This is a genomic window from Bradyrhizobium sp. USDA 326, from assembly GCF_049739485.1.
Taxonomy (GTDB): domain Bacteria; phylum Pseudomonadota; class Alphaproteobacteria; order Rhizobiales; family Xanthobacteraceae; genus Bradyrhizobium.
The window spans coordinates 5,528,340-5,585,583 of record NZ_JBMGQA010000001.1; the positions used below are offsets into that span (position 1 = coordinate 5,528,340).

The 57,244-nt window shown below is 64.5% G+C and carries 51 protein-coding genes and 2 pseudogenes (2 of these 53 only partly in view); 32 read left to right on the forward strand and 21 right to left on the reverse strand.

The features are described 5' to 3' along the window. The 4 genes from xylB to ABIG06_RS25930 all read left to right on the forward strand — a co-directional run. Window positions 1-877, forward strand: partial view of a xylulokinase gene (gene xylB, locus ABIG06_RS25915; protein WP_370139107.1) — the 3' portion only. It extends 569 nt beyond the left edge of the window; the window shows 877 of its 1,446 coding nt (coding positions 570-1,446); its start codon lies off the left edge, out of view; the stop codon is at window positions 875-877. Window positions 878-1,008: 131 nt separating this feature from the next. Then, the gene (locus tag ABIG06_RS25920; RefSeq protein WP_370139108.1) at window positions 1,009-2,532 is read left to right on the forward strand and encodes a sugar ABC transporter ATP-binding protein; all 1,524 of its coding nucleotides are present in this window, start codon (window positions 1,009-1,011) and stop codon (window positions 2,530-2,532) included. After that, window positions 2,525-3,565 (forward strand): ABC transporter permease subunit, encoded by a 1,041-nt coding sequence (locus ABIG06_RS25925; RefSeq protein WP_370139109.1) that lies wholly within the window; start codon window positions 2,525-2,527, stop codon window positions 3,563-3,565. The genes ABIG06_RS25920 and ABIG06_RS25925 overlap by 8 nt, the downstream gene beginning before the upstream one ends. An 88-nt stretch (window positions 3,566-3,653) precedes the next feature. Further along, on the forward strand, window positions 3,654-4,601 hold the full coding sequence (locus ABIG06_RS25930) for an ABC transporter substrate-binding protein (RefSeq protein WP_370139110.1): 948 nt from the start codon (window positions 3,654-3,656) through the stop codon (window positions 4,599-4,601). Between the two features lie 112 nt (window positions 4,602-4,713). On the opposite strand, the gene ABIG06_RS25935 is transcribed toward ABIG06_RS25930, so the two are convergent. The 3 genes and pseudogenes from ABIG06_RS25935 to ABIG06_RS25945 all read right to left on the reverse strand — a co-directional run bounded on the left by ABIG06_RS25935 (window position 4,714) and on the right by ABIG06_RS25945 (window position 9,039). Next, entirely contained in the window at window positions 4,714-6,249 is a 1,536-nt protein-coding gene (locus tag ABIG06_RS25935) for a glucosamine inositolphosphorylceramide transferase family protein (RefSeq protein WP_370139111.1), read from the reverse strand. A gap of 29 nt (window positions 6,250-6,278) precedes the next feature. After that, on the reverse strand, window positions 6,279-7,454 hold the full coding sequence (locus tag ABIG06_RS25940) for a glycosyltransferase family 4 protein (protein WP_370139112.1): 1,176 nt from the start codon (window positions 7,452-7,454) through the stop codon (window positions 6,279-6,281). Window positions 7,455-7,691: 237 nt separating this feature from the next. Beyond that, window positions 7,692-9,039 (reverse strand): annotated as a pseudogene (locus ABIG06_RS25945) (lipopolysaccharide biosynthesis protein). Between the two features lie 465 nt (window positions 9,040-9,504). Here ABIG06_RS25945 and ABIG06_RS25950 point away from each other — a divergent pair. Beyond that, window positions 9,505-10,728, forward strand: a complete 1,224-nt coding sequence (locus ABIG06_RS25950; protein ID WP_370139113.1) for an FAD-dependent oxidoreductase — start codon at window positions 9,505-9,507, stop codon at window positions 10,726-10,728. 28 nt (window positions 10,729-10,756) lie between these two features. Here the strand turns inward: ABIG06_RS25950 and ABIG06_RS25955 are convergent, their stop codons facing one another. Further along, window positions 10,757-11,893 carry a GNAT family N-acetyltransferase gene (locus ABIG06_RS25955; protein WP_370139114.1) on the reverse strand — a complete coding sequence of 379 codons (1,137 nt, stop codon included), beginning with the start codon at window positions 11,891-11,893 and terminating at the stop codon, window positions 10,757-10,759. Between the two features lie 655 nt (window positions 11,894-12,548). Here ABIG06_RS25955 and ABIG06_RS25960 point away from each other — a divergent pair. From ABIG06_RS25960 to ABIG06_RS26020, 13 genes are all read left to right on the forward strand, one after another. Further along, window positions 12,549-13,709 (forward strand): transporter substrate-binding domain-containing protein, encoded by a 1,161-nt coding sequence (locus ABIG06_RS25960; RefSeq protein ID WP_370139115.1) that lies wholly within the window; start codon window positions 12,549-12,551, stop codon window positions 13,707-13,709. Further along, window positions 13,706-14,371, forward strand: coding sequence for an ANTAR domain-containing response regulator (locus ABIG06_RS25965; protein ID WP_370139116.1), 666 nt, complete (start codon window positions 13,706-13,708; stop codon window positions 14,369-14,371). Before ABIG06_RS25960 ends, ABIG06_RS25965 begins: the two co-directional genes overlap by 4 nt. Before the next feature lie 10 nt (window positions 14,372-14,381). Further along, a complete protein-coding gene (locus ABIG06_RS25970; protein ID WP_424578412.1) occupies window positions 14,382-15,635 on the forward strand; it encodes an urea ABC transporter substrate-binding protein in 1,254 nt (417 codons plus the stop codon). Between the two features lie 95 nt (window positions 15,636-15,730). Continuing rightward, on the forward strand, window positions 15,731-16,603 hold the full coding sequence (locus ABIG06_RS25975) for an ABC transporter permease subunit (RefSeq protein ID WP_025035503.1): 873 nt from the start codon (window positions 15,731-15,733) through the stop codon (window positions 16,601-16,603). A gap of 33 nt (window positions 16,604-16,636) precedes the next feature. After that, window positions 16,637-17,683 (forward strand): branched-chain amino acid ABC transporter permease, encoded by a 1,047-nt coding sequence (locus ABIG06_RS25980; RefSeq protein ID WP_424578586.1) that lies wholly within the window; start codon window positions 16,637-16,639, stop codon window positions 17,681-17,683. Next, a complete protein-coding gene (locus ABIG06_RS25985) occupies window positions 17,683-18,399 on the forward strand; it encodes an ABC transporter ATP-binding protein (protein WP_370139117.1) in 717 nt (238 codons plus the stop codon). The genes ABIG06_RS25980 and ABIG06_RS25985 overlap by 1 nt, the downstream gene beginning before the upstream one ends. After that, window positions 18,392-19,120 (forward strand): ABC transporter ATP-binding protein, encoded by a 729-nt coding sequence (locus ABIG06_RS25990; RefSeq protein ID WP_370139118.1) that lies wholly within the window; start codon window positions 18,392-18,394, stop codon window positions 19,118-19,120. Before ABIG06_RS25985 ends, ABIG06_RS25990 begins: the two co-directional genes overlap by 8 nt. 34 nt (window positions 19,121-19,154) lie before the next feature. Then, window positions 19,155-20,144, forward strand: a complete 990-nt coding sequence (locus ABIG06_RS25995) for an acetamidase/formamidase family protein (RefSeq protein WP_370139119.1) — start codon at window positions 19,155-19,157, stop codon at window positions 20,142-20,144. A 13-nt stretch (window positions 20,145-20,157) separates the two neighbouring features. Continuing rightward, window positions 20,158-21,897 carry a nitrilase-related carbon-nitrogen hydrolase gene (locus ABIG06_RS26000; RefSeq protein ID WP_370139120.1) on the forward strand — a complete coding sequence of 580 codons (1,740 nt, stop codon included), beginning with the start codon at window positions 20,158-20,160 and terminating at the stop codon, window positions 21,895-21,897. 36 nt (window positions 21,898-21,933) lie between these two features. Next, entirely contained in the window at window positions 21,934-22,695 is a 762-nt protein-coding gene (locus tag ABIG06_RS26005; protein ID WP_370139121.1) for an SDR family NAD(P)-dependent oxidoreductase, read from the forward strand. Window positions 22,696-22,868: 173 nt separating this feature from the next. Beyond that, window positions 22,869-23,864, forward strand: a complete 996-nt coding sequence (locus tag ABIG06_RS26010; protein ID WP_370139122.1) for a Bug family tripartite tricarboxylate transporter substrate binding protein — start codon at window positions 22,869-22,871, stop codon at window positions 23,862-23,864. A 231-nt stretch (window positions 23,865-24,095) separates the two neighbouring features. After that, window positions 24,096-24,305, forward strand: coding sequence for a hypothetical protein (locus tag ABIG06_RS26015; protein WP_158626714.1), 210 nt, complete (start codon window positions 24,096-24,098; stop codon window positions 24,303-24,305). A gap of 536 nt (window positions 24,306-24,841) precedes the next feature. Further along, the gene (locus tag ABIG06_RS26020; protein WP_199751314.1) at window positions 24,842-26,131 is read left to right on the forward strand and encodes a c-type cytochrome; all 1,290 of its coding nucleotides are present in this window, start codon (window positions 24,842-24,844) and stop codon (window positions 26,129-26,131) included. 41 nt (window positions 26,132-26,172) lie between these two features. Here the strand turns inward: ABIG06_RS26020 and ABIG06_RS26025 are convergent, their stop codons facing one another. Continuing rightward, window positions 26,173-28,143 (reverse strand): 4Fe-4S binding protein, encoded by a 1,971-nt coding sequence (locus tag ABIG06_RS26025; protein WP_124158446.1) that lies wholly within the window; start codon window positions 28,141-28,143, stop codon window positions 26,173-26,175. Between the two features lie 164 nt (window positions 28,144-28,307). Between ABIG06_RS26025 and ABIG06_RS26030 the strand changes: the two genes are divergently transcribed. From ABIG06_RS26030 to ABIG06_RS26075, 10 genes are all read left to right on the forward strand, one after another. Then, entirely contained in the window at window positions 28,308-29,048 is a 741-nt protein-coding gene (locus ABIG06_RS26030) for a biotin/lipoate--protein ligase family protein (protein ID WP_370139123.1), read from the forward strand. Further along, on the forward strand, window positions 29,045-29,584 hold the full coding sequence (locus ABIG06_RS26035) for a DUF6505 family protein (protein WP_370139124.1): 540 nt from the start codon (window positions 29,045-29,047) through the stop codon (window positions 29,582-29,584). Before ABIG06_RS26030 ends, ABIG06_RS26035 begins: the two co-directional genes overlap by 4 nt. Further along, a complete protein-coding gene (locus tag ABIG06_RS26040; RefSeq protein WP_124158448.1) occupies window positions 29,581-30,588 on the forward strand; it encodes a DUF6352 family protein in 1,008 nt (335 codons plus the stop codon). The genes ABIG06_RS26035 and ABIG06_RS26040 overlap by 4 nt, the downstream gene beginning before the upstream one ends. Further along, window positions 30,585-31,100: a DUF3305 domain-containing protein gene (locus ABIG06_RS26045; RefSeq protein WP_124158449.1), complete on the forward strand. Its 516-nt coding sequence runs from the start codon at window positions 30,585-30,587 to the stop codon at window positions 31,098-31,100. The genes ABIG06_RS26040 and ABIG06_RS26045 overlap by 4 nt, the downstream gene beginning before the upstream one ends. Beyond that, the gene (locus ABIG06_RS26050; protein ID WP_124158450.1) at window positions 31,097-31,714 is read left to right on the forward strand and encodes a DUF3306 domain-containing protein; all 618 of its coding nucleotides are present in this window, start codon (window positions 31,097-31,099) and stop codon (window positions 31,712-31,714) included. The genes ABIG06_RS26045 and ABIG06_RS26050 overlap by 4 nt, the downstream gene beginning before the upstream one ends. A gap of 131 nt (window positions 31,715-31,845) precedes the next feature. Beyond that, a complete protein-coding gene (locus ABIG06_RS26055) occupies window positions 31,846-32,625 on the forward strand; it encodes a molecular chaperone TorD family protein (protein WP_124159045.1) in 780 nt (259 codons plus the stop codon). A gap of 29 nt (window positions 32,626-32,654) precedes the next feature. Then, window positions 32,655-32,864 (forward strand): twin-arginine translocation signal domain-containing protein, encoded by a 210-nt coding sequence (locus tag ABIG06_RS26060; protein WP_124158451.1) that lies wholly within the window; start codon window positions 32,655-32,657, stop codon window positions 32,862-32,864. A 14-nt stretch (window positions 32,865-32,878) separates the two neighbouring features. Further along, window positions 32,879-35,821 carry a formate dehydrogenase subunit alpha gene (locus ABIG06_RS26065; protein WP_370139125.1) on the forward strand — a complete coding sequence of 981 codons (2,943 nt, stop codon included), beginning with the start codon at window positions 32,879-32,881 and terminating at the stop codon, window positions 35,819-35,821. Window positions 35,822-35,834: 13 nt separating this feature from the next. Next, complete coding sequence (gene fdh3B / locus ABIG06_RS26070; protein WP_027571966.1) at window positions 35,835-36,431, forward strand: formate dehydrogenase FDH3 subunit beta; 597 nt, start codon at window positions 35,835-35,837, stop codon at window positions 36,429-36,431. Window positions 36,432-36,471: 40 nt separating this feature from the next. Beyond that, a complete protein-coding gene (locus ABIG06_RS26075) occupies window positions 36,472-37,473 on the forward strand; it encodes a formate dehydrogenase subunit gamma (RefSeq protein ID WP_370139126.1) in 1,002 nt (333 codons plus the stop codon). A gap of 27 nt (window positions 37,474-37,500) precedes the next feature. Here the strand turns inward: ABIG06_RS26075 and ABIG06_RS26080 are convergent, their stop codons facing one another. The 16 genes and pseudogenes from ABIG06_RS26080 to ABIG06_RS26155 all read right to left on the reverse strand — a co-directional run bounded on the left by ABIG06_RS26080 (window position 37,501) and on the right by ABIG06_RS26155 (window position 53,571). Continuing rightward, a complete protein-coding gene (locus ABIG06_RS26080; RefSeq protein ID WP_424578413.1) occupies window positions 37,501-37,704 on the reverse strand; it encodes a hypothetical protein in 204 nt (67 codons plus the stop codon). A gap of 194 nt (window positions 37,705-37,898) precedes the next feature. After that, entirely contained in the window at window positions 37,899-38,957 is a 1,059-nt protein-coding gene (locus ABIG06_RS26085; protein ID WP_370139128.1) for a UDP-glucuronic acid decarboxylase family protein, read from the reverse strand. An 11-nt stretch (window positions 38,958-38,968) separates the two neighbouring features. Further along, window positions 38,969-40,093 carry a CgeB family protein gene (locus ABIG06_RS26090; protein ID WP_370139129.1) on the reverse strand — a complete coding sequence of 375 codons (1,125 nt, stop codon included), beginning with the start codon at window positions 40,091-40,093 and terminating at the stop codon, window positions 38,969-38,971. Next, window positions 40,090-41,178, reverse strand: coding sequence for a CgeB family protein (locus tag ABIG06_RS26095; RefSeq protein ID WP_370139130.1), 1,089 nt, complete (start codon window positions 41,176-41,178; stop codon window positions 40,090-40,092). The genes ABIG06_RS26090 and ABIG06_RS26095 overlap by 4 nt, the downstream gene beginning before the upstream one ends. After that, entirely contained in the window at window positions 41,175-42,308 is a 1,134-nt protein-coding gene (locus tag ABIG06_RS26100) for a CgeB family protein (protein ID WP_370139131.1), read from the reverse strand. The genes ABIG06_RS26095 and ABIG06_RS26100 overlap by 4 nt, the downstream gene beginning before the upstream one ends. Beyond that, window positions 42,305-43,417: a glycosyltransferase family 4 protein gene (locus ABIG06_RS26105; RefSeq protein ID WP_124158459.1), complete on the reverse strand. Its 1,113-nt coding sequence runs from the start codon at window positions 43,415-43,417 to the stop codon at window positions 42,305-42,307. The genes ABIG06_RS26100 and ABIG06_RS26105 overlap by 4 nt, the downstream gene beginning before the upstream one ends. Continuing rightward, window positions 43,414-44,700 (reverse strand): TIGR04295 family B12-binding domain-containing radical SAM protein, encoded by a 1,287-nt coding sequence (locus tag ABIG06_RS26110; protein ID WP_370139132.1) that lies wholly within the window; start codon window positions 44,698-44,700, stop codon window positions 43,414-43,416. The genes ABIG06_RS26105 and ABIG06_RS26110 overlap by 4 nt, the downstream gene beginning before the upstream one ends. Then, complete coding sequence (locus ABIG06_RS26115; RefSeq protein WP_370139133.1) at window positions 44,697-45,758, reverse strand: SDR family NAD(P)-dependent oxidoreductase; 1,062 nt, start codon at window positions 45,756-45,758, stop codon at window positions 44,697-44,699. The genes ABIG06_RS26110 and ABIG06_RS26115 overlap by 4 nt, the downstream gene beginning before the upstream one ends. Beyond that, window positions 45,758-46,870 carry an NAD-dependent epimerase/dehydratase family protein gene (locus ABIG06_RS26120; protein WP_370139134.1) on the reverse strand — a complete coding sequence of 371 codons (1,113 nt, stop codon included), beginning with the start codon at window positions 46,868-46,870 and terminating at the stop codon, window positions 45,758-45,760. Before ABIG06_RS26120 ends, ABIG06_RS26115 begins: the two co-directional genes overlap by 1 nt. A gap of 196 nt (window positions 46,871-47,066) precedes the next feature. Next, window positions 47,067-48,272 carry a phosphopentomutase gene (locus ABIG06_RS26125; RefSeq protein WP_370139135.1) on the reverse strand — a complete coding sequence of 402 codons (1,206 nt, stop codon included), beginning with the start codon at window positions 48,270-48,272 and terminating at the stop codon, window positions 47,067-47,069. Further along, the gene (locus ABIG06_RS26130) at window positions 48,260-49,210 is read right to left on the reverse strand and encodes a beta-xylosidase (protein ID WP_370139136.1); all 951 of its coding nucleotides are present in this window, start codon (window positions 49,208-49,210) and stop codon (window positions 48,260-48,262) included. Before ABIG06_RS26130 ends, ABIG06_RS26125 begins: the two co-directional genes overlap by 13 nt. Next, window positions 49,207-49,974: a TIGR04290 family methyltransferase gene (locus ABIG06_RS26135; protein ID WP_370139137.1), complete on the reverse strand. Its 768-nt coding sequence runs from the start codon at window positions 49,972-49,974 to the stop codon at window positions 49,207-49,209. The genes ABIG06_RS26130 and ABIG06_RS26135 overlap by 4 nt, the downstream gene beginning before the upstream one ends. Then, a complete protein-coding gene (locus tag ABIG06_RS26140; protein ID WP_370139138.1) occupies window positions 49,971-50,771 on the reverse strand; it encodes a nucleotidyltransferase family protein in 801 nt (266 codons plus the stop codon). The genes ABIG06_RS26135 and ABIG06_RS26140 overlap by 4 nt, the downstream gene beginning before the upstream one ends. A gap of 2 nt (window positions 50,772-50,773) precedes the next feature. Then, window positions 50,774-51,878: pseudogene (locus ABIG06_RS26145) on the reverse strand (CgeB family protein). Then, on the reverse strand, window positions 51,875-52,471 hold the full coding sequence (locus ABIG06_RS26150) for a histidine phosphatase family protein (RefSeq protein ID WP_370139140.1): 597 nt from the start codon (window positions 52,469-52,471) through the stop codon (window positions 51,875-51,877). Before ABIG06_RS26150 ends, ABIG06_RS26145 begins: the two are co-directional and overlap by 4 nt. Next, complete coding sequence (locus ABIG06_RS26155) at window positions 52,471-53,571, reverse strand: inositol-3-phosphate synthase (protein ID WP_370139141.1); 1,101 nt, start codon at window positions 53,569-53,571, stop codon at window positions 52,471-52,473. The genes ABIG06_RS26150 and ABIG06_RS26155 overlap by 1 nt, the downstream gene beginning before the upstream one ends. A gap of 326 nt (window positions 53,572-53,897) precedes the next feature. Between ABIG06_RS26155 and ABIG06_RS26160 the strand changes: the two genes are divergently transcribed. The 4 genes from ABIG06_RS26160 to ABIG06_RS26175 form a co-directional block, all read left to right on the forward strand. After that, on the forward strand, window positions 53,898-54,185 hold the full coding sequence (locus ABIG06_RS26160) for a hypothetical protein (RefSeq protein ID WP_124158470.1): 288 nt from the start codon (window positions 53,898-53,900) through the stop codon (window positions 54,183-54,185). Between the two features lie 15 nt (window positions 54,186-54,200). Beyond that, window positions 54,201-55,121: a hypothetical protein gene (locus ABIG06_RS26165; protein ID WP_370139142.1), complete on the forward strand. Its 921-nt coding sequence runs from the start codon at window positions 54,201-54,203 to the stop codon at window positions 55,119-55,121. Between the two features lie 73 nt (window positions 55,122-55,194). Further along, window positions 55,195-56,964: an SDR family oxidoreductase gene (locus ABIG06_RS26170; RefSeq protein WP_370140907.1), complete on the forward strand. Its 1,770-nt coding sequence runs from the start codon at window positions 55,195-55,197 to the stop codon at window positions 56,962-56,964. 175 nt (window positions 56,965-57,139) lie between these two features. Further along, a protein-coding gene (locus ABIG06_RS26175; protein WP_124158471.1) for a metallophosphoesterase family protein crosses the window boundary here: on the forward strand, window positions 57,140-57,244 show its 5' end (the start). 366 nt of this gene lie beyond the right edge of the window; 105 of the gene's 471 nt are visible here — the first part of the coding sequence; its start codon is at window positions 57,140-57,142; its stop codon lies off the right edge, out of view.

The following is a 57,244-nucleotide window of genomic DNA, read 5'->3' on the forward strand; positions in this document are numbered from 1 at the left end:
CCTGGCCGCGACCGGACTGTCGCGCGAGCACATGCCGCGCCTGGTTGAAGGATGTGTGCCCGCGGCGAGGCTGCGCGGTGAGCTCGCGCGGCGCTGGGGTATGACTGGACAGCCCGTGATCGCGGGCGGCGCCGGCGACAATCCGGCTGGTGCCATCGGCATCGGCGCGATACGACCGGGAACCGCGTTCGTATCGCTGGGAACCTCGGGTGCCCTTATGGCGCCCAGTGACAGGATTGCCGCCAATCCCGATCGCGTCGTGCACACGTTCTGCCACGCCATTCCCGGCATGTGGATTCAGGCCGGCGCGATCCTCTCCGCCGCCTCCTGCGTCGCCTGGGCCGCGCGCTTGTTCGGCGTCACCGAGGCCGAGCTGCTGGCGCCGCTTGGAGCGCGCCCGCGGGCGCCGTCGCCGGTGAGCTTCCTGCCTTATCTCGCAGGCGAGCGGACGCCGCACGACGACCCCGTGGTGCGCGGCATGCTGGATGGCCTGAGCCACGGCACCGACCGCGGGGCAATCGTGCAGGCGGTGCTCGAAGGCGTTGCCTTCGCGCTTGCCGATTGCCGCGATGCGCTCGCGGATGCCGGCATCGCGCTTGCGGAAGCCGATGTCATTGGCGGCGGCTCACGATCGCCGTACTGGCTTTCGGTGCTGGCGAACGTGCTGAATGTTCCGGTTCATCGCTTTGCCGGAGGTGAGACCGGCGCGGCGTTCGGTGCGGCGAGATTGGGGCGGCTTGCTGTCACGGGTGAGGCAATCGCCGCCGTGTGCACGCGTCCGCAGCGCATCGAAACGTTCGAGCCCAACGCTGCACTGGTCGATGCCTACGCCGAACGGCTTCCCGCCTGGCGCGAACTGTATCGGCCGCGCCACTAGCTGGCCCCATCTGGTTTGCATACTTCGGTATACTCGCCTTCGGTATTGCCCTGCGTCACTCGCTTTTGTTTAATGATCAAACCGCGCTAACGAGACGCGGGTGGGAAACGCATTGTGCGCCGGGAGGCACGATGAACGATCCGATCCTCGAGATGCGTGGGGTCTCGAAGACCTTCTTCGGCATCAAGGCGCTGCATTCCGTCGATCTCACCGTCTATGCCGGCGAAATTCACGCCCTGATGGGTGAGAACGGCGCCGGCAAGTCGACGCTGATGAAGATCCTGTCCGGCGCCTACCGCCCTGATCCCGGCGGCGAGATCCGCATCGAAGGAAGGCCGGTCCGGATCGAAGGTCCGCTCGGAGGCCGTGCGGCGGGCATCTCCATCATCTATCAGGAGCTATCGCTGGCTCCCAATCTCACTGTGGCCGAGAACATCTATCTGGGCCGGGAGATGTCGCGTGCAGGCTTGCTGGCGCGTGGCGCCATGCGCGAGGGCGTAGGCCCCATCTTGAAGCGGCTGGGCGCAGATTTCCTGCCATCGACGCTGGTGGCGCATCTCTCGATGGGCCAGAGGCAACTCGTCGAGATCGCGCGCGCGCTGCACGCGAGGTCGAAAATCCTGATCATGGATGAGCCGACCACCTCGTTGTCGGCTGCCGAGAGCGAGCGGCTGTTCGCGCTGATCCGCCAGCTTCGTGCCGAGGGGCTCGCCATCATCTACATCTCGCATCGCATGGACGAGGTCTACGCGCTCGGCGACCGCGTCACCGTGCTGCGCGACGGTCGGCTGGTCGGCTCGCTCGACAAGCCCGAGATCCGCGCCGACAGCATCGTTCGGCTGATGGTTGGACGCGACGTTTCCTCGTTCTACAAGAAGGATCACGATCCGGAGGCGAGGCGGGGACATCCCGTGCTCGCAGCGATCGACATGGCCGATGGCGGGCGCGTCAAGGGCTGCTCGCTCACCGTGCATGCGGGTGAGGTGGTCGGCCTCGCCGGCCTGATCGGCGCCGGTCGCACCGAGCTTGCGCATCTCATCATCGGTGCGTCACCGAAAACCTCCGGACGGCTCGAGCTGGAGGGACGTCCGGTCGAGATCCGCACGCCGGGCGAGGCGCTCGAGGCCGGCATCGCCTATCTGACGGAAGACAGGAAGGCGCTCGGCCTGTTTCTCGACATGTCGTGTCTGGACAACATCAATCTCGCCGTGCTCGGGCGTGATGCGAAGCTCGGCTGGTTCCTGGATCGTGACAAGGCGCGCGAGCGCGCCGACAGGGCCTTTGCGGGGCTCAGCATCCGCGCCGCCAATGTCGGCGTCTCCGCCGGTGGGCTGTCCGGCGGCAACCAGCAGAAGGTGCTGCTTTCGCGGCTTCTGGCCATTGCGCCGAAGGTCTTGATCCTCGACGAGCCGACGCGGGGCGTCGACGTCGGCGCCAAGTCCGAGATCTATTCGATCATCGACAACCTCGCCAAGGCCGGCACCGCGATCCTCGTGATCTCGTCCGATCTGCCCGAGATCATCGGCATCTGCGACCGCGTCATCGTCATGCGGTCCGGGCACATCGCCGGCGAGGTCAGCCGCGGCTCGCATTCGCCGCTGGCGCAGGAAGACATCATGGGGCTTGCCACGGGGATGGAGCATCTCGATGCCTGACAATGCCGCTTCCGAGGCCCGGCCCGCTCCGACGACGACCAACGGCGCCGCCGCAGAGACAAGGCGTCAGCAGGTGAGGGTGCTGATCAGCGCGCTCGGCATGCTGCCCGTGCTGTTGATTCTCTGCATCGGCTTTCACCTGTTGTCCGAGGGCCGCTTCTTCACCGGACAAAATCTCGGTATCGTGCTGCAGCAGGCCGCCGTGAACACCGTGCTCGCCGCGGGCATGACCTTCGTCATCCTCACCGGCGGCATCGATCTCTCGGTCGGCTCGATCCTGGCGGCTTCCGCAATGGCCGGATTGACGCTCTCCAAGCTGCCGGAACTCGGAATGCTGTGGCTGCCGGCCGCGCTGCTCACGGGCCTTTGCTTTGGCGTCGTCAACGGCGCGTTGATTGCGCTCCTTCGCCTGCCGCCTTTCATCGTCACGCTCGGCTCTCTCACGGCGGTGCGCGGCCTGGCGCGATTGCTCGGAGCCGACACCACCGTGTTCAATCCATCCATTCCCTACGCCTTCATCGGCAACGGCTCGCTGACGCTCATCCCCGGCGTGGCGTCGATCCCCTGGCTCTCGGTGATCGCCTTGCTCGTCATCCTCGTCTCGTGGCTGGTGCTGCGCCGGACCGTGCTCGGCGTGCACATCTATGCAGTGGGCGGCAATGAAAGCGCGGCGCGGCTTGCCGGCATCAAGGTCTGGGCCGTGCTGATATTCGTCTATGGTGTCTCGGGCCTTTTCGCCGGGCTCGGCGGCGCCATGCAGGCGGCACGGCTTTATGCGGCCAACGGCTTGCAGCTCGGTCAGTCCTACGAGCTCGATGCGATCACTGCCGTGATCCTCGGCGGCACCTCGTTCGTCGGCGGAATCGGCTCGATCTGGGGCACGCTGGTCGGCGCGCTGATCATCGCTGTCCTGTCCAACGGCCTCATCCTCATCGGCGTCTCCGACATCTGGCAATATGTGATCAAGGGCCTGGTGATCATCGGTGCCGTGGCGCTGGATCGTTACCGGCTGCAGGGGTCGGCCAGGACCTGAGCCGCCGGCGCGCGCCCGCTCGATGCGAATTCCGCTGCGGCAACTGGTCTGCCGCGCCGGGGACGAAGACAGACCAGGGAGGAGGTCCATGTTGAAGACGATCATGCTCGCCGGCGCCGCGACGGTGCTTGCGCTCACCACCGCGCCATCCTTCGCCAAGGACCTCAAGTCGATCGGCGTCTCGCTGGGATCGATGGGCAACCCGTTCTTCGTCGCGCTGTCGAAGGGCGCCGAGTTCGAGGCGAAGAAAACCAATCCCAACGTGAAGATCACGACGGTCGGCTTCGAATACGATCTCGGCAAGCAGGTCACCCAGATCGACAATTTCATCGCCGCAGGCGTCGACCTGATCCTGCTGAACCCCGGCGATCCCAAGGCGATCGGGCCGGCGATCAAGAAGGCACAAGGCGCGGGCATCGTCGTCGTCGCTGTCGACACCGCGGCCGAAGGCGCCGATGCCACAGTAACGACGAACAACGTGCAGGCGGGCGAGATCTCCTGCCAGTACATCGTCGACAAATTGGGGGGCAAGGGCGACGTCATCATCGAGAACGGGCCGCAGGTCTCCGCGGTGATCGACCGTGTCGTCGGGTGCAAGAACGTGTTTTCGAAGAATCCTGGAATCAAGGTGTTGTCCAGCGATCAGGACGGCAAGGGCTCGCGCGAGGGCGGTCTCACCGTCGCACAGGGTTATCTGACCCGCTTTCCCAAGATCGACGCCATCTTCGCCATCAACGACCCGCAGGCGATCGGCACCGACCTTGCGGCGCGCCAGCAGAACCGCACGGGCATCGTCATCACGGCGGTCGACGGCGCACCCGACATCGAGGCGGCGCTGAAGGATCCGCAGTCGCCGCAGGTCCAAGCCTCGGCTTCCCAGGATCCGTTCTTCATGGCGCGGCGGGCCGTGCAGGTCGGTGTCGGCATTCTCAACGGTCAGAAACCGGCCTCGACCGTCGAGCTCCTGCCTTCCAAGCTCGTGACCAGGGACAACGTTGCCGAGTACAAGGGCTGGACTTCGGATCGCTCGCAGTAAGCCGTCGTTGCTCGCGAGCGTCCAAGACACGAGATGACGGACGGTATCTAGATTGATGCCGGTCCGTCGGCAACGCACGTGCGCTATTTGCCGTATGAGCGCGCCGCTGGCTTCAGCGGAGAGTATGCGGAGTGGTCAGGGGTGACAGAATGGCCGATGGGAAGCTGCTCGCGAAAGCACGCGTCTTGGGTTGGACGCGCGATCCGTCGATCACCTCGAGCCTGCCGCAGCGGTTCAAGGTGTGCAACTTCCTGCCGGACCATAGCGGTCCGGGCTTTAGAGAGTGGCGGACGATCTGCTTGAACTCCGTCGGCGACAGGTCGACCACCTCAGCCAGGGCGAGCGCCGCGCCGTATCCGTCGGCACAATCCTGGACCGGTCGCCACAATTTGTCATCGAGGGTGACGAAATTCCCGGCCGGCCGCGTGCTTGCGCGGTCGATCAGGACCGGATTGCTGGCGTGGGCCGACCAGGGCCCCAAGAGGCGGTCGGCGTAGTAGATCGCCAGGGAATCCGAATAGCCACCCGTGCCGTCGCGCCAGGCGCCAAACAGATAATGCAGGCCGTTGTGCCGCGTGATCGTGACGTCAGCCAGCTCGAGGCCGGAAAGGAGCGTCGCATATCGCTCCCATTTGTCCGGAAACCGAACGCATTTGTAGAGGGCGACGTCCCCGCGGGTCGAGCTCTCCGGGATCATCCACAGCGCGCCATCGTCTTCGATCAGAAACGGATAGGAGAGGTGCCAGGCCTCCTCCAGCACCGGCATCACCTCGCCGACCGGCCCCGCGTCATTGAACTCGATCGTCGAAATGATGCCTTTTCCGACGCGGTGATCGAGATCCTCAAAGAAGACGAATGTGCGCCCCTGCCAATTGATCGGAAAGGGATCGGCGTAGAAGTGGTTTCCAGGATCCCCCAGAACATTCCAGCTTGGGCCGGATAGATCTCCGGTCTGCCAGACGCCCGGGCCGTCGTTGAAGCGCCATCCGATATGCCAATGGGGGGCATAGCAGCAGAGGCGATAGATCTCCTTGGCGATCGATGCGGCAAGGCCGTGAGCGACATAGCCGACGGGTCCGCGGCGCAAGCCATCGCCGGGGGGGGGCGCCAGTTGCGGCACAATTCGCGGCCTTCCCGACAGGACCGCCGCCACCATGGTCAGGGTTCGCGCCATGACGGTTTCGAGCGCGCCGCTGAGGCCCGCGGCAATTTCTCCGGATGGATGGCCGCGGTCGAGGACCGAACCGTCGACCTCGTTGACGATGTCGATCACGGGCAGGTCGCCGGCGAGAATGGCGGCGAGGGCGGCATTTTCGCCCGCGACTCCGTTGAACAGCGGACGCAGATACAGCCGGGCAGAGCAGTCCGGATCCCGCGCGGCGCCCGAAAAATCGACGATCATGTCGGCGGTGCCGCCAAAAGCCTGCGCCCCTTCCGAAATGATCTTCAGCCTGTCTGCGCCGCCATGTTTGCCCTTGCGCAGCACCACGCGTTCGAGCTCGAACAGGGCGTCGAGACCTGCGGGCCGCGGCTCCGACGTTGGCGCCCATACAATCTGAACCGGAACGTCCCGGCCGTCGATCGACAGGGTCTCGCGGGCCATCCATTGCCGCGCGTACTCGCGTTCACAGCGGAACTCGATGATCATATCGAACCAATCGATTTCAACGGATCATGTCAAATGATCCGGTCGAGAATACGAACGTATTCCTCCACCATGGCATCTACCGAATAGCGCAGTTTCAGACCTTTGGCGTTTTGTCGCAGTTCGTCGCTCAGGTGCTTGTCCGTTAACAGCGCGGAGACGGCTGCGGAGAGCTTCGCATGATCGGAGGTGTCGACGAAGAGTGCGGTCGGTCTCCCTTCGTAGGCCAACACTTCGCGCAGGACGGGAAGATCAGTCACGACGGAGGGAACACCGGCGTTTGCGGCCTCAACGGCGGCCAGACCGAAGGTTTCCGCCTGTGTCGGAAAGACGAATACGTCCAGACTGGCCAGGAAGTCCGCCATCCGGCTGGGAGGAATCTCCCCGAGCCAATGCAGTCGGCCCGAGACGTTCAAGTCGCTCGCCAGCAGCCTCAGCCGGGCCCCGTCGGCTCCCTGGCCGGCAAGCGCAAGGTGCCAGGATGGTTGATCCGGCAAGAGACGTATCGCCATGTCGAGCCGCTTGTGCGGATGCAGCCTTGCCGCGCAGCCAAGCAGGACGCAGTCGGGCGGCAGGTTGAACCTGTGTCGTGCAGCCTCCTTCGACAGGATGAGGGCCTTGTCGTCGAAGCCGTGCGGCACATGCACCATGCGCGACCGGTAGGCCGCGGGGTAGCGCGAATATTCGCGCTGCATGTCCTTCGAATTGAGTGTGATGCAGTCAAAGAAGCCGAGGCTGCCCATGACGATGTCGGCGGTGCGAACCGGCCAGCTCATCGACAGCGCGGATGAAACCTGATTTGCGACAACCGGTGCACGGCTGACGAGGCGCGTGACGCCACCGCCGATGACGTTGCCGAAATGCTGGAAAGTCAGGACGGCGTCGGGCTTCGTGGCCCTGATATGGCGGCCGAGCGTCCGCAGCATCCGCAGCAGCGCCACCGGATTGCCTGGCCGGCTCGGCGCGCAGTAGAGCGTATCCGGCGGTTCATCGAAAGAGTCCGATTTGCGGAAGAAGAATAGATTGGTGACCCGGTAGCCGCGAGCGGTGAGCCCGGCGCCAAGAAGCCGCGAGATTTCCTGCGCACCGGCGTTCTCGGCCTGAGTTTGCGCAAGAAGCACGTGCGGTTTCGGCCCGCCATGGTCCGGCCGCGCCAAAGCCGTCGCGCTCGTCTCGCCCAATTTCTTGTTCGGCTGATAGTGGAGCACGGATCCCGACCGTTAAAGCAACGAAATCTTCACCTTCTTAACTCCGTACCTATCATGCGGGTATCGCCCGGACATCGGCTAGCAACAAACGGAGTTAATGCGAGGCCTTTGCAACCACATCGTTTGCGCGGTATTTCCGCTGTTTCCCCGACGGCGCGCGGCGAGTGCGTTAACCAACCGGTCTTGCACGCTGCCGGCGCGTGACTGCGGATTTCCCGAGCCGCGGCCTGATGACATCTAATCGCTCGAGTCCGCGCCGCGAACTGCATAGTTGCCGCGCCTCGAAGCAGAGAAGCGCAAGAGCACGAGGACCGAAGGATCCACGCCGGATCGCCGGCGGCAGAGGATGTTCAGGGCGATGGTCGCGAGCGCGAGTGACACCGTCGCCGAAATCGCCGCGCCAAGCACTCCGAGCCAGGGAATGAGCACGACAAATCCCACGAGCCGCAGCGCGACGTTGGCGGCGACGACCGGCACATAGATTCGTTCATGGCCGGTCAGCTGCAGGATCGCAGCAGACGGGCCGCCGGCCGCCTGGATGGCAGTTCCGATTGCGAGCACGATCAACACCGAGTGCTGCGCGGTGAAATGAGGCCCGAACAGATTGAGGAGATAGGGGCCGCCGATCCAGATCGTGGCGAGACCCGCGGCAACGCAAAGCGCGGTCACTTCCGCCATCAGCCGCAACGTCCCGCTCGAACTCCCGGTAGTTCTTGCTGAAATACAACGACGGAAGCCGGCGCGCGCCGAAAGTGTACAGCGCTGCGGACAGCATGGCGAAGATGTTGGCGAGGCGCGAGGCGGCAAAGTAGATTCCGGCGGTGGCCGGATCCAGCATCCAGTAGACCAGAATGACGTCAAAATACTGGTTGGCGGCTTCAAGGATGGAGGCGAGCCAGAAGTGAAGGGCGCTCGATCGCCAGCGGGACGTCTCGGTGCGGGCCGGGGTATCGCGCAAATCCGGCAAGACTCGTGCGATCGAAATGATCTGCGCCGCCAGGCCCACCGACATCGCTATTGTCATCACCGCGAACAACTCGGCGGGATCGAGCTGCCGATAGCCGAGCAACATGACGAGCAGGAACAGGACGACGATGACACGCCAGAAGAACTCGCGATTTCCTTCGCCCATGAGAATGCTGACCAGAGAGCGAGCGATCTGGCTCCCAAGCATCACTGCGGCGTTGACGGCTGTGTAGGCCGACACAGCGAGGATCAGCAGCCACCAGTCGCCTCTCATGCTCGCCACGATGGCGATCCCGGCGATCACGATCAGCATTGCGACCGAGGCAATCTTGAAGCTCGATAGGAGGACGCCTTTGGTGAGGTCCGGCCTGTCACTGACCTGATACTCGTTGAGGAATCGCACCAGCAGGGATTCCTGGCCGACCAGTCCCAGGACGGCTGCGATCTGGGCGACGGAGAGCCAGGTCGCAAAGATGCCGAAGCCGTCGGGCGACATCGTCCGTGCCGCCAGCGAGAACAATGCAAACGCGAGTACGCCGCTGCCAACCTTGAGGAGGATGGTCCCGGCAACGCCGCGCGTGACATCGCGCCGCATGAACTGGAGGATGGCTTCGATCATGGAGGTTTAAGGGGTTACGCTCCCCTGAAGAGACGTGTTCCGATACCGGCGACAACCTAGCATGCTGCAACGGCGCGAGTGTTAATGGACGAGATGCAGGATCTCGCGGGCCGCGACGATATCACTGCTACGTCGGCTGCTTCACTCTGGAACATCGTCGTCCTCATTGTCCCGGTTGGTGCAAAGTTCAGCTCGACCGACTGACGGCCTGGCGCCGCATCGACGACCGAAGAAGGCGAGATCGGCCGTTCGAATGCGGAATAGCGCGCGAGATCGGTCGCCGGGATGTCGGAACCCGGAATCTACAGTGCAACTCGAGCAAGACGCGTGCCGCAGCGGCGGCAGCGCGCCCGCCGCCTCCGGTCATTAACCTCGATCTCCGGAAACGATCGCGTTTCGCCCCGCGATGCGACAGCAGGCGAGAGAATTGCACTGGGATTGCCGTTAACCTTGGGAGCCGGAGCCTTGACGACGAATAGAGCCGTGACCGAGCCGATCGATGGGGGCGTAACGGCAACGATCGTCTCGGACGTCGCCGTTGTCGGCGGTGGCCTTGGGGGATCGCTGGCGGGGGCCGTGCTGGCGCGGGCAGGGCATCGCGTTGCTCTCGTCGACAAGCGGGCGGTCTATCCGGACGAGTTCCGGGTCGAGAAAATCGGCGGCCATCAGCTGGAGCTGTTTCGCAAGCTGGGCTTTCTCAATGCGCTCGAGGATGTCGCTTGCCGATACGATCAGGTGCTCAATATCCGGGAGGGCAAGGTGGTCGATGTCAGCATGGGCCAGGCTTACGGATTTCGCTATGCCGATCTCGTCGCCATGGCGCGCAGCCAGATACCCGATCCATCCAACCTGATCGTCGACGAGGTCACGGCTATCAGCAGCAGCGACGACGTCCAGCATCTCGAGATGGCCTCCGGACGGCGCGTCACTGCGCGCCTCGTTGTTCTGGCCACGGGCATGGCGGGAGTGCTGGGTTACAGGCTCGGCATCAGGCGGCGTGTGCTGGCCGAGCGCCATTCGGTTTCGTTCGGCTTCACGATCGCTCGCCGGGACGGCACCCAGTTCGATTTCGAGGCGCTGACCTGCTATGGCGAACGTACGGCGGACGGCATCGACTATCTCAGCCTGTTTCCCGTCCGTGCCGGCATGCGGGCCAATCTCTTCATGTTCCGCGATCCGACCGACCCGATCATGCGCGAGTTGCGTCGCGAGCCGGAAGCGACGGTTTTGCGCCTGCTGCCTGGATTGCGGGACTACCTCGGCGATTTCCGCGTGACCGACCGGGTCCAGAACTGGGTGATGGATCTGACTGTCGTCGAGGGGCATCTCCAGCCCGGCGTCGTGCTCATCGGCGATGCGTTTCAGACCAATTGTCCCGCGGCCGGCACGGGTGTCGCCCGCCTGCTGGTGGACGTCGACCGTCTTTGCACCGAATACGCGCCGCGGTGGCTTGTGACCGCAGGCATGGGCCGAGAGAAGATCTCGCAGTTCTATTCCGATCGCGACAAGATCGCGGCTGACCGGCAGTCGCTGAAGATGGCGCGCTTCCGCGAGGCTCTGACGTCCCGCAGCGACATCGGCTGGGACGTACGACGACGGTTGCACTTCCTGCGGCGCAGTCTGACACACCGCATCGATCAGATGCGCCCGGGTTGGCTCGGGCGTGTCCGCGGCGCGTTGCGCGCCTGAGTTCTGCTCCTCCTTCGCGTGCCGTCGGTCAGCGCGTGGAAGTTGGGGGGCGCGCGGGCTGGAGCCTCAAATCCGATAGCCGCTTGGCCGCCAGCTTGAGCCAGGGAGCCTGCTTCAGCGCGAAGAGGGCGATAGCGCCTGCGGCGCTGCCGGCCTGCGTGACCGCCCACATCGGCGAAGGCTGCCCGCCGAACAGTTTCTTGTATGGCTCGTCGCCAATGGTGAAGTCGAGCATCTGGTCTCCGCGCTCGATACAGTCCCGCGCCACCTGCTCGAACATCAGCGCGCCAAGGGATTGGCTCTTGTAGCCGGCGATGTCGAAGGCGCTCATGATGACGAGGAAGCTGCCCCGATGGCATAGTCCGAGCACGGCGGCAATCACCTCGCCGTTCATCTTCATGGCGTAGAGACGGACAAAGGAGCCCAGGCCGTGAAGCGCGACGTCGGAATAAAAGCCGTAATATTCGGGGCGCTGCAGCAGGTCTCCGTCGCCCTGTGCGTGAAAGCGCGGACCCCGGAACTTCCTCATGACGTCCAGCGCCTCGAGCACGGACGCGCTGTCGCCGCAGCACGAGAAGCTCAGCGCGCCCTTTTTCTCGAGCTGACGACGTTTCTTTGCGAGCTCCTTCTGATAGGAGCGATCGAGCGTGCTGGCCCGCCATTGCTCGAACGGCGCGACGAGAACCGTCGCGTAGGCATTGGTGTCCATCGCTACGCGGCGGGACGCAGCCAGGAGGTCTTCGATCGGAAGCCGTGTGTCGGGCAGCTTGACCATTCGAAGCAGATCGAAAGGACGCACAAGGCGCCGAATCTGCGCGCACGCAGCCGCGTCGTCGAGCAATTGCGAGAACGCGTCCGGGCTGCAAACCGGCGCCAAATAGTCGGAAACGCGGAGGTCAGCGAACTCGACGGTTCGTAACGGACCGCGCCGGATCCGGAGCAGGGGCAGCACCATCGCGAGGGCCCCCGTCGCGCGGTGGCGGACCACGACGACCAAAGGAATTGCGCCCGTTTCCGGCGCGAGCCTGGTGTAGAGGCTATGCAGCCAGACCGGATGCTGGAACGCAGTGGCGGCCGAGCGATCGAACAGCTCTGCATATTCCGGAGACAGAAAGTCGAACGACTGCTCGATGACGATGTCGAATGTATTGCTAAACTTGTTCATGAGCAATCAATGAAACCAGGTCGATTTTGCGAGCGTCGATCGCGCGTGGCCCGGCTTATAGCAAGGTCGTTACGGGGCAGGCATCGGCAGCGTGCGATTTGCATTAATGCGTTTGGCGACGTTCGTATCGTTACTAAATTCTTAAAATGTCGGAGGTGCATGGACCCCAGCGCTGAGGGTGGGATCGTGCGCGGCCGGCTTGATACCAGATATCGCTCAGCCGGCTGGAATTCATACCCGGCGAATTCGAGCGCCGGCAGAGATGCCTGTCGCTCGTAGCGGGGGTGCCGACGACTTGGCTTGGCACGGAGTCATTGGCAGGTTCGACGGCGCAACCTTCGATAGCGCACGACAGGCCCCAAAGCAGGACTTTGGGCGTGCCGTCGTGTCTACGGCGCATCGGCGCGTGGGCTCGGATCGGATGCACAGTTTTGCTGCACCACGATACGAATCGTAGCAGCTTTCGCTGCAATAACGCGCTTGACTTCGTAACTGATCTCAACGACCGTGCTAAGCAAGCGTTGGGCAGTTCGGCCCGTCAACGCAGCGAGCTTCAACCATTTCCAACATCGCGCGGGTTTCGCGTGCTCGGTTGGCGGCGAGGGCGCCCTCGGCTTAACGGCCGATGGGCGCCTTTTTCATTTTGGAACGAGTGATGGCGCAGGCGACATATCGGATCGGCGTAATGCTCTCGACGACGGGGTCCTACAGCGTCGTCGCGCGGTCGATGCTGAACGGGGCGCTGCTCGCCTTTCGCGAGATCAACGCGAGCGGTGGCGATATTGCGCTCGAGCCGGTGGTCGTGAATCCGTCCGGCGACCTCGCGAGCTATCGCTCGCTCAGCCTCGAGCTGCTCGGCTCCGGCGTCCGGCATGTCGTCGGCTGCTACACCTCGTCGAGCCGCAAGGAGGTGATCCCGTGCTTCGAGAAGCTCGACGGACTGCTGTGGTATCCGTCTCACTACGAGGGATTCGAGAGTTCCGACAACGTCATCTACACCGGCGCCGCGCCGAACCAGCACGTGCTGCCACTCGTCGACTACCTGGCATCCCGCCTCGGTTCGCGCGCCTTCTGCGTCGGCTCGAACTACATCTGGGCCTGGGAAAACAACCGCATCTTCCGGGAGGCGCTGACTGCGCGCGGTGGCACGGTGCTTGCCGAACGGTATCTCTCCGTCGGCGACACCGAGGTCGATCAGGTGATCGCGGCGATCATCGACCAGCGGCCCGACTTCGTCTTCAACAATCTGATCGGCACCAGCGCCTACGCGTTCTTCCGGGCGTTCCGGGCCGCCTGCCGCGCGCGCGGCATCGATCAGGCTGCGGAAATCCCGGTCGCCAGCTGCACGTTGTCGGAGCCCGAATTGCCGGAGATCGGCCCGGATGCGATCGATGGACATCTGTCCTCCAGTGTCTATTTCTCTTCGCTGAACTCGGCCGAAAACGGCGCCTTCATCCGCGCCTACACCACGTCCTTTCCGGATGGACCGGTCTCGTCGGCGGACGCGGAAGCCTCCTACATCGCCGTCAAGCTGCTCGGAGCGGCCTTGTCCCAGGCCGGCACCGATGACGCCCGCACGGTACGCGCCGCCGTAGCAGACCAGCGGCTGCACGCGCCGCAAGGCGAGGTCCGCATCGACCGCCAGACCTTCCACGGTTGGCTCACGCCTCGGATCGGCCGGTCGACCGCCGGCGGGCAGTTCGAAGTGCTGCTGGAGGCCCGCGAGCCGATCGCGCCAGATCCTTATCTCGTTCAGTCGTCGCCGCGCTTTGCCAGCGCAATGCGCTCTCCTCATTTGAAGGTGGTGCAATCATGAACTCCCGACTGCTGCAGAATTTCAAGGGCGGCCGTGCCATCGTCGTCACCAGGCGAGGCGGGTGGGAGAGCGCGCTCGAAACGACGTTGGCCAAGCTCGGCGTTTCCACGGAGTACCCGGAGATCGTCGACGGTCGCGCACAGATCGATGTCGCGAGTCTCCAGGCCGACCGCGACATCCTGTTCATCGACGGCGATCTCGAAGGCGCAGTCGCGATCGAGGTCAATCCCGCCTCGCGATTGCCGCCGGCGCCGGTGATCGGCCTCGTTGGCGTCGAAGCGCCGAGCCGGCTCAAGGCGCTGGTCAATCTGGGCGCGACCTCATTCCTGCGCAAGCCGGTGCATGGCGGCGCCGTCTACACGTCCCTGTTCATGGGCATCAACCAGTTCCTGCTGCGCGCCGAGATGTATGAGCGCCTGCAGGGTCTCGAGGAGCGCCGCCGCGGCCGCCGCGCGGTGATCCGGGCCGTCGTCCTGCTGATGCGGCAGGAGGGCGTCGACGAGGAAGATGCCTATTCACAGCTCCGCCGCGAGAGCATGCGCGCGCGGCAGAACATGGAACTCTATTGCGAGGAGTTTCTGAGCAGGCGGGCGAAGCCGCCCGACACGTCCAGTCGCACGACCGGCATTACGCTGCAAGGCGGCAACAAGCAGGCCATCTAGGAGAAGCAAAATGAGCAAGTCTGTATTGCGGGGGCTGCGCGCCGCAGCCCTCACGGGGACGCTTGTCCTCGGATCCCCCCTTGGATCACACCCGGCGCTCGCGGCAGAAAACCCGATCAAACTCGGCGTGCTCGAGGATCAGTCCGGCGACTTCGCAGCGGCCACGATCGGCAAGGTTCACGCCATCCAGCTCGCCGCCGAGGAGATCAACAAGGCCGGCGGCATCATGGGCAGGCCGCTGGAGCTCGTCGCTTACGACACGCAGTCCGACAACACCCGCTACCAGGAGTTCATGCGACGCGTGCTCCAGCGCGACAAGGTCGATGTCGTGTTCGCGGGATTCTCTTCGGCCTCGCGCGAGGCGTACCGCCCGATCGTCGATCAGTTCAACGGTTTTGCCTTCTACAACAACCAGTATGAAGGCGGTGTCTGCGACGGCCACATGATCGTGACCGGTGCCGTGCCCGAGCAGCAGTTCTCGACGCTCATTCCGTACATGATGGAGAAGTACGGCAAGAACGTCTACACGCTCGCGGCCGACTACAATTTCGGCCAGATCTCGGCGGAGTGGGTGCGCAAGATCGTCAAGGAGAACGGGGGCGAGATGGCTGGCGAGGAGTTCATCCCGCTCGGCGTCTCGCAATTCTCCCAGAGCATCCAGAACATCCAGAAGGCCAAGCCGGACTTCGTTGTCACGCTGCTGGTCGGCACCGCGCAGGCCTCCTATTACGAGCAGGCGGCCTCCGCAAACGTCAACTTGCCGATGGCGTCCTCGGTCAATGTCGGGCAGGGCTACGAGCACAAGCGCTTCAAGCCGCCGAGCCTGAAGGACATGTTCGTCACCACCAACTACATCGAGGAGATCGACTCGCCTAAGAGCAGGGAGTTCTACGCCAAGTTCAAGGCCAAGTTCCCGAGCGAGCCTTATGTGAACCAGGAGGCGGAGAACTCCTATCTCGCCGTCTATCTCTACAAGCAGATGGTCGAGCGCGCGAAGTCGACCAAGCGCGAAGAGATCCGCAAGGTGATCGCGCTGGGCGACGTCTGCATGGACGCGCCGGAAGGCAAGGTCTGCATCGACCCGAAGAGCCAGCACATGTCGCACACGATCTATCTCGCCAAGGTCGGCGCCGATCACTCGATCTCCTTCCCGAAGGTCTGGGAGGACATCAAGCCGTACTGGCTGGGTGAAGCTGGCTGCGACCTCACCAAGAAGGATCCGATGGCTCAGTACACGCCGTCGAACCCGCCGCCGAAACCCTGACCCGGCGGCTGATCGCCCCGGCGCTTGCGGCGCGCCGGGGCGGTCACGGACATCTGCGGCGGCGACGCCGCATCCTCCCACATCCTGGTTGATTCATGGACATCGCGACCCACGTATTCTCGGCGCTCTATCAATTCGGCGACGCCTTCGCATTCCTGGTGCTCTCGGCCTGCGGGCTCGCAGTGATCTTCGGCATGATGGGCGTGATCAATCTTGCCCATGGCGAGTTCATCATGTGCGGCGCCTACGTCACCGCCGCGACCGTGCATGCGGGCCTGCCGCTACCGCTGGGAATACTGGCCGGCACGCTCGTGTCGGCACTGGTCGGGGTCGTGGTGGAGCTCGCAGTCATCCGTCATCTGTACGACCGGCCGCTCGACACCATCGTCGCCACCTGGGGGCTGAGCCTGATCGCCACGCAGGGCACGCTGATCATGGTCGGCTCGACCATGGCGGGCGTCGGCACGCCGTTCGGCAGTTTCCAGGTCGGCGACTACTCCTATTCGATCTATCGCATCGTGCTGTTTTGTGCCGCACTCGGCGTGCTCGCCGCGCTCTATGCGCTGTTCAACTGGACCCGCTTCGGCGTGCTGGCGCGCGCCACCATCCAGGTGCCGCACATGGCGGCCGCACTCGGCGTCGACACGCGCCTGATCTACAGCCTCACTTTCGCGTGCGGGGCAGGGCTCGCCGGTCTTGCCGGCGGCCTCTATGCGCCGACCATGACGCTGGTGCCGACCATGGGCGCGACCTTCATCATGGAGGCCTTCGTCACGGTCGTGATCGGCGGCGCCGACGTCTTCCTCGGCACGGCACCGGCCGGCGGCGTGCTTGCGGTGGTGAAGTCGGTGATGACGTCCTGGCAGGGCCAGCTGTTCGGCCAGATCGGTCTGCTGGTCGCCGTCATCATCGTCGTCCGGGTGTTGCCGAAAGGCATTTCCGGCTTCGTGCTGCGCGAGCGCACCTGACGGAGTGATGGCGTCGTGACCGGTCTCCTCGCAATGTTTCGCCGCCTCGAAGGCCCGCAGACCGTCGGTCGCGGTCCGGCCTTCTGGGGCCTGTTCGCACTCGTGCTCGCTGCCGCGCTCGCCTATCCGCTGTTCAGCGACGGCTACACGGTCGGCAACACCGTCTACTTCTTCGTCTGGGTCTTCATCGCGCTCAGCCTGTGCCTGATCTGGGGCTATGGCGGCTCGCTCTCCTTCGGCCAGACCACGTTCTTCGGCATCGCGGGCTATGGCTACGGCATCCTCACCATCAATTTCGGCTCCGCCTACGGCTTTACGTTGCTGGCGCTGGTGATGGCGGTCGGGATCGCGGCGCTGTTCGCGGTCCTGCTCGGCTACTTCATGTTCTTCGGCCGCATCGCCGGCGTGTTCCTCGGCATCGTCACGCTCGCGGTGACCCTGATGCTGGAACGCTTCATGGCACAGACCGCGGGGCCGGAATGGCACATCGGCAGTGCACGGCTCAACGGCTTCAACGGCATGAGCGCGATGCCGCCGCTGACCATCCCCTGGCCGGGCGAGCCGATCGTGCTGTTCGCCGATATAGGGCTCTATTACCTCGTGCTCGGCCTTCTGGTCTTCGTCTATCTGGCCTTGCGGATCCTGATGAACTCGTCTTTCGGCAACGTCATCGTCGCGATCCGTGAGAACCCGAAGAGGGCGGAGATGCTGGGTTACGACATCCGCAAGTACCAGCTCATCACCTTCGTCATCGGCGCCGCGCTCGCGGGGCTCTCGGGTGTGCTCTACACCGTGTGGGGGCAGTACATCACGCCCTCGAGCATGGGCATGACGGCCGCGGCGCTGCCGCTGATCTGGGTCGCAGTCGGCGGCCGCAGCGACCTGACGTCGACCGTGATCGGCACGCTGGTGGTGCTCGCTGCGTTCCAGGCGCTGACCATCTATGGCAGCCAGTACGCGCTGGTCTTCATGGGTGTGCTGCTGGTGCTCACGGTCCTGATCGCCCCGAACGGTCTCGTGCTCGGGGTGATGAACTGGCTCGGCCGCATCGCCGCCCGCCTCACGCAGAGGGCCGGCTGATGTCGCTGCTCGAACTGCGCAAGCTGAACAAGCATTTCGGTGGTCTGCACGTCACCAATTCCGTGGATCTCACGCTGCAAGCCGGCGAGATCCATTGCCTCATCGGCCCGAACGGCGCCGGCAAAAGCACGCTGTTTCGCCTGATCCTCGGCGAGCATCATCCCGGCAGCGGTGACATTCTCTTCGCCGGCGAGAACATCACGGCGCTGAAATCCTTTGCGCGGATTCACCGCGGCCTTTCGGTCAAGTTCCAGGTGCCCGGCGTCTTCAAGGGCCTGTCGGTCCGCCAGAATCTCGAGATCGCCCTGCAGAGCCGGCATCGCGGGGCAGAGCTCGAAGCGGAGATCGAGCGGCTGCTGACCTTCCTCGGGCTGGAATCGGAGCAGGCGCAGGTCGCCGGCAATCTCAGCCATGGCCAGAAGCAATGGCTCGAGATCGGCATGGCGGTCAGCCTGAAGCCGCGCCTTCTTCTGCTGGACGAGCCCACCGCCGGCATGTCGCCCGAGGAAACCTACATGACCGGCGAGATGGTGCAGCGGCTCAATGCGGACGGCATGACGGTGCTGGCGATCGAGCACGACATGGCCTTCGTCCGGCAGGTCGCGCATCGCGTCACCGTGCTGCATCTCGGGCAGGTGTTCGCGCAGGGCTCGATCGACGAGATCGTGGCCGACGAACGCGTGGCAGCGATCTATCTGGGGCAGGCCCATGCTTGATCAGCCGCGCAAGGAAGTGATCCTGTCGACCCTGGGCTTGCGCGCCGGCTATGGCGGCAAGCCGGTGCTCCAGGGCCTCGAGATCGAGGTGCGGGAGGGGGAAATCGTCGCCGTCATCGGTCGCAACGGCGTCGGCAAGTCCACGCTGATGAAGAGCCTGATCGGGCTCGTGCCGGTCATGGACGGCTCGATCGTCTACCGCGGTGAGGCCGTGGAATCCTTGCCCGCGCACAGGCGGGCGCGCCTCGGCATGGGCTATGTACCGCAGGGCCGCGACGTGTTTCCGCGCCTGACCGTCGGCGAGAACGTCGCCGTCGGCGCAGCGATCAAGGGAGGCGGCATTCCAGAAGCGGGCCGGCGCAAGATCGTCGAAGCCTTTCCGATCCTCGAAGAGCGTTGGCATCAACGCGCCGGCACCATGTCCGGCGGCCAGCAGCAGCAACTCGCGATCGGACGGGTCCTGATCGCCGACCCGAACCTCATCCTGCTCGACGAGCCCTCGGAGGGCATCCAGCCCAACATCGTCCAGGACATCGCGCGCAACATGGTCGAGCTCAACCACAGGACCGGGGTGACCATCATCCTGGTCGAGCAGAATCTCGACATGATCCGCGCCATGGCGCAGCGCTGCTACGTCATGGACAAGGGGCGCATCGTGGCCAACCTCGATCGCGCGGCGCTCGACGATGCGGCCGAGATGCGCCGTCATCTCGCGGTTTGAAGACTCAAAGCCAACGACAGAAGGAGAAAAGCAAATGTCCTGGCAGAAAGACTCCATCATGGCCCGCAGGGGCGTCGCCAAGGGCGAGCGCGGCACCGGCTACACGATCACGGAAAGCGAGCAGGGCAAGTACCACTATGTCTACGGCCCCTATGTGAATCCGGTTCTGACGGTCGATCCCGGTGCCGTAGTCTCCGCGGAGACACATGACGCTTTCGAGGGAGCCATCAAGAACGAGACCGACAGCCCGTCGAAGATTCTCAACTTCCCGTTTCTCAATCCGCAGAACGGGCCGATCCACGTCAACGGTGCCGAGAAGGGCGATACGCTCGCGGTCTATATCGAGAGCATAGTGCCGCGCGGGCCGCAGCCGCGTGGCACCACGGTGATCATGCCGGAGTTCGGCGGCCTGGTCAGTACGGGCAACACGGCGCTGCTCAATCCGGCGCTGCCCGAGCGCGTCAAGAAGCTGGAGATCGACGCCAAGACCGGCACCAAATGGAACGACAAGATCACGTTGCCCTATGAGCCCTTCATCGGCACCATCGGCACCTCTCCGGAGATCGAGGCGATCTCGTCGCTGGTCCCGGATTACTATGGCGGCAACATGGATCTGCCCGACGTCGGCGTCGGCGCCATCATCTACCTGCCCGTCAACACCAAGGGCGGGCTGCTCTATCTCGGCGACTGCCATGCGGCGCAGGGCGACGGCGAGCTCTGCGGCGTCGCCATCGAGCATCCGACCGTCACCACGGTGCAGGTCGACCTGATCAAGGGCTGGACCATCGCCTGGCCGCGGCTCGAGACCAAGGACTTCATCATGACGATCGGCTCGGCCCGTCCGATGGAGGATGCAGCCCGCATCGCCTATCGCGAGCTCTGCCGCTGGATGGCGGCGGACTACGGTTTCGACGAGATCGATGCCTACATGCTGCTGACCCAGGCCGGTCGGGTGCGTCTCGGCAACATGGTCGATCCGAAGTATACGCTCGGCGCCTCCATCAAGAAGTCCTATCTCGGTTGAGGCCAGCCAGCTCATGTCCACCGCACATAAGGTCGCTACCGTCCAGTTCGAGCCGGTCATGTTCGAGAAGGAGCGCAACATCGCGCGCCTGCTCGAGCTCTGTGAGCAGGCGGCGGCGGCCGGCGCGAAGCTCATCGTCACGCCGGAAATGGGAACCACCGGCTATTGCTGGTTCGACCGCGCCGAGGTTCGGCCCTATGTCGAGCGGATTCCGGGGCCGACCACCGACCGGTTTGCGGCGCTGGCACGCAAGCATGACTGCTACATCGTGGTCGGCATGCCTGAAGTCGACGAGGACGACATCTATTTCAACTCGGCCGTGCTCGTCGGGCCCGATGGCATCGTCGGCCGCCATCGCAAGACGCATCCTTATATCTCCGAACCGAAATGGGCGGCAGCGGGCGATCTGCACAACCAGGTCTTCGACACGCCGATCGGACGGATCGCGCTCCTCATATGCATGGACATCCATTTTGTGGAGACCGCGCGGCTGATGGCGCTGGGGGGCGCGGACGTCATCTGCCATATCTCCAACTGGCTCGCGGAGCGAACGCCGGCGCCCTACTGGATCAGCCGTGCCTTCGAGAATGGCTGCTACGTGATCGAGAGCAACCGCTGGGGTCTCGAGCGCACTGTCCAGTTCAGCGGCGGGAGCTGTGTGATCGCGCCGGATGGCCAGGTGATCACGGTCCTCGACAAGGGCGACGGGTTCGCGCTGGCCGAGATCGATCTCGATGTTGCGCGTGCACGCCGCGTGCTGGGCGAGCCAGTCTTCCTTCAGCGCCGGCCTGAGCTGTATCCGGAACTGCTCACCGACACCTTCAGCTGGAATCCGCGCGATTTTTTCGGCCTTTACGGCCACGAGCCCTGGCCTGAAGGCGTCCGCTCGCGCATTGCCGCGGCCCAATTCGCACCCAGTGCCGATGTTGCGCGAAATCTCGAGGCGATCGCGAATCTTGCGCGGCAGGCCAAGGCGGACGGCGCGGCGCTCGTCGTATTTCCGGAGCTTGCGGTCACCGGCCTCGCAGATCCGGCGAGATCGGCGCAGCCGATACCTGGTCCCGCCACAGAGAGCCTGGGGGCGCTCGCTGCGCAGCTCCAGATTTACATCGTTTGCGGGATGGCCGAGCGCGCGGGCGATGCTGTCCATAACAGCGCCTGCCTGATCGCGCCGGATGGAAAGATCACGATCTACCGCAAGACGCATCTGACGGAAGAGGAGCGGAGCTGGGCCACAGCGGGCGACGACTGGGCCGCCGTCGACACGCCGATCGGGCGAGTAGGCCTCCTGATCGGCCACGATGCGGCGTTTCCGGAAGCGGGGAGGGTCCTCGCACTTCGTGGCTGCGACATCATCGCATGCTGCGCGGCGGTCAAGGGCCCCTTCGGTTCGCCACATCCGGGGACATCCGTTGTGCAGCCGGCCCCGATCCCGACCGGCGCCGATCCGCATCATTGGCATCACTTCCGCGTCCGCGCCGGTGAGAACAACGTGTTCCTGGCGTTTGCCAACGTATTCGATCCCGAACACGGCTATCCGGGCCTGAGCGGCGTGTTCGGCCCCGATACGTTCGAATTCCCCCGCCGCGAAGCGGTCGCAGCGGACGGCACGAGCCTTGCTACAGCTGTCGTCGACACCACCAATCTGGACAGCGCGTACCCGACCAACGTCGTGCGACGAAAGGACCTCGTTTCGATGCGAATGCCACACAGCTATCGAGGGTTGGTCAGGGCGATGGCAAATAACCACTGAACGTGCAAATCTACAGGGGAAGAAAAGGAGCCGATCATGGATCTAGGACTTGCGGGCGCCAAGGTTCTCGTCACCGGCAGCACCAAGGGGATAGGCCGTGCGATCGCGGAGACCTTTGCCGCCGAGGGCGCAAATCTCGGCATCTGTGCGCGCAATCAGGCGGACGTCGACAGCACCGTTGCAGCGCTCAAGAGCAAGGGCGGCGCGGCCTTTGGCGCTGCGGTCGACGTGTCAGATGGTGCGGCACTCAAGGCCTGGGTGGTCGACATGGCGACCAAGCTGGACGGAATCGACGTCGTCGTGGCCAATGTGAGCGCGCTCGCCATCGGGCAGGACGACGAAAGCTGGGCCAAGGAATTCTCGACTGACATGATGGGCACGGTCCGGCTGGTGAACGCGGCCATGCCTTATCTGGAGAAGAGCCGTGCCGGTGCGATCGTCGCCATCTCCAGCGTCTCCGGGCGCGAGGTCGATTTCGCGGCCGGCCCCTACGGCACGTTCAAAGCCGCCATCATCCACTACACGCAGGGTCTCGCCAATCAGCTCGCACACAAGGGCATCCGCGCCAACACGGTCTCGCCGGGCAACACCTATTTCGAAGGCGGTGTCTGGAACACCATCAAGGACAACAATCCCGAGCTCTACAAGGCGGCGCTTGCGCTCAATCCCACGGGCCGGATGGGTACGCCGCAGGAGATGGCGAACGCAGTCGTATTTCTCGCAAGTGGCGCCGCCAGCTTCATCACTGGAACGAACCTCGTCGTCGACGGTGCCCTGACGCGCGGTGTGCAATTCTGAGGCGCGAACGCTGAAACGCAAATCTATCACCCGCGTCATGATTGACCGCGTGGTCGCGCAGGGGCGGTGCAGCCACTGCTGCCCGCATTGTGCAGGGCAGCGATCTCCCCGCGCGGATTTTCGGGCGCCCTCATTCGTGCCAGATAATCAGCTCGGTCCCGAACACGCAGAAGATGTCCCTTCTCTCACGGCGAGAACTGCTCGATACGGCGGCGCGTCTCACGGCGCTGACTGCCTGGCCCGGCGGTGCGACCGCCGACGATTATCCCTCCCGCCCCGTCAAGCTGGTCATTCCCTATGCGGCTGGCGCCGCGGGTGATCTGATCGGCCGTCCCTGGGCCGACAAGGTCGCGCCGCTGCTCGGCCCGGTCTATGTCGAGAATATCGGCGGCGCCGGTGGTGCGATCGGTTCCGCCGCGGTGGCGCAGAGCGCTCCCGACGGCTACTCGCTTCTGCTCGGCAATGGCAGCACGCAAGTGACGATTCCGTTGTCCTCGGCGCAGCCTGCCTACGACACGATCCGCGATTTCCGCGCCATCTATCGGCTGATAACAAGTACGCTTGCATTCGCTGTTCATCCGTCCTTGCCGGTGAAGGACCTGCGGGAGCTGGCAGCTTTTGCGAAGGCGAATCCGGGCGGGCTTTCCTATGGCACTCCGGGGGTCGGCACCGGGAATCATCTCGTCGGAGAAATGTTCAGGCAGCAATCTGGTCTTGCAGCGGATTTGATCCACGTCCCTTACCGGGGCATGGCGGCCGCTACCAACGACCTCGTCAGTGGCCAGATCAACTCGGTCATTGCGGTGGTCTCGAGCCAGAACCTGCAATTGCACTTTGCGGGCAAGCTGCGGCTGATCGCCGTGACGAGCGACCGGCGGCTGAGCGGTGCGCCGGAAGTTCCGACTGTCATCGAATCCGGCATGCCCGGCCTCAGATATGCCGGCTGGTTTGGCCTGTTTGCTCCGAAAGCAACCCCGGATGTGATCGTGGGGCGGATCGCTGCGGCGACCCGCACGGCGATGGCTGATCCTCAATTGCAGGAAAGCTATCGTTCGCAAGGTCTGGAGCCGGACATCGATTCAGGCCCCGACAAATTTCAGCGCCTCGTCGAGGACGAGCTCGCCCGCCTGGCTCCCATCGTCAAGTCGATCGGGCTCAAGCGCGACTGAGCGCTTCTCAGAGTCGTACCGCGGACGTAGCAAACGCTTGGGCGACGGGCTCCTGCATTCGATTCAGGACCTCCATCCCCGCAATCGCGATGACCAGGGCCGCGACGCAGCTAAGCACAAAAGCCTTCATCCTCAGCCTCCCTCGATTGGAAACATCAAGCCATCTATACGACACGGCGTGTCGCGAGCAAGCTGGTCGATCGCTCCAAAGGCACTCGTGGCAAGGCATCCGTGGCAAGGCATCTCCTATGGGCTCTTGAACACGGGATCTGCGGAAAACGCATTGCCCATCAAGCCAAGGGACTGAAGCTCGGCGCTGTTCAAATCGACTTCCAGGATTGCGAGCAGCAGCGTGAGCACGACGGCAACGAGGAGGAGGAAAGGGGAGTCCTCTCGCGCGGCGGGATCCTGCAAGCCATCGAGGGCACCAAGAACGCGTAGCCGCGCAATCATCCTCTGAATCGGGCTCGTCCGCCCTGCATGCGGTTTTCCCTGACGTGACCAGGCAGAGTTTAGTGTCCGGCCCATCGGCATTCAAGCGGAGGACGTGCGAGGTGGGCTGTTGCGCTGCACGCTTCGGAACGGACGCGGGCCTTGCAGGTTTCTTGGAAACTTAGTGAGCGCATCGGAGGACCTTGCGTGAAATTACCGAGAGCGATTTTGTGCTTCGCAGCACTTTGCCTTGTTGAAAGCGCCATGGCCCAGCCTGCGCAAACCAACCCATCGGCGAGGCAAACCCCACCCGAGGACAAGGGCCAGGCACAGCCCCAAGGCTGGACAGGCCCAATCAATACAGGTTCGGGTGGTGCGCCGGCTGAAAGTCCCCAAGGCCAGAGTCCGCCTGGAATGCAGGCCGCTCCTGAGGGTTCGTCCAAGACCACGACGGCGCCGCCCAAGTAGACCGCTCCCGTATATTCATCTTGGCCGCCTGTTCTGGCAATCTTGAGAGGGTGAATGTCAAGCAGGGCCTGCCGGAGATGAGGAGATCACCTTTGTGCGCGAAGGTGGCCGTAGCGCTGTGGGCTATCTTTGCCGGATCATCCGTGCACGCCGACATGGTCGGACACGGTGGCCCGATTCGGGCTCTTGCCGTTTCCCCGGATGGGGAGGACCTTCTCTCCGGCAGCTTCGACACGGCGGCCATCCGCTGGTCGCTCAAGACGGAGACTGCAGAGCAGGTGTTGCGGTATCATGCCGGTGGCGTCAATGCCGTTGCCTTTCTGAAGGACCGCCGGCTGATCACGGCCGGCGCCGACGCGCGAATTGCAGTGTGGACGGCGGGGCGGCCGGAGCCGGACCGGGTGCTGGAGGGACATGCCGCTCCGATCGTGGCGCTTGCTGTGTCGCCCGACGGGGCCCTGCTCGCATCGGCGTCATGGGACCGGACGGTGCGACTCTGGTCGCTGTCGGACGGCACGTCGCGCGTGCTCGAAGGGCATACGCAGAATGTCAACGGCGTCGCTTTCGCGCCGGACGGCGGGCTTGTCAGCGTCGGCTACGATCTTGCGCTGCGCATCTGGCGTCTGCCGGATGGCCAGCCTGAAATCGTGACATTGCCGGCGCCGCTGAACGCCGTGGCGGTGGCGCCGGATGGTGAAATCGTCACAGGCGCGGTCGATGGCAGGCTGCGCATGCTGACCAAGGACGGCAAGGTCAGCGGCGAGGTCGCGGCCAGCCCGACACCGGTGGTGGCCTTGACGATGTCGGCGGACGGCGCGTTGATCGCTGCGGCCGGCATCGGCGGCACAGTGGCGATCATCGATCGCAAGTCGCGCACCCTGCTGCGCACGCTGGTCGGGCCCGGGCTGCCGGTGTGGTCGGTCGTCTTCCTTGCCGATCGCGAGACGTTGATGACGGGTGGTGCGGACGGCAGGATCAGGCGCTGGAATGCGCGTACCGGCGATCCCATCGGTTCAAGCCTGACCGGCACACCGGCCGACCCGCTTGCGGCCTATGCCGGCGATCATGGCGCCGATGTATTTCGGGCGTGTGTTGCCTGTCACACGCTGTCGGACAAGGAGGTGCAGCGTGCGGGTCCGACGCTTGCGGGACTATACGGCCGCAGGATCGCTTCGTTGCCGGGATATCGCTTCTCTGATGCGCTGAAGACGATGGACATCGTCTGGACACCGGAAACTGTCGCAAGACTGTTCGAAATCGGGCCAAATGCCTACACCCCCGGCACCAAGATGCCGGAGCAGCGCATCGGCTCGGCCGAGGATCGGCGCGCACTCACCGAGTTTCTGGGCCGCGTGACATCGCGATAACAGCCGCTTCCGGCCTTGCGGAGACGTCCACTTCGTCTAGTCTAGTCCTTGCGCTCGCGCTGGCGCAGATAGTCATCCGTCGTCCGCGGCGGCGTTCGTTCCGGAACGCCCTTGAACGGATCGAATTGCTGCTCGCTCATGACGACGACGCGGCAGTCCGCACACATCCTGAGTGCCTCGATCCGCCGGTCGCCGGCCGGATACATCCAGTGCCGGCCCTCGAGCTTGGCCGCGATGCGGTCGATCGTGCTCTTGACGCCGAAGGCCGTGCCGCAGCGGACGCAGAGCGCGGGCTCCTCTTCCTTGATGATCGTCGCGGGAGCGCGCGCCGCACGGAAATCGATCTGCGGCTTGAGGCTGATGACCTTTTCCGGACAGGTGCTCTGGCACAGGCCGCATTGCACGCAGGCATCCTCGATGAACTTCAGCACGGGCCGCTCGGGATCGTCGCGCAGCGCGCCTGTCGGGCAGGCCGAGACGCAGGAGAGGCACAGCGTACAGCCGTTGGTGTCGACGGTGATTGCGCCGACCGGCGCACCTTGCGGCAGCGCGATCACGTCGACCGGCTGCGGCGCCAGCCGATGCAGCTCGCTGAGGGCGAACCGCAAGAGGTCGCGCCGCTTGCCGACGGTCCTGAAGGTCGCGGGGGTCTCGACGACTGCGAGCGTTCCTATGTCAGTCAAATGCTCGCCGAGCGCATCGGGATCATCCGTTTCGATAGTGGCGAGGCGACGGCCCGCAAATCCGAGGCCGCCGAGGATCACGTCGGCCATCGCGATCGTCTGCGTCAGTCCGGTCACGTCGTGGCGCGGCCTGGCACGGAGCAGGAAGCGCACGGCGGATACGCCATAGGCAAAGGCGCCGACAATCGCTTCCAGCCCCAGCTGTGTGAGCTCGTTGACGGCAAAGGGAAGCACGTTCGCCGGCAAGCCGTCGCCATGCCGCGCCAAGGCATCGATCAGAGGCGTGCCGTGCGGGCTGTCATGAAAAAGCAGCACCGCATTCGCACCACCGGCCTCGCGATAGGCGAGCAGCATGGCGCGAAGTCTCTGAAGCTGCGTATCGGCGGGCGGCAGCGCGTAGGATACCGCGCCGGTCGGGCAGGCCGCCGTGCATTGGCCGCAGCCCGCGCAGACGTTCGGATCGATCGCGACATGATCGCCGGCGGGCGTGATCGCCCCGGTCGGGCAGAGATCGAGGCAGCGGTGGCAGCCGGTGCGCTTCGAGCGCGAATGGGCGCAGAGCGCAGGCGCAACCTCGACATATCTAGGCTTGTCGAAGCTACCGATGAGATCGCGTGCGGTCAGCACGGCGCGCAGCACTGCAGCGGGATCTTTCGTGTCGGCGCGCAGATAGCCGTCGCGCAAATCGTGGGCAGGAAACAGCGGCATATCGCCGGAAAGATCGAGGACGATATCGCAGCGCGAGGTGACTCCGTTTCGCGGCGGGTCAAGTATGTAACGATCGCGCGAGGAGGGGCGGGGACGCGCATAGTCGTCGATCGCCAGCTCGAACGCGCCGAAGTGTCCCTTTGCGGAGCGGATCGTACCCTTCACGATCGGGAAGACCGTTGCAGCTGGCGGCACCGTATCATCGAGCTGCTTCAGCATCACCGTGACGTCGAGGTGATCGGCAAGCAGCCGGCCGGCTTCGATCGCGGCCTCGTCGCGTCCGTAGATCAGGATCACGCCCTCGCTCGACAAGGTGACGAGCGGATAGTCCGGGGCGGGGATGGAGGCGGATGCGAGCAGGGCGGCCATTTTCGCCCCGGCGCGGGCGCCGTCGCGCGACCAGCCGGCCGTCTCGCGGATGTTGACGAAGCTGATCGCATCAGCACGTTCGCCGGCCTCCTCCGAGAACTGCGCCGCCTGCTGCGTGCAGGCGACCGTCAACACGCCTTCTGCTGCGGCGATCTTGCGGAAGTGGTCAAGCTCCGCACCGCAGAGGTGGCGAAAGCCCTTGACCTCGCTGTTCGGGCATCCGCGCCGGACCGCGGCCACGTCGAGGGACATCGTGTCTTCGCACGAGCAGATCAGGACGGTCTTCGCGGGCTGCTCCAGGTTAACCCCTCCGCCATTCGGACGCCGACGACGGACTCGCGCCGGCCCTTCGCCTCGTATAGACATTATCCATCGGGAAGAAAAGGAAAGCGGAGGACGGCCTGCCGTCGACCCCAGTGAGCCATGTTTCCCTGGCGGAACCGATCCACCTGCCGCCGCCGTTCACATTGGTGCGGTTGCGCGAGAGCGGCGACGCTTTTGCCCATGCATGCCGCATTGCACCGGAGAGCGGCGCCGGAACACTTGTCTATGTCGGCCGCTTCGACCTCGCAGAGTTCGCCGTGGTGCTGGAGCCGGCTGAGCCCTTGCGCAGCGCGCGGCGCGCGTTCTACGCCGGCATGATCGCGCTCACCGATGCGCTTCGCGCCTATGCGCCGCCGCGCAAGCCGATCACGATCGGCTGGCCGGATGCGGTCAGGATCGACGGGGGGCTGGTCGGCGGCGGACGGATGGGGTGGCCATTCGCAGCTGACGAGCATGCGCCGCCGCCCTGGTTGGTTTTCGGCGCCATGATCCGGACGGTTGCCATGAACGATGACGATCCAGGCGTCCACCCGCTGGCCTCGGCACTCGACCAGGAAGGCTTTGGCGAGGCGGGCGCTGCGCAGATCACGGAGAGCTTTGCCCGCCACCTGATGCTGGCGCTGGATGGCTGGCGGGTTGACGGCTTTGACAGCGTCGGGCGCGAGTATCTCGCTCGGATGCCGCGCGAAAGGCAGACAGTTCAGCGCATTGACGATTGCGGCGATGTCCTGACGCGCCGCATCGGGACGGATACGATCCAACGAAGCGACCTCGTGCAGGCGCTCGCGACGCCGTCCTGGCTTGATCCGGCCCTCGGAGGACCGCGCCTGTGAAGCTCCTGCGCACCATCGCGCTCGATCCCTCCGACACCTTCGTGTTCGACGTGGCGGCGGAACCCGGCGAATGGGCCGTCTCAGGCGCTTTCCGCTTCTGGGAGCACGACGGTGCGAAGCTCGAGGGCAAGGCGCGGGCGGCGTTTCGCGGTGGTTTCCTCGGGGTGCAGTCCTGGGGCTGGTCGACGCTGGCGCAGATCGTTCCGGCAACTGAAGACGATCGTCGCAGCCTGGTCGATCTCCTCGCCAGGCAACTCGTCGATCGCTTCGGCGCGCCGGACATGACGGCGGCCAAGACGGCCGCGGAGGAGGAGGTTGCTTTCGCGCAGTCGCTCTGCAGCCATCCGATCAGCTCTCTCATTGCAGTGCACCGCAGCTCGAGCGACGGCGAAGTCCGCGAGTCCTTCCGCCGGCTGCAACTGCGGGAAGGGCAGGGGCACAGCAAGGCGTTCTCGTTCATGGAAATGGAGGACGACGTGCAGCCTGACGGCGATCTCAGGCTTGCGGATCTCGGCCGGGAGCCGACCATCAGATGAACGATTTCTGGATCGCCTGCGGTCATCATCTGCTCGATCGCGACGAGGGCGGCGGGCTCCGCGTCACAGACGAATTCCTCAAGGCCTATTTTGCCCGTCCCGAGCTGATGCCGCCGGACGACGCATGCCCGGTCGAACGCCGGCTGCACCGCGAATTGCTCGCCGACCCGCGCCAGGCGGTCAGCGCCGGCGAAATCGCCGGGATAGTCGATGCGGATGCCCGGGAGAATTGGCAGTTCGTGCTGGCGTTCCGCGATCTTCTGTTGCGGCACCCGACGCTCGAAGCCGCCTATCTCGCATCGGTGCGGTCAGGCGCGAACGATTTGCCGCCGCTGTTCGTCAACCAGCTCGTGCACGTCATCCTGCGGAACGCGCTCCATGGCTGCGACGACCCGTTCGTGCTGCGCGCGGCCGAATTGTTCTTCCGGACCCAGCGCATCCTGCCGCATGAGCACGCCCTGTTGCTCGGTGACGAGGAGGTCGTCGGTGGCCGGAGCCCGACCCCCGTGCTCTCTCTCATGTCGATGCTGGGCGCGACTTCCGATACCGTGGTCGAGGTGTTGAACGAGGAGAATACCGGGGCCTATTGGCAGCGCAGCGACCAGTTCGACATGGCCCTCGACCTTACGGCCGGCGGCCGCGGACCGGTTGCCCTGGCGCAGGCGATGACGCGCTGGGTCTCCCATCTGCTCGGCATCGAGGTCGTGATCGAGCCGCTTCGCGCCCTGCACGAGGCAAAGCTCACCTGGTATGTCGGGCTTGATGCCGACGCCACGAGGCTCGGCGACCGTCTGTGGCACGGCGACGAACTCGGCGAGCGCGACGCTGACCGTGTGCTCGCGCTGTTCCGCCTGACATTTGCGGATTCGAGCCGTGCTCTTGACGATGTTGGGGGTGAACCGGTCTACCTGATCCTGTCGATGACGGCGGATCAGAAGCTCCGGATGAAGCCGCAGAATCTGCTGACCGGGTTGCCGGTGAAGCGCCTGGAGATGGCGACATGAGCCCCGCGGCGTTTCCCTCCCTCTCGATTGCTGTCGGTGTCGTGGTCGAGCGGCGCAAAGCCGACTCGCCGTGGGCCGATTTCATCTGGCGCGGAATTGCCGTCCTGCCGGACGAGCCGGCGACACAACCCTGGACCGTGCTTCGCGAGCAGGACGGCTCGACCTTGTTTTATGCCGGACGCGCTACCGTCGATCTCTATCCGTCCGAGACGGCGCGCTATCGCGACAATCTCGCTTCCGGCAGTCCCAGCATCTGGACTGTGCTGTCGCCCTCGGAAGGCGCCTGGCCCTTTGCCGTCACCGCGGCGACCGCCGACCCCGCTGAGGGCGAAGGCTTTACCGAAGCCGCCGACAATCTCGTCGAGGCCGTGCCGATGCCGGAGGTGCTACGCAAAGCGATTGAAAGCTTCGTGGCGGAGCACCATGTCGAGCGCGAATTCGTCAAGCGCAAGCGGCGCCGCGCCGACCCGGAGGCGCTGGCACGGCGCGAACATGAAGGCGGACAGGAATGAGTGAGGAGGAGTTCCTTGCACGTTGGTCCCGCCGCAAGCGCGAATCGCAAGCGGAGTCTGCAAGGCCTGCCGCGGCGCAGCCTACGCCGCCGTCCGAGGTCACGGACGACGAGCGTGAGTTCGATCTCTCCAGTCTGCCGTCGATCGACGACATCAATGCTGCGACCGACATTACAGCCTTCCTCAGCAAGGGGATTCCTCGGGAGTTGAGCCGTGCGGCTCTTCGCCGCGCCTGGACGAGCGATCCCGCCATTCGCGACTTCGTGGGGCTTGCGGAGAATGCATGGGACTTCAACGATCCGACTGCGATGCCGGGTTTTGGACCACTGGATTGCTCCTCGGAAGAGCTCGCCGCACTGGTCGATCGCATTGTCGGCGGAGTGCGCGAGGCGGCCCAGTCTCTCTCCGAGGCGTCGATCGAAACAGCGGATTCTTCGGCGGAATTGCATCAAGCCGATGAGACATCGATTTCCAATGTCGTTGAACCATCGCATGAGACGGAGCACCTGGCCCTGGCCGTTCCCGTTGCAGTGCAACCAAAAGCGGCTGGGAGATCTGCGGAATCTGCCGAGCCCATCAAGCCCCGTACGCACGGCGGTGCACTGCCGCATTGAGCAGCACGACCAAAGGCTATAGGCCCGCGCTATGGCAGGCGATTGACGGTCCGTGGAACCGGGATTACGCTGTCTATTGCTTTGTAACAAAAGCGATAATCAAGCAGACGGGACTTGGATGGGAGGTCCACGTGCGTGATGACGGGCTTGATCGCGCGATCGACGCCGCAGGCGGCGTTGCTCAGCTTGCGCGCAAAATAGGCATCAGCCAGCCCTCCGTGTCGAATTGGACCCGCGTGCCCGCACAACGGGTGGTTGCGGTCGAAACCGCCACGGGCGTTTCTCGGAACGATCTGCGGCCCGATCTTTACAGTGAGCAAGCCGTCCCAGCGGAGCTCATCGATCCCGTCGATGCTGCGCGCGGGCGGGAATATGCGCTGCTGGCAACGTTGCTGTCCGCGCCGCCGTCGAAACGATTGCTTGAGCAACTTGCGGCATTGACTGGCGACGCGACGCCGCTTGGCCGGGCGCATGCCGCGCTGGCCGACGCCGCCGCGAGCGCTGTCGCGGCGGAGGTCGAGCGCGAGTATTTCGATCTGTTCGTTGGGCTCGGCCGCGGCGAATTGCTGCCCTATGCCTCTTACTATCTCACCGGCTTTCTCAATGAACGGCCTTTGTCGCGCCTGCGCGGTGACCTGACGGCGCTCGGTATCGAGCGGGTTGCCAACAATTCCGAACCCGAGGATCACGCCGCCATCCTGTGCGAGATCATGTCGGGCCTTGCCGATGGCGGCTTCGACGCCTCGCCCGAGACGCAACGCGCCTTTTTCGAAAGGCATGTGTCGCCGTGGATGGGGCGGCTGTTCGCCGACATCGAGAGCGCCGGCGATGCCCGTTTCTATCGGGCGGTCGGCGTGCTCGGTCGTACCTTCATCGAGATCGAGACGGAAGCATTCACATTCGCCAACTGACCGAGGCGCGTTGGTGCGGGAGAGCTGCGATGAGTGACGAGACGAAAGCAAAGGTCGGACGCCGCGATTTCCTTCGCAAGGTCGGCTTGGGCACGGCCGGTGTCGGCGCGACCCTGGCGACACCGTTGGTCGGGTCCGCGCAGGCGGACAGCGAAAGCAACGATGAGAAGCGCAAGGCGCGCTACAAGGAATCCGACCACGTGAAGACGTTCTACCGCGTCAATCGTTATCCGGCCTGAGAGGGAGGCTGCCTGTGCTTATCAAGCGAACACACCAGCGTTCCGATCGCCGAGGTTCCGTCGCCGAATCCCTTGCGGGCCAGGGCGGGGGACTTGATCGCCGCACGTTCCTGCGCAAGTCCGGCCTGGCCGGCGGCGCTCTCGCAGCGTTGGGGACCATGCCCGTCGTCAACGTGCGCAGGACGGAAGCGGCCGCTGCCGGCCCGCTCGCGGCCGGCGCCACCGTCAAGAAGAGCGTCTGCACGCATTGCGCCGTAGGCTGCACCGTGACGGCGGAAGTGCTCAATGGCGTCTGGATCGGGCAGGAGCCGAGCTGGGATTCGCCGATCAATCGCGGCTCGCATTGCGCCAAGGGCGCTTCGGTGCGCGAGCTCGTGCACAGCGACCGCCGCCTGCGCTATCCGATGAAGCTGGTGAACGGGCAGTGGACGCGCGTGTCGTGGGACACGGCGGTGAACGAGATCGGCGACAAGCTGCTCCAGGTTCGCGAGAAGTCGGGCAGTGATTCCGTCTACTGGCTCGGCTCGGCCAAGATGACGAACGAAGGAGCCTACCTGTTCCGCAAACTCGGCGCGTTCTGGGGCACCAACAACACCGATCATCAGGCGCGGATCTGCCACTCCACCACCGTCACCGGCGTCGCCAATACCTGGGGCTACGGCGCGATGACGAACAGCATCAACGATATGCGCAACTCCAAGACGATGCTGTTCATCGGCAGCAACGCCGCGGAAGCGCATCCCGTCAGCATGCAGCACCTGCTGGAATCCAAGGAGCTCAACAAGGCGAACTTCATCGTTTTCGATCCGCGCCTGACTCGCACCGCGGCGCATGCCACCGAATATGTCCGGATCCGTCCCGGCACCGACATTCCCGTGCTCTACGGCATGATGTGGCACATCCTGAAGAATGGCTGGGAAGACAAGGAATTCATCGCCCAGCGCGTCTACGGTTTCGACGACCTGCGCAAGGAGGTCGAGAAGTGGAACCCGCAGGAGGTCGAGCGCGTCACCGGCGTGCCCGCCGCGCAGCTCGAGCGCGTCGCCAAGATGTTCGCGACGGTCAAGCCCGCGACCATCATCTGGTGCATGGGCCAGACCCAGCACACGGTTGGCACCGCCAATGTGCGGGCGAGCTGCATCGCGCTGCTGATGACCGGCAACGTCGGAAAAGCCGGCGCCGGCGCCAACATCCTGCGCGGCCATGACAACGTGCAGGGCGCGACCGACGTCGGCCTCGATATCGTGACGTTGCCGTTCTACTACGGCCTTGCGGAGGGCGCCTGGAAGCACTGGTCTCGGGTCTGGGAGGTTGATTACGATTATCTCGTCTCCCGCTTCGACGAGAAGAAGCTGATGGAGACGCCAGGCATCCCGCTGACGCGGTGGTTCGATGCTGCGTTGTTGCCGAAGGCCGATGTCGCACAGAAGGACAATGTCAAGGCCGTATTCGTGCAAGGCCACGCCAGCAACAGCATCACCCGCATTCCGGAGTCGCTGAAGGGCCTGAAGGCGCTGGAGCTGCTGGTGATCGCCGATCCGCACCCGACCACCTGGGCGTCTCTGGCGGTCGAGGCGGGACGCAAGGATGGCGTCTATATCCTGCCTGTGGCCACGCAGTTCGAATGCAAGGGATCGCGCGTCGCCTCCAATCGCTCGATGCAGTGGGGCGAACAGATCGTCAAGCCGATCTTCGAGTCCAAGGACGACCTCGAGATCATCTATTTGTTGGCGAAGAAGTTCGGCTTCGCCGACAAGATGTTCAAGAACATCAAGGTCGAGAACGATCTCCCGGTCGCCGAGGATGTGCTGCGCGAGATCAACCGCGGCAGCTGGTCGACCGGTTATTGCGGGCAGTCGCCGGAACGCATCAAGGCGCACATGAAGAACCAGCACAAGTTCGACCTGGTGACGTTGCGTGCACCCAAGGACGATCCGGAGGTCGGCGGTGACTATTACGGCCTGCCTTGGCCGTGCTGGGGCTCGCCCGAGGTGAAGCATCCCGGCTCGCCGCTGCTCTACAACAACAATCTGCACGTGATGGATGGCGGTGGCGCGTTCCGTCCGCGCTTCGGCATCGAACGCGAGGAAAAGCTGCCGGACGGCGCGACGCGGAAGGTGAGCCTGCTCGCCGACAAATCCTTTTCCAAGGGCTCGGAGATCGAGGACGGTTATCCCGAGTTCACGCTGGCGAGCCTGAAGAAGCTCGGCTGGGACCAGGATCTCACCGAGGCTGAAATGGCGACGATCCAGAGAGTCAATCCGGCCAATCCGGACGCGGTGTCCTGGGCGCTCGACCTCTCCGGCGGCATCCAGCGCGTCGCGCTGAAGCACGGTTGCGTGCCCTTCGGCAACGGCAAGGCACGCATGAATGCGTTCGGCCTGCCGGACCCGATTCCGGTGCACCGCGAACCGATCTACACGCCGCGCGTCGATCTCGTCGAGAAATATCCGACCTTGCCCGATGCCAAGCAGTTCCGCCTGCCCAATATCGGCTTCTCGGTGCAGAAGGCGGCGGTGGAAAAGGGGATCGCAAAGCAGTTTCCGCTGATCCTTTCCTCGGGCCGTCTCGTCGAATACGAAGGCGGCGGCGAGGAAACTCGCACCAATCCATGGCTCGCGGAATTGCAGCAGGACATGTTCATCGAGATCAGCCCGGCCGATGCCGCCGATCGCGGCATCAAGGACGGCGGCTGGGTCTGGGTGAGCGGTGCCGAGAACAATTCACGTGCCAGGATGAAGGCGCTGGTGACCGAACGCGTCGGCAAGGGCGTCGCCTGGATGCCGTTCCATTTCGGCGGCTGGCTCGGTGGCAACGACCTGCGCAAGAACTATCCCGCCGGAACCGATCCGATCGTGCTCGGCGAGAGCGCCAACACGATCACGAGCTACGGCTACGATCCTGCGACGGGCATGCAGGAGCCGAAGGTCACGCTTTGTCAGATCGTCGCAGCCTGAGAGGAGCACGCACATGGCTCGGATGAAATTTCTCTGCGACGCTGATCGCTGCATCGAGTGCAACGCCTGCGTCACCGCCTGCAAGAACGAGCATGAGGTGCCTTGGGGCATCAACCGGCGCCGCGTCGTCACCATCAACGACGGCAAGCCGGGCGAGCGCTCGATTTCGATGGCCTGCATGCACTGCACCGACGCGCCCTGTGCGGCGGTGTGCCCGGTGAACTGTTTCTACACCACCGCAGATGCCGTGGTGCTGCACTCCAAGGACCTCTGCATCGGTTGCGGCTATTGCTTCTATGCGTGCCCGTTCGGCGCGCCGCAATATCCGAAGGTCGGGAACTTCGGCTCACGCGGCAAGATGGACAAATGCACCTATTGCGCCGGCGGCCCTGAGGCCGACGGCAGCAAGGAGGAGTACGAGAAATACGGTGCGAACCGGCTGGCCGAGGGAAAGCTGCCGCTATGTGCCGAAATGTGCTCGACCAAGTCGTTGCTTGCGGGCGACGGCGAGATCATTGCGCAGATCTACAAGGAGCGCGTCATGAAGCGCGGCTATGGCTCGGGCGCATGGGGCTGGAAGACCGCATATCGCGAGACAATCGAGTCCTGACGTGGGCAGCCGAAGGGCGCGCAAGACCGGGGAGGACGTGATGACGTCGTTTGGAAGGTTCATTCGTCTGGCGTTGGGCGCCTGGGCGCTGCTTCTCTTGATGACGGTAGTGCCCGCGAGTGCTCAGCAGGTCAACCCGACGGCGAGCGCGGTCAAGGAGCAGCAGCTTCTGCAGGAGCTCAACCGGATTCAGGGCCGCGTCAGCATTCCCGATCAGCGCTCCGGCGTTCTCGAGCAGCCGCAGGGACGGGAATGGCGGGAATTCCGCAACGTGACGCTGCGGTGGATCGGCGGCATTGCCATCCTCGGCATGATCGCAGGCATCGTGATCTTCTATCTGACCGTGGGGATGGTGCGGCTCGAAGCCGGACGGTCGGGCCGCACCATCGTGCGCTTCAACGGATTCGAGCGGTTCGTGCACTGGATGACGGCAAGCTGCTTCATTGTCCTGGCCATTTCCGGGCTGAACATCACGTTCGGCCGACCGTTCCTATTGCCTTTGATCGGATTCGAGGCTTTCTCGGAATGGTCGCAATGGGCTAAGTACGCTCACAACTATCTGAGCTTCCCGTTCACCATCGGCGTCGTCCTGATCTTCCTGATGTGGATCGGCGGCAATATTCCGAGCAAGGTGGATATCGAATGGGCGAAGCGCGGCGGCGGCCTGATCGGACATGATCATCCGCCGGCCTACCGCTTCAATGGCGGCCAGAAGATGATCTACTGGATCGTCGTGATCGGCGGCGGGCTCGTCGCAGCGTCCGGATATGCGCTGATGTTCCCGTTCTACGGCACGGGAATCGAGGGCATGCAAATGGCCCAGATCGTCCACTCGATCGTGGCGGTCCTGTTCGTCGCGGCGATGATCGCGCACATCTATATCGGCACCATCGGGATGGAAGGTGCGTTCGAGGCCATGGGCTCTGGCGAGGTCGACGTCAACTGGGCTCGCGAGCACCATAGCCTCTGGCTCGACGAGCAGAAGGCGCGAACCGGACCGAACGACGGACAACCGCAACCCGCAACCGCGGCGGCCGAATAGGCCGGAGCAGCGACGCGGCGCTCCGACCTACTGAGCCGGCTCTTTCGCAAACAGGACGGAGCGGTCCTGCAGCTCCTGCTCGGGTAGCCCGTTCGCCTGGCCCGTCTGCATGTCTTGAATGGATGCCATGCCGTGCTGACCGGAATGGAACACTGCATGCGACCTGAACACGTTGCTGGCCGCACCGGCGAGAAGCATGGCTGCAATAAGCGAGAGCATGAGGGGTTTCATGCGTATCTCCGTCTGCCATCTCCACCCGGCACGACGAATACATCCAGATTGTCCGGCCGGATGTGAGCCACTTCACAGCGATCGGTTCCACATGCGTTGAAACGGAGCCTGTTCTGCAAGCAGCCAGCACTTGCGCCATCAACATGCAAGCCATCCGCTACGCGGGACCTCGCCCCAACGATGTGCCATCACGGTTAATCGGACAGAGTGAGCCTGCCGCGTGCCGGGTGTCGCGTCTTGCGCGGGGCGATGGCCGGCACCAATGCGGGCGACTCCCCCGCGAGGCGGAGCGCAAAATAGGCGATGGTCGCTTGAAGACCGTCTTTTAGGGCCACCCGCGGACGCCATCCCAGAATCTTCTCCGCTGCATCGATCACGGGCTTGCGCCGCTTGGGATCGTCCTTTGGCAGCGCTTCGAAGCGAAGCGGGGAAGCCGATTCGGTGCACGCCAGAACTTCACGAGCGATCGCCTCGATCGTGACCTCGTGCGGATTGCCGAGATTGCATGGACCGGTGACAGAGGCGGGGCTCTCCATCAAGAGCTGAAGCCCCCGCACGAGATCGTCGACGAAGCAGAAGCTGCGGGTTTGCGTGCCTTGGCCGTAGATCGTGATTGGCTCTCCGCGCAAGGCCTGCACGATGAAGTTGGAGACGACGCGCCCGTCATTCTCGAGCATGCGAGGGCCATAGGTGTTGAAGATGCGGGCGACCTTGATCTCGGTCCCCTGCGTGCGCCGGTAGTCGAACATCAGCGTCTCCGCGGCGCGCTTGCCCTCGTCGTAGCAGGCCCGCGGTCCGATCGGGTTGACGTTGCCGAGATAGGATTCCGGCTGCGGATGCACTTCCGGATCGCCGTAGACCTCGCTGGTGGAGGCCTGAAGGATCCGGGCGCGCTTCTGCCGCGCGAGCTCGAGCAGGTTGATCGAGCCGAGCACGCAGGTCTTCATCGTCCCGACCGGATCGGTCTGATAGTGCCGGGGCGACGCCGGGCAGGCGAGGCTGTAGATCCGATCGATATCGCCATCGATCTCGATGGGATCGCGGACGTCATGCTCGACGAAGCGGAAGTTCGGGTGATTGAGCAGCGGCCGGATGTTGTCAGTGCTCCCCGTGAACAGATTGTCGAGGCAAACGACCACGTTGCCGCGTTGCAGGAGCGCGTCGCAGAGATGCGATCCGATGAAGCCGGCGCCGCCGGCGACCAGGACCGTCGGCGAGCGGCGGGAGGCATGGATGCGGGTCTGGAGCGTCATGATATGGCCTTTCAGAGTTGGGCGACCTGCATGGGGCGAGCGACGGGAAGGGACGCCGTCTTGCGGCGGCGCCGCGCGGATGCCTCGGCGTAGTAGGTCTCCAGCTGCTGGGCGCGATGGTCGGGGGTGTGATCGGCGAGAACCCGCCGCCGTGCGTTGTGAGCGATCGTGCGCCGATGCTCCTCCGGCATGTCGCGCAGGATCTCGACGACTTCGCGCGGGCTGGATGCCAGCAGGATTTCCCGCGACGGCGCGAAAATCGTCTCGATCCCGGGCCATCGGTCCGAGATCACGGGCGTGCCGCAGGCTGCGGCCTCGAACAACCGGACGCTCGGGGAGAAGCCCAGCGCTTTCATGTCTGCGCGGGTGGCGTTCAGGGTGAAGCGTTGCGCGGTATAGAACGTCGGATGCCGTTCCGGCGAGAGGTGCTCGATCCGGGCGACGTTGGCGGGCCAGGCGATATGTTCGGGATATTGCGCGCCGGCGACCACGAACTGCTCCGAGGGCATCGTGCGCGCCGGTGTAAGCAGCAACTCGTCGAGAACCGGCTGCCGGTCATCGCTGTAGGTCCCGAGATAGCCGAGAGCCCATTTCGGCTGCGCCTGCTTCGGTGGGTCAATCTCCGCATTCGCGCTGCAATAAAGGACACGCGCGAGCGGACTGCCGTAGCTCTGCTCGATCATGCCCGGCACCGGTCCGCCGGTGAAGGACAGATAGAGATCGAAGCGCGGGATCATTGTGGCGGAGAGATAGTCGAGGCCCTGTTCGAGCCGCGCCAGTGTGACCGGCGTGTCGATGTCGTAAAATGCCGTGACGCCTCTCGCATGGGTCGTCGTCCATTCGGCAATCGCGATGCCGTCAGGAACGTAGGAGCCGACGATCACCAGATCGGCATCGCGGATCAGCTTGCCGAAACGGCGCGGAATATCCTTCAAGGATTGGTAGAGCTCGACAGTCCAGCCAGAGGGCTTGGTCAGGTCACGGTGATCCCGATACCAGGGCACGTCCCGCTCCAGGAACGTGACGCGGTGGCCTCGTCGTGCCAGGGCTTCGATCAGGGCGCGGTAGGTCGTAGCGTGACCATTGCCCCAGGACGAAGTGACCGAAAGTCCGATGACGACGATGGAGAGGTTCATTCTGCTGCCTCGATTCGCGAGCTGCGGGCGACGAAGAGATCGTTGAACTGGCGGGCGCGTTGCCGGTAGGTGTGTTGGCTCAGGATGCGCGTGCGGGCGCGGCGGGCGATCGAGCGGGCCCGCTCTGGATCCAGCGCGGCGAGGTGCCCGGCGACCTCGGCTCCGTCAGCAGCGACCAGAACCTCGCGGCCGGGTTCGAGAAAATGATCGATGCCGGCCCATTGATCGGTGATCAGGCAGGCGCCGGCGCCGATCGCTTCGAACACACGCGTTGGCGGTGAGAAGCCGTAGCGCGCCATGCTGTCGCGATTGACGTTCAGTGTGGCGAGAGCGGAGCCGAAAAACGCGTTGTGATCGGCGGTGCCGACATGGCCGACCTTGCGCAGATTGGCGGGGGCATCCTTGTCGTCCCAGCCGGAGCCGCCGAGCACGAAGGCCTTGCCGGGCAGCCGGCGTGCAACGTCGAGGAAGAAACGCTCGACGCGCTGCTCGCGATCAGGCAGGCGGTTCGCCAGCAGGCTGAGATCGCAGGCGAAGCGCGGATTGGGCGGCGCCGGAAAATGCGTGGCCGGATCGAGCGCATTGTAGATCGGCACGCAATCCCGCGCGCCCATTGACCGATAGGCGGACACGACGCCGTCGCCGCCGCCATAGGTCAGGACCATATCGTAGGACGGGATGGCGCGGCGCAGATGATGCTGTGGATCGCTGTCCATGGTTTCGAGCGTGGCGGGAGCATCGACGTCCCAATAGATCCGGATCAGCCGCGACGGCAGCTCGGCCACTGCGTTCTCCAGCTCCAGATCAAAGACGCCGACGCCGCTGGCCTTGACCAGCATGTCGGCCGATCGTGCCGCTTCAGCGAGCGAGCGGCGCCAGCCGTCCGGGGTCGCGGGATAGACGATCACTCTGGCCCAATCCGGGTCGTCGATGTCCCGATGCGCCTGGCGCGCGAAGGCGTCGGGTTCGTAGAAGGTGACGTCGTGGCCGAGCGACGCAATCTCCTTCAGCATGCCGCGATAATAGGTGGCGGCGCCGTTCCAGTAGGACGAGACGAGGCTGGATCCGAAGAAGCAGATCTTCATGCGACGGCTCCGATATGATGCTGAGGCTGTGACGGGCGGCCGGACTCGCGGATGTCGGCGACGATGCCGACGAGTTGCTCGGCGCGATGGCGGCAGGTGTGGTGATCCCGGATCGTCTTCAGCCCCGCGTTCACCATCGCGGCAGACATGTCTCGATCCTCGCGCACGGAGCGAAGCGCACGCTTCATCTGCGTGCCGTCGGCGACGCTGAGATAGGCGCCATCGGGGAACATGCCTTCCGCATCCGACCAGGGCGCCGAAACCAGGGGAAGGCCGCAGGCCAGCGCCTCGAACACGCGGATGGTCGGAATGCCAGGAAGCAGGCGTACGTAAGGCCCGCGCGGCACATGGATGGTCGTGCGTGCGCCGGCGAACGCGATGGGAGCGCGGTGTGCCGGCAGCCAGCCGCCATAGCGGATGCCTGCGCTCCTGATGGTGCGGAGCGCATCGTCCGAATAGCGCACGCCATAAACGCTCGTGCGGAGATTCAGCTCCGCCGCGGGCTCAACCAGGAATTCGTTGAGCTCGGCGCTGCGCTCGCCGTCCCCCCAATTGCCGATCCAGACCAGATCGTCGGTCCGCTCGACCTGCGGCAGCGGATGATACAGCGCGACATCGGCTGCCTCATGCCAGGTGAAGGCTCGGTCGGCCCAGCCGAGCTTCAAATAGATCTGCCGAAGCACTTCGCCGAAGGCGAGCACGCCGTCGAATCCATCGAGATCGAATTGGGCAAGCTCCTCAGGCGCGCTGACGGCGCGGTGATGAGTGTCGTGGAACAGCAGGGTGAAGCGGGCGCCTTGCGCGCGCCTGCATCCGATCTGCGCGATGAGATCTGGCGAATTCCATTCATGCACGATGACGAGATCGGCGCCGTCCAGCGCCCGCTCGAGATCGAGGCTGGTGTCATAGCGCCGGATGTCGATGCCGGGAAAGAGGGTGGGAATGTCCTCCATCGCATCATGACTGCCGCCTTCGCGGATGGCGTTCAGCCGGCTCCAGCCGTCGATGGGCTCGTACACGACGACCTCGTGCCCGAGCGCCTGGAGCTCGCGCGCATAGCCACGTAGGAAATGCGCATTGCCATTGTTCCAGCAGGAGGTGAACGCATGATAGAACAGGACGCATTTCATGCGCGCACCTCGATCTCGCTGGCCGCCGCGCTCGTCCGGCGCGATGCGATCAGGTCCTGGTAGAGACCAAGATAGGCACTCGTCATGCGCGTCAGCGAATAGGTCAGGGATTGCTCATAGGCGGCGCGTTGCAGCCGTGCTCGACCCGTATCATCGGCGCAAAGCTCCGCGAGGGCCCGATGCAGCGCATCGCTATCGGCCGGATCGAAGAACAACGCAGCCCCGCGCCACAACTCGCGGAACGTCGGGATGTCGGAAAGGACAAGAGCGCAACCCGCGGCAGCTGCTTCCAGCACCGAGAGGCCGAACGGTTCATAGAAGGCGGGACTGACGAAGATCGCCGAGTGCTGCAAGCGCGCGGCCATGGCTTCGTGCGGCAATTCGCCGAGCCAGGTGACACCCGTCGACAGACGTGCATCGATGGGACCGGCCACCTCGACCGGCCAATCCAGCCCGGGCGCGGCGGCGGCAAGAGCTTCGATGTTCTTGGCGCGGTCCCACAGCCGTCCGGCCGCGAAGATCAGATCCTGCTTCCGTCCCGCAGGATCGCGAGGCGCAATTCCGTTCCAGATCACTGCCCCGCGCGATCGCGGCTGGTAGATCGCCGTCATGTCGTCGTAAAAGGCTCTGCTTGGACACACCCAGGCCTGCACCATGTCGAGCGCCGCAGCGACCCGTTCGCTGTAGCGGCGCCATCTCGGCTCGCTGAGCCAGCCCGTATCGTGGCAGGCCAGCGCCCAGGAATTGACGCAGGAATGCGCCACCAGAACCGTCGGGGCGTGCCAGGCAAGGGTTGCTTCGCGAAAGCTATTCAGATGGACGATATCGGGGATCAACGTGGCTTCGAGATTGGAGAGCACGCGCTCTGCCTCGGGCACGTTCCGCCCTTCCGGATCCTGCCATTCGAGTGCCAGATCCGTTTCGATCAGGTGCACCCGGGTGTCACGCAGCATATCGCGCTGATCGACCCGCGCCCGCGGCCCCAGCGTGACGAGCGTGACCTCGGCACCGGACGCCGCAAGATTTGACGCGAGGGCGCAGGAATAGGTCCAGACGCCACCGACCGTGTCGGTCGTCATCATGATCCTGATGTCGGCGCCACGGTTCATGAGGCCACCTGGAGTTCGAGGCTGTCGAGCGGGACCGGGCGATCGTTCTGCACGTCGCTGAACTGGTCGAACATCGCCAGATAGTGCCGGTGCGCGCGCTCCCAGGCGACATCGTCGGGCTCGCCCCAGAGCTTGCGGTAGTCGGGAGAGCCGGGATACGGATAGAGCGGCACCGGATCGTTGGCCCAGACCCCGGCATCCTGCATGGTGCGGCGCCAGCGCTGCACGATGGGATCGTCGTCCTCGGGCACCTCGATCAGATTGGCCTGCACGAAGGGGACGTGGCGGCGGGCTTCGACCAGCCGGTCGGCGAGCTGATCCGTCGTCATCTTGCAGTTCTTGGCGAGCGCGGCGCGCCCTTCCACCGTCAGGCTCTCGATGCCGGCTTCGATCGAGACGCAGCCGGCGCGCCCGAGCAGGGCGAGCATGTCGGGTTTCCATAGATCGATCCGCGTCTGCACGCCGAACTTCAGCCCGCGGGTCGTCAATCCTTCCAGCAGCTCGCGATTGGGAAGAAAGATCTCGTCGATGAAGTAGACATATTCGATGCCGTGGTCGCGCAGGCGATCGATCTCGTCGAGAATGACGGCTGGGGGCCGCTTGCGATAGGCGTTGCGGAAATTCTCCTTGGCGCAGAACGTGCAGTTGTAGGGGCAGCCGCGCGAGGCCTCCACCTCGGCGCCCGGCGCCGCGGGCTCGGCCTCGAAGCGGTGATGATGATGATGGTGGCGCCGGATCATTTCGTCCGGCCAATCGAGCGCTGGCTGATTGCTGAACGCGACCGCCTGTGGGCCGCCATTGACCCGGAGCGAAGCGCCGTCCACGAAGCACAGGCCCGGAAAATCCCGCTCGCCATTGGCGAGCCGCAGCAGGGACGCCTCGCACTCGCCCATCACGACGATGTCGACGCCGAGCTTCTTCAAGGCCGTCTTCGGCGTGGTCGAGCCATGTGGGCCTACCGCGATCAGGGTTGGCGCAAGGTCGCATACGACGCGCGCGAGCTGCTGCGGCACCCGAAGCTCCGGCGGTGCGCAGCGCCAGAACAGGTATGTCGGCGCCGTCGTGAAGACGATCTGATCGGGACCAAAGGCGCGCAGTTCGGCCTCGATCTCGCGCAGCGACAGATCGAACATGTGCGCATCGAGCAGCAGCGTCTTGTGCCCGGCCGCTTTCAGATAGTGCTCGGAGATGCCGAGCTCGAGCGGAAGGTGAGGGGAGCGGCAGCCGAAATAGATGCTTCCGGTAAAATCCCAGTTCGGGTTGACGAGGGCGATCCGCGTCATGCCAGGGCCTCGCTTCTGCCGAGTGATCCGAAGCGGCTGTCGAGCCAGGTGTGGAGCGAGCGCAGTCCGTCGGCGAGGGACATTTGCGGCGTCCAGCCGAGCGCGGTGGCCAGCGCGCGGGTGTCCGTCACGTACCAGGGCTGATCGCCCGGTCGCCAATCGGCAAAGCGATAGGCAACATTGCGGCCCGTCAGATCGGCGATGCGGTCGATCAGCTCGAGCAGGCTGACCGCATTCGCCGGCCCGCCGCCGAGATTGAAGACGCGCCCGCGGGCAAGCGCGATGTGGTCAAGCGCCGCGAGCCAGGCGCTCACCGCGTCCGAAACGTGCAGCGCGTCGCGGACCTGCTTGCCGTCGCCGTAGATCGTCAGCGCCTTGCCGCGGATGGCGCTGAGCAGGAAGTGCGCGATCCAGCCCTGGTCCTCGGTGCCGAATTGCCGAGGCCCGTAGATGCAGCTCATCCGCATCACCACGGTCTGCAGCCCAAACACCCTTGCATAGTCATGGACGTATTGATCGGCCGTGCCCTTGGAGCATCCATAGGGGCTGTAGAAATCCAGCGGTGCGTTCTCCGAAACGCCGCCGGCGAGCAGGTCGCTGACCGGCGTGTAGCGTCGGCCAGAGAGTGCGATCTCGCTGTCCTCGATCAGGCGCCCATAGACCTTGTTGGTCGAGGCGAAGATCACCGGCGCCGCGTTATTGTGCAGGCGAACGGCTTCGAGCACGTTCAGCGTGCCGCGCGCGTTGATCTCGAAATCGGCCGAGGGATCGCTGACGCTGTCGGTGACGGCGACCTGGGCTGCGAGGTGCAGCACGGCGCGCGCCTCGCGCACGGCGTCGATCACCGGAATCGGGTCGCGGATATCAGCCACCGTGATCGTGACGCGGTCGCCGTGCCGGGATTTCAGCCATTGTGCGTTCTCGCGTACGCCGGCGCGGGCGAGATTGTCCAGCACCAGAACGCGATCGCCCCGCTCGGCGAGGCGGTCGGCGAGATTGCAGCCGATGAAACCGCAGCCGCCGGTGACCAGGACGTGTCTGTTGTCTCGTTCGCTCATCACGCGACCAGCCCTCGTTGCAGCAGCTCCCGGGTAGCCCGCTCCGCCTGATCATCGGCGATCTGGTCGGCGAGGTACTCGGCGAGCCCTTCGAGACCATCCTTGAACGCGACATGCGGCTCGAAGCCGAGCAGGTCGCGTGATTTGCCGATGTCGGCGAAACAGTGCCGGATGTCGCCGGCGCGGTATTTCCGCGTGATCTCGGGGACGATCTCGCGCCGCCCCATCACCTCGGCCAGATCCTCGGCCACCGAGAGAATGGTGCGGCTCCCACCCGAGCCGACGTTGAAGACGTCCTGGCTGTGGTCGGATTCGAGCGCCATGCGGCAGGCGCGGGCGACATCGTGCACGTGGACGAAGTCGCGCCGCTGCAGGCCGTCTTCGAAGACGAGCGGCGGCCGGCCGTTGAGCAGCCGTGCGGCGAAGATGGCCAGCACGCCGGTATAGGGATTGGACAGCGCCTGGCGCGGACCGAACACGTTGAAGAAGCGCAAGCCGACGGTCGGAATGCCGTACGCCTTGCCTGTGATCAGGCACATGCGCTCCTGGGCATACTTGTTCAGCGCGTAGATCGAGCTCAGCGACGGCTGCTTCGTTTCGGGGGTGGGCACGGGGTCGAGCGGATGACCCGCGGTATCCCGCAACTCCCACTCGCCTTTGCGGAGCTGCTCGACCGGCCGTTCGTCGCACGCGACGACGCTCCCGCCGCGCTCGCGATAGAGGCCCTCGCCGTAGATGCTCATCGAGGATGCCACCACCAGCCGTGCGACCGGGCGCTGGGCCAGCGCCTGGAGCAGCACGGCGGTGCCAAGCTCGTTCGTTCTGACATAGGGCTCGATGTCGTACATGCTCTGGCCAACGCCGACGGCGGAGGCGAGATGCAGGACCATATCGGCGCCGTGCAAGGCCTGCTCGACGGCGAGTGCATCGGTGACATCGCCGACGACGAGTTCCGCGTCGTCGGCGAGATAGGCAGGCCGCTGACGGTTGCCGCCGTGGACCTGGGGCGAGAGATTGTCGAGAAGGCGGACGTCGTACCCGGCCGCAAGCAGTACGTCAGCCGTATGCGAGCCGATGAATCCCGCGCCTCCAGTAATCAATACTCGCGTCATTCATCGCTCCGCGCCGCATGGGACCGATCCGTTCGGATCGATCGATGATGAGAGTTGAAGCGCGCTTTGGCTTGGTCGGGCGACCGGCGCGCCAGTCACGTCTGGGAGTTAGAAGCGGTGCAAGGAATGTTCGTTCCTGCGAAACCTACAAACGAAAAGTTCTTTAACCTGGATCAATAACCCAGGTGAATCGCGCCTAGAAATGCGCGCCATGAAGCGGCGCCGGCAGATGGAGATGTCTTGCTACGGTTGCACCGATATCGGCAAACCCGGCGCGACGGCCAGCCGGAGACCTTGATTGCGCGGTCCACGCCAGGATCGGGACCTGCTCGCGCGTGTGATCGGTGCCGCTCCAGGTCGGATCGCAGCCATGATCGGCGGTGATGATCAGGAGATCGTCGCCTCGCAGGCGGCTCAGCAGTTCGGGAAGGCGGGCGTCGAAGGCTTCGAGCCCCGCTGCGTAGCCCGCGACGTCGCGACGGTGGCCGAAGAGCGTGTCGAAATCGATGAAGTTTGCGAACAACAGCCCGCCCTCTGCAAGGCTTGCGAGCCCGTCGAGCGTGGCATCGAAAAGTGCCGCATTGCCGTCGCCACGCAGGTTTCGCCCGGTGCTGCGATGGGCGAAGATGTCATCGATCTTCCCGATCGTGACGATGTCGCGGCCGGAGATGTCCGCAAGGTCGAGGATGGTTCGTTCGGGCGGAGGAACGGAGAAGTCGCGCCGGTGCGAGGTGCGCTTGAAGTTGTGCGCGTTTGATCCGACGAACGGACGCGCGATGACGCGGCCGATGTTCAAGGGGTCGACCAGCCGCCTCGCAATCGTGCAGACATCGTAGAGTCGCTCGAGCCCAAACGTCTCTTCGTGAGCCGCGATCTGGAACACGCTGTCGGCCGAAGTGTAGCAGATCGGCTCGGCGCTTCGGATGTGGCGCTCGCCGAATTCGGCGATGATCTCGGTGCCGGAAGCGTGGCAATTGCCGAGGATGCCGGGCAATCCGGCCTGTTCGCACAGCGTCTCCACGAGATCGCGAGGGAAGCAAGGTTGGATCTTTGGAAAATAGCCCCAGTCGAACGTGACAGGCACGCCCGCAATTTCCCAATGACCCGACGGCGTGTCCTTGCCCCTGGATATCTCGCTCGCGCATCCATACTGCGCATGTTGAACCCGACCGTCGAGCCCGGGCGGGACGCGGCCGGTAGCAAGACGGCAGGCCTCGCCCAGGCCCAGCGCCACGAGATTGGGAAGCTGCAGCGGCCCCTCCCGCTGCGGGCTGTTGGCGTGCCCGGCCGAACACGCATCGGCGATGTGGCCGACGGTATCGGCACCTTCGTCGCCATAGATGACAGCGTCGGGCGCTGCGCCGATACCGACGGAATCCATCACCAGGATCAGGGCACGCATGTCGACTCCCTCAGCGGCGGAGAGACGCCGATGGAAGAGGCGAGGCCGGTCTTCGTGCAGTAGCGCTCGACCATCTGCGCGCAGAAATCAGCGAACTCGTTCACGTCGTGCGGCGGGCTGGTGTGATGAGGTTCGACGCCGCGGTGTTCCGGCGTGAAGCAGAAGGTCACAGTGACATCGAATTCGGCCAGCGCGTCCATCTGGCGGTCGAACCAGTCCATCGCATTGGGACGGAAGCTGTCGGCCCATGACAGGCCGGTCCGCAAGTGCCGCACGCCGAGGCGGCGCATCCAGCGCACGGCGTCATCGAGACGATGGTCCTCGAAGTGAAACCACTGGCACAGGCCCATGTCAGGCGCATATTGGTCGAACAGCCCCGCGGCGGCTTTCGGTGTTCCATCCTCGCGCAGCAGGCCCATGTGGAAATGCCGATAATAGGAGGACCCCTCCGCCTCCTTGTGCCGGGTGGTTGCCTCCCAGGCCGAGGGGAGATCGTAGAGGCTGTACCAGTGGATGCGCGGCGCGCGGCCGATCAAAAGGTCGGCGGTGCGCGACAGGCCCCACGCCTGCACCTCCTCGGCGCCGAACGAGGAGACGCCGACCTCGGTCACCCAGACCGGGAGCGAGGTAACGGCCTTGATCTCCTCGATCTTGGCCGGCCATTCCCCGATCTGCCACAAATTCCAGTCGAGCGGAAAGCCGTGGACTGCGACAGCGTCGACGTGATCGAGCACGCCGCGCGCCTGCATGTTGCGCATGAAAGAGGGATCGATGGGGGAGATGCCGCCGAGCACGCGCGGCAAGGTCGGATGCGCGCTGCGGATGGCCTTGGCGGCCGCGAGCGCGAGACCTGCGAACATTGCCCAGTCCGGGTCGATCAGGAGGTCCCAATGCGACTTGTTGTTGGGCTCGTTCCAGATCTTGGCAGCCTCGATCATCGGCCCATCTCCCGTGACGGATAGACCGGCCCGTCAGCCTGCGGCCGCCCCGTGCGCTTGCACAGATAGACTTCATCCTCCGGATGGGCCGCGATGACAAAGCCCGCGCTGCGCAGCATGGCCTCGACGCAGGCGCGATTGGGTACCCACCAATTGGTAGGGTCGTCGGCATATTTGTGCTCGATGAAGTGCAGCTTCGGGTAGCCCGATGCATCGAACTGGTCGGTGGTCCAGAAATCGTAGTTCTTCTCGATGGGGTCGACGCGGCTGTCGCCGCGCTGCATCGACTGGAACAGCAGGAGATCGCCGGCCACGTGCTCATGAATCAGGTCGAGCGCGAGCAGCGGATGCCGCAGGTGGTAGAGCACGCCCATGAAGATCACGAGGTCGAACTTCTCGCGGAGCTGCCCGACATCGTAGGCCGACATCTTGCGGAACTCGATTCTGAGCCCATTCACCTCGGCCGCGAAGCGGGCCTGGGCCAGATACTCTTCGTCGGTGTCGAGACCGAGCACGCGTTCGGCACCACGCCGCTTCATCTCCATGGCGTAGAAGCCGGCATTGCAGCCGATGTCGAGCACGGTCTTGCCTTCGAGTCGATCCGGGATGATCCCGGAGAAGCGCTGCCACTTCACATTGGGATAGTCGCCGAGAAAGTGCGACGGCGCGGTCGGCACGCCCTTCAGGTTGAGATTGTGAAACCACGGCCCCAGGGCATCGACACGCTGGCGGATTTCCTCGCGGGAGAGGACACCTCTGGTCATGCAATCGCTCCGTGGTTCACTGTGACCGGGCGAGCGCCGTCCGATGACGCGCGGGTCCGCAACTTCGAACGGCCCTCGGCGCTATCAGCGAGCAGGGCCATCGCGGTGCGATAGCCGTCGATGGTGCCGACATCGACGTAGGATTCGCCGGCCTTGATGCCGATGCCGCGGCCACCGGCCGAAAGATACGCGTTGACCAAGGTCCCGAAATATTCATCCCGGCGTTCGCGTGCGTTCCAAAGCGACTGGAGCTCGCGGAAGCCGCGCGCCGACATTTTGAATGCGCCCCAGATCCAGCGCGAGGCTGCATTCGGCTGCTTGACCTGGATCTCCGTCACGTGCTCGCCATCGAGCACCACCGCATCGAAGAATTCGGGGTGCTCGACCGGGAATAGCAGGAACGAGAGGTCCGCATCCGGCAGGGATTGCAGGGCCGCCTTGGGAAACCACACGGTATCGGGTAGGCCGACGATGACATCCTCGTGCTGCCCGACGACTGTGCTTGCCCTGAACACGGCGTCGCACAGTCCCGCTGCATCGGGTTGCACGACATAGGCGAGCTCGGCGGTGCCATAATGGTCGCCGAAATATTCGAGGATGTCGGATTTACCCGGCGAGATCACGAAGCAGATCTTGTCGGCACCGCCGAGGATGAGGCGCTCCAGGAGATATTCGGAGACGGCGCAGGGGCGGTCTATACCGTCGTCACGCCGGCTGCCGACCGGCAACAATTCCTTGGAGAAGGCGAGCGGCTGGATACGGCTGCCGCGACCCGCGGCCGGAACGATGCCCCACATGATCAGGCCTCCTCGGGTTGTTGCCGGCTCACGCGGCGCGATGCGATCTGCTCGAGCAGTACGACCAGTTCGCGCGCACGCTTGTCGGACGTATGCTGGTCCATCGTGCGCTCATGGGCACGCTGCGCCATGCGGCGGAGTTCGGCATCCGTCATCGCGAGCGCGGCGAGTGCATCGTGCTCGTCGCGGGCGATCAGGATCTCCTCTCCGGGTGCGAAGAAATCCGATATTCCCAGCCAATCGTCGCTCAGCAGCGGCGCGCCGCAGGCCGCGGCCTCGAACAGCCGGCCCGACGGACACCAGCCCATCTCCGCCATGGCCCGGCGCGTGACATTGAGCGTCAGCCGCGATGAGGCAAAGAAGGGTGCGTGCTCAGGCGGCGGCAGGTGCCGCACAAAATAGATGTTTGGCGACCATGGAAATGTCTCGGGATACTGCGCCCCACCGATCAGGAAGCGGAGATCATTGCGCGCCCGCGCGGGCGCGACGAAAAGCGTCTCGAGCGTGCGCTGGCGGTCCTCGGAGTAGGTGCCGAGATAAGACAGGTCGGCACGATAATGCGGCTGGGGCGCGACCGGCCGATGGATGTCGGTGTCGACATGGCCGTAGAGCGGCCGGGTATCGCGCGCGCCGAGCCTGTCGCGGAACTCATCCGCGACGCGAGGTCCGCCGGTAAAACTGAGCACCAGCTCGAAATCGCGCAGGCCGCGCGGGCCGATATAGGGAACGGCTTCGCCGGCCAGGAGCCTTGCGAGCGTGATCGGAGTGTCAAGGTCGTAGAACACGGGAACAGCGCGACCTTCCGAGAGGATCAGGTCGGTCGCCGCAATCGCGTCGGGGCAATAGGAGGTCACAATTGCAACGTCGGCATCAACGGATGTCAGCGCCTGCAGCCTGACGCACATCGTTCCAGTCCGAGAACAGCCGGAGCTTGCCCCCGGGCAGTTCGTGGAGATCCCGGGCGGCGGCATAGTAGGGAACGTCGCGCTCGAAGAAGACGACACTGTGTCCCGACCGTGCGAGATGCTTGCACAGGCCGCGCCACAAGGTGGCGTGCCCGTTGCCCCAGGATGAGGAGATTGTCAGGCCGAAGATGACGATCTTCACGCCGGCACCCGCTGGTTGATCCCGGTGATCTTCATGCCGCGGCTGTCGGCGCGGAGCGTGCTGACGCTCGCAGGATCGATCTCGATCGAGAGAAACTCGTCGAGCGGCATGCGCGAATAGTGCAGCAGCGCGGCGCGGATCGGCTCGGCGTGGCTGACGGCGACGACGGTGCCGAGATTGCGATCACCACGCAGTTGCTCCAGATGGGCAACGATGCGATTTTGAAGCGACCGCATGCTCTCGCCGCCGGGCGGTCGGCTCGCGCCGCGTCGCCCATTCCAGCGCGACCATCGTGGATCCGGTGCGAGATCGTCAAACGATCGTCCGGTCCATTCGCCATAGTCGAGCTCGTCGAGGGCGGGGACGATCTCGACCGGCAGTCTGAAATGCGCTGCGAGAATGCAGGCCGACTGTATGCTCCGCCGCTGCGGGCTGGATTGAATGAGAGTTGGCCGGCGCGCGACGGTCCCGGCACAGCGAGCCATTTCCGCGCAACCGAGATCGTCAAGCTCGACGCCCTTCATCCGGCCGCACAGAATGCGACCGAGCAGGGCATGATGACCATGCCGGACGAGATGAATGATCCTGGCCATCACGCATGCGCCTTGTCGTCGATGAAGGCCCGCGTCCGCCGTCCGGCCTCCTCATCGGTGAACTGCTGCGGCGGTGACTTCATGAAATAGCTCGAGGGGCCGGTCAGCGCTCCGCGCTGGCCACGGTCCATCGCGAGCTTGGCGCAGCGGACCGCGTCGATCACGACGCCCGCCGAGTTCGGGGAATCCCAGACCTCGAGCTTGACCTCGGCGCTCAAGGGCACGCCGCCGAACGTCGTTCCCTCCAGGCGGATGAAGGCGAGCTTGCGGTCGGTGAGCCACGGCACGTGATCGCTCGGCCCGACGTGGATGTTGTCGGGGTCCATCGGGACGTCAAACTGACTGGTCACGGCCTGGGTCTTGGAAATCTTCTTGGAAGCCAGCCGTTCCCGTTCGAGCATGTTCTTGAAATCGGTGTTGCCGCCGACATTGAGTTGGTAGGTGCGATCGAGCCGCACCCCGCGATCGCGGAACAGGTTGGCGAGCACGCGATGCAGGATGGTGGCGCCGACCTGGCTCTTGATGTCATCCCCTACGATCGGCAGGCCGGCCTCCTCGAAGCGGCGCCGCCACTCCGGGTTGGAGGCAATGAAGACGGGAATGCAATTGACGTAGCCGCAGCCCGCTTCGATGGCGCGCGCCGCGTACCATTCGCTGGCCCGCTGCGAGCCCACCGGCAGATACGACACCAGAACGTCCGTGCGTGACATTGCCAGCACCTCGGAAACATCGGCCTCAGGAACGTCGGCAACCGGAACATCCTCCGTGAGATAGTGCCCGATGCCGTCCATCACCGGTCCGCGTTGCACGATGATTCCGGTGGGCGCGACGTCGGAGAAGCGGTGCGTGTTGTTTGGCTTTGCGAAGATCGCCTCGGCGACATCGCGCCCGACCTTGCTGGCATTGACGTCGAAGGCGGATGCGATCTGGATGTCGCTGATATGGTAGCCGCCGAGATCGGCGTTCATCAGTCCCGGGACCGGCTCGTTGGACTTGGCATTCCGGTAATAGGTGAGGCCCTGGACGAAGGAGCTCGCGCAATTGCCGACGCCGACGAGTCCGACGCGCACGCGGCGCCTGTCTTGAAGACGAGAATGCATGGAATGAAGCCCTCCGGGAAACACGCGGCGTCGGTAAGTACGTCGGCGAACGTGCGGAGGGTATGTTCGTTCCTGGGAAGGAATGCGAGCGTTGCGTCGCGAGCGATTTCAAGCCGAAGAAATGCGAGCAGTTTAACATGGGATAGAATCCCAAGCCGTGCCCAGGGAACGAAGAGCCTTCATGATGAAGATGAAGAAGATGATGCTGGGCGTACGAGTGCGCTTGGAGCTCGAAAGAACAAATCCGGCCGGGGCGCGTTTGTTGGCTAATGGGCGGCGTGACGGGGATGCTCATCGCGCGGCCGTGCCAGCATGTGAGGTGCAACATGGCGTCGAGGACAGAGACCACCGAAGGACAACAAACGACCAATCACGATGTGATCCGAAAATGGACCGAGGAGCGGGGCGGCAAGCCTGCGACTGTGAAGGCGACGGAAGAGAATGGGCATGCCGGCATCCTGCGCATCGATTTCGATCCGCCGGACGAGGGGCTCGACCGCATCGGCTGGGACGAATTTTTCGAGAAGTTCGACGAGGCCGGCATTGCGTTCCTGCACCAGGACCGGACCAAGGACGGCAAGCTGAGCCGCTTCCACAAATTCGTGCGGCGTTAGCTCGGCGACCGCGCGGTGACGAGCGGCTGGGTCGAAGCGATGCGGGCGGGTGACTTCGCGCGCGCCTGGGCGATCAACGATCGTGACCTCATGCAGGTCGCGTATCCACCCAAGCATAGCGGCCCGAGGCATCTTCAGCGGATCTGGCGCGGCGAGGATTTGAGCGGCAGGCACGTGATGGTCCGCTGCTACCACGGGCTCGGTGACACGATTCAGTTTCTGCGGTTCATGCGGCCGCTTCGTGACATCGCGCGCAGCGTCACCTTGTGGTGCCAGGCCGAACTGTTGCCGCTCGCCGCAGGGGCCGCAGGTGTCGACCGGGCAATTCCGCTCCATGATGGTGCGCCCGAGATCGATTTCGAGGTCGACATCGAGATCATGGAGGTGCCACACGCGATCAGGGCGAGAATGGAGCAGGTCGGGATGGCCGCGCCCTATGTAACGTTGCCCCCGGTGCCCTCGTTCACCGCGCCAGCCGGGCGAGATCTCGCTGTCGGCCTGGTCTGGGAGGTCGGCGACTGGGACAAGCGGCGCGTCATTCCCGTCGCACTGTTGGGTCATCTCGCCATGGAGGGCGTCACACTTTGCTCTCTGCAGCGCGGGGCACGCGCCGAAGAGCTCGACGGGATCGGTGCGCGGGACATCAGTACGCCTGATATCGTGGCGCTAGGCCATCTCCTGGGGCAGCTCGATCTCCTCGTTTGCGTCGACACCATGATCGCGCATCTTGCGGGCGCGCTCGGATGCGAGGCCTGGGTCTTGCTGCACGCCGATTGCGACTGGCGCTGGCCCCAATCCGGCGTGCGCTCGTTGTGGTATCCGAGCCTGCGGCTGTTTCACCAAAAGAGCCCGGGCGATTGGAGCAACGTCATCGCCGAGGTGCGCGACGCACTGCGGGCGCGCCTTAAAGCGGGCCAAGCGATCGCGGCGATGTGATTTCCGGGATCTCGATGAGGAACGAGCGTTGCTCCCGCGGTTTGAGCAGAGGTGCTCGCAAGGGAAGACGCTCATGCAAGATTCCGATGCCGCTTTGTCGGCTGCCGGCCTGTCGCGGGTGACAGACGATATCTGGATCTTCGACGACAAGCCGATCAGCGCCGCCGGCCTGCAACTGCCCGTTCGCATGACCGTTATCCGCTTGTCGAACGGCGAGCTCGTGCTGCATTCGCCGGTGCGATATTCGCCGGCCCTTCGCCATGAGCTGGAACAGCTGGGTGCGATAAGATATCTGCTTGCGCCGAACGTCGCGCACTGGATGTTTCTGCCCGGCTGGCAAAGGGAGCTGCCGCAGGCTGCGATCTTTGCCGCACGAGGCCTTGCAGCGCGCAGGCAGGTTCGGTCGGCTGGCCTCCGTATCGATCGCGAGCTCGGCGACACGACACCGGACGAATGGAGTGCCGATCTTGAAACGGTATCGGTGAGTGCTCCGATGTTTTCGGAGGTCGAGCTGTTCGACAGGCGAAGCCGGACACTGGTTCTGACCGATCTCGTGCAGAACCTCGATCCCCATCACCTCAGCGCGTCGAATGCGGCCGCGGCAAACCTGCTCGGGATTGCCAAGCCGGACGGGAAGGCTCCTGTCTATCTGCGGCTGCTGCTGCGCCTCGGCGGTCGTTCGGCGCGGGCGGCAGCCGAGCGGCTCGTGAAGCTGGCTCCGGAGCGGGTGATCTTCGCGCATGGAGACTGGTTCGAAACACAGGGAATCGCGCGTTTGCGGCGATCCCTGCGCTGGCTGCTTCCCGTGCACGTGTCGGGACGTGAGCAGGAGGGGATGGTCGGCACGCGCGTCGTTATCACCGGCGCCTCCAGTGGAATCGGCCGTGCCGCGGCGCTGGCCTTTGCCCGCAAGGGCGCAAGTGTGGTGCTCGCGGCACGTCGCGGTGAAGTCCTGGCGCGGCTTGCCAGCGAATGCGAGGCGCTTGGAGGCCGGGCGTTGGCCGTGCCGACCGACGTCACGGATGCGCAGGCGGTGCAGCAATTGGCCAGAGAGGCCGAAGATGCATTCGGCGGCATCGACGTCTGGATCAATAACGCTGGCACAGGTGTGTTCGGGGCTTATCAGGACGCGGACATCACGCTTCATCGCCGGACGATCGAAGTCAATCTGCTTGGTACCATGCATGGCGCCTACGCGGTGCTCCCAATTTTCCTCCGCCAGAAGCGAGGTGTCTTGATCAACAACATCTCGCTTGGCGGGTGGGCGCCCACGCCCTTTGCCGCAGCCTATACCGCCAGCAAGTTCGGCCTGCGCGGCTTCACGGCGAGTCTGCGTCAGGAGCTCCGTGCCCATCCAGATATTCATGTCTGCGGCGTCTTTCCGGCCATGGTTGATACACCTGGCTTCGTCCACGGCGCCAACAGCTCCGGACGAAGGCTCGATCCGGGTCCGCTGCTTTATCAATCCGAGGACGTGGCCCGGGCGTTCGTGCACCTCGTTCGCGCGCCGCGTGACGAGGTGGCGGTGGGGTGGCCGGCGCGCGCCGGCCAGCTGGCCTATGCGATTGCTCCTGAGATCACCGAGAACATCCTGGGAGCTGCATTCGGATGGCTGCTGTCGCGCGCGCGTCCGGAACCGAGAAACGATGGCACCTTGATCGAAGCTGGTCCGCAGGGCACATCGGTTGACGGCGGTTGGCTGGCGCGCAAGCAAATTCCGCCGGCCGGCGTGCTCAGCAAGGGGCTGTTGGTGCTCGGGATCGCTGGTTGTCTGGCTCTCGCGATATCGAAGGCCGGCCGCGCGTCCGGACCTCGGGCGCGACTGCGGCGGCGCCGCGTCTGAGGCGCGCGGCTCGACTACTGCCGCCGCTCCGGCAACGCGTAAGCCCGAACGTAGTCGCCGAGCTTCGTGCCGAATGGCCATGGCCACCGTCGACCATCACGACGTACTGCTTGCCGCTGACGGAGATTGCGAGACGCCTGCTCGCTGGACGTGTTGCGTTGAAGCATGAGCCGACATGATGTTCAGGATTGGGGTGATCTCCGATACGCATGGACTGCTGAGGCCGGAGGCGGAGCGTTGCCTCGCCGGCGTCTCGCACATCATTCACGCCGGCGACATC

Coding starts and splice junctions, on each gene's coding strand:
- ABIG06_RS25920 (WP_370139108.1), top strand. CDS start 1,009: ATGAACGATCCGATCCTCGAGATGCGTGGGGTCTCGAAGACCTTCTTC.
- ABIG06_RS26005 (WP_370139121.1), top strand. CDS start 21,934: ATGGATCTAGGACTTGCGGGCGCCAAGGTTCTCGTCACCGGCAGCACC.
- ABIG06_RS25960 (WP_370139115.1), top strand. CDS start 12,549: ATGGCGCAGGCGACATATCGGATCGGCGTAATGCTCTCGACGACGGGG.
- ABIG06_RS25975 (WP_025035503.1), top strand. CDS start 15,731: ATGGACATCGCGACCCACGTATTCTCGGCGCTCTATCAATTCGGCGAC.
- ABIG06_RS26155 (WP_370139141.1), bottom strand. CDS start 53,571: ATGCATTCTCGTCTTCAAGACAGGCGCCGCGTGCGCGTCGGACTCGTC.
- ABIG06_RS26110 (WP_370139132.1), bottom strand. CDS start 44,700: ATGACGCGGATCGCCCTCGTCAACCCGAACTGGGATTTTACCGGAAGC.
- ABIG06_RS26040 (WP_124158448.1), top strand. CDS start 29,581: ATGAACGATTTCTGGATCGCCTGCGGTCATCATCTGCTCGATCGCGAC.
- ABIG06_RS26085 (WP_370139128.1), bottom strand. CDS start 38,957: ATGACGCTCCAGACCCGCATCCATGCCTCCCGCCGCTCGCCGACGGTC.
- ABIG06_RS26025 (WP_124158446.1), bottom strand. CDS start 28,143: ATGTCCCTCGACGTGGCCGCGGTCCGGCGCGGATGCCCGAACAGCGAG.
- ABIG06_RS26075 (WP_370139126.1), top strand. CDS start 36,472: ATGACGTCGTTTGGAAGGTTCATTCGTCTGGCGTTGGGCGCCTGGGCG.
- ABIG06_RS25935 (WP_370139111.1), bottom strand. CDS start 6,249: ATGATCATCGAGTTCCGCTGTGAACGCGAGTACGCGCGGCAATGGATG.
- ABIG06_RS26100 (WP_370139131.1), bottom strand. CDS start 42,308: ATGAAATGCGTCCTGTTCTATCATGCGTTCACCTCCTGCTGGAACAAT.
- ABIG06_RS25965 (WP_370139116.1), top strand. CDS start 13,706: ATGAACTCCCGACTGCTGCAGAATTTCAAGGGCGGCCGTGCCATCGTC.
- ABIG06_RS26105 (WP_124158459.1), bottom strand. CDS start 43,417: ATGAACCGTGGCGCCGACATCAGGATCATGATGACGACCGACACGGTC.
- ABIG06_RS26090 (WP_370139129.1), bottom strand. CDS start 40,093: ATGAACCTCTCCATCGTCGTCATCGGACTTTCGGTCACTTCGTCCTGG.
- ABIG06_RS26045 (WP_124158449.1), top strand. CDS start 30,585: ATGAGCCCCGCGGCGTTTCCCTCCCTCTCGATTGCTGTCGGTGTCGTG.
- ABIG06_RS26140 (WP_370139138.1), bottom strand. CDS start 50,771: ATGTGGGGCATCGTTCCGGCCGCGGGTCGCGGCAGCCGTATCCAGCCG.
- ABIG06_RS26050 (WP_124158450.1), top strand. CDS start 31,097: ATGAGTGAGGAGGAGTTCCTTGCACGTTGGTCCCGCCGCAAGCGCGAA.
- ABIG06_RS26135 (WP_370139137.1), bottom strand. CDS start 49,974: ATGACCAGAGGTGTCCTCTCCCGCGAGGAAATCCGCCAGCGTGTCGAT.
- ABIG06_RS26150 (WP_370139140.1), bottom strand. CDS start 52,471: ATGGCCAGGATCATTCATCTCGTCCGGCATGGTCATCATGCCCTGCTC.
- ABIG06_RS25930 (WP_370139110.1), top strand. CDS start 3,654: ATGTTGAAGACGATCATGCTCGCCGGCGCCGCGACGGTGCTTGCGCTC.
- fdh3B (WP_027571966.1), top strand. CDS start 35,835: ATGGCTCGGATGAAATTTCTCTGCGACGCTGATCGCTGCATCGAGTGC.
- ABIG06_RS25995 (WP_370139119.1), top strand. CDS start 19,155: ATGTCCTGGCAGAAAGACTCCATCATGGCCCGCAGGGGCGTCGCCAAG.
- ABIG06_RS26125 (WP_370139135.1), bottom strand. CDS start 48,272: ATGCGTGCCCTGATCCTGGTGATGGATTCCGTCGGTATCGGCGCAGCG.
- ABIG06_RS26115 (WP_370139133.1), bottom strand. CDS start 45,758: ATGAGCGAACGAGACAACAGACACGTCCTGGTCACCGGCGGCTGCGGT.
- ABIG06_RS26080 (WP_424578413.1), bottom strand. CDS start 37,704: ATGAAACCCCTCATGCTCTCGCTTATTGCAGCCATGCTTCTCGCCGGT.
- ABIG06_RS25970 (WP_424578412.1), top strand. CDS start 14,382: ATGAGCAAGTCTGTATTGCGGGGGCTGCGCGCCGCAGCCCTCACGGGG.
- ABIG06_RS26170 (WP_370140907.1), top strand. CDS start 55,195: ATGCAAGATTCCGATGCCGCTTTGTCGGCTGCCGGCCTGTCGCGGGTG.
- ABIG06_RS26010 (WP_370139122.1), top strand. CDS start 22,869: ATGTCCCTTCTCTCACGGCGAGAACTGCTCGATACGGCGGCGCGTCTC.
- ABIG06_RS26130 (WP_370139136.1), bottom strand. CDS start 49,210: ATGATCGAGGCTGCCAAGATCTGGAACGAGCCCAACAACAAGTCGCAT.
- ABIG06_RS25980 (WP_424578586.1), top strand. CDS start 16,637: ATGTTTCGCCGCCTCGAAGGCCCGCAGACCGTCGGTCGCGGTCCGGCC.
- ABIG06_RS26000 (WP_370139120.1), top strand. CDS start 20,158: ATGTCCACCGCACATAAGGTCGCTACCGTCCAGTTCGAGCCGGTCATG.
- ABIG06_RS25990 (WP_370139118.1), top strand. CDS start 18,392: ATGCTTGATCAGCCGCGCAAGGAAGTGATCCTGTCGACCCTGGGCTTG.
- ABIG06_RS25985 (WP_370139117.1), top strand. CDS start 17,683: ATGTCGCTGCTCGAACTGCGCAAGCTGAACAAGCATTTCGGTGGTCTG.
- ABIG06_RS26160 (WP_124158470.1), top strand. CDS start 53,898: ATGGCGTCGAGGACAGAGACCACCGAAGGACAACAAACGACCAATCAC.
- ABIG06_RS26060 (WP_124158451.1), top strand. CDS start 32,655: ATGAGTGACGAGACGAAAGCAAAGGTCGGACGCCGCGATTTCCTTCGC.
- ABIG06_RS25925 (WP_370139109.1), top strand. CDS start 2,525: ATGCCTGACAATGCCGCTTCCGAGGCCCGGCCCGCTCCGACGACGACC.
- ABIG06_RS26095 (WP_370139130.1), bottom strand. CDS start 41,178: ATGAAGATCTGCTTCTTCGGATCCAGCCTCGTCTCGTCCTACTGGAAC.
- ABIG06_RS25955 (WP_370139114.1), bottom strand. CDS start 11,893: ATGAACAAGTTTAGCAATACATTCGACATCGTCATCGAGCAGTCGTTC.
- ABIG06_RS26020 (WP_199751314.1), top strand. CDS start 24,842: ATGAGGAGATCACCTTTGTGCGCGAAGGTGGCCGTAGCGCTGTGGGCT.
- ABIG06_RS26120 (WP_370139134.1), bottom strand. CDS start 46,870: ATGACGCGAGTATTGATTACTGGAGGCGCGGGATTCATCGGCTCGCAT.